General features: G+C 68.5%; 43 protein-coding genes and 1 tRNA gene (2 of these 44 cut by a window edge). 19 read left to right on the top strand and 25 right to left on the bottom strand.

What is annotated here, in order from left to right; translation table 11 throughout:
- Window positions 1–1,158, bottom strand: partial view of an efflux RND transporter permease subunit gene (locus RN743_RS03370; RefSeq protein WP_310776266.1) — the start only. The gene continues 2,037 nt to the left of window position 1, outside the view; 1,158 of the gene's 3,195 nt are visible here — the first part of the coding sequence; its start codon is at window positions 1,156–1,158; its stop codon lies off the left edge, out of view.
- 209 nt (window positions 1,159–1,367) lie between these two features.
- Here RN743_RS03370 and RN743_RS03365 point away from each other — a divergent pair, with 209 nt between their 5' ends.
- On the top strand, window positions 1,368–2,543 hold the full coding sequence (locus RN743_RS03365) for an oxygenase MpaB family protein (protein WP_310776264.1): 1,176 nt from the start codon (window positions 1,368–1,370) through the stop codon (window positions 2,541–2,543).
- Between the two features lie 47 nt (window positions 2,544–2,590).
- Here the strand turns inward: RN743_RS03365 and RN743_RS03360 are convergent, their stop codons facing one another.
- Window positions 2,591–4,000 carry an amidohydrolase family protein gene (locus tag RN743_RS03360; protein ID WP_310776262.1) on the bottom strand — a complete coding sequence of 470 codons (1,410 nt, stop codon included), beginning with the start codon at window positions 3,998–4,000 and terminating at the stop codon, window positions 2,591–2,593.
- A gap of 242 nt (window positions 4,001–4,242) precedes the next feature.
- Between RN743_RS03360 and RN743_RS03355 the strand changes: the two genes are divergently transcribed.
- Window positions 4,243–6,537 carry a fused MFS/spermidine synthase gene (locus tag RN743_RS03355; protein WP_310776260.1) on the top strand — a complete coding sequence of 765 codons (2,295 nt, stop codon included), beginning with the start codon at window positions 4,243–4,245 and terminating at the stop codon, window positions 6,535–6,537.
- 226 nt (window positions 6,538–6,763) lie between these two features.
- A complete protein-coding gene (locus tag RN743_RS03350; protein WP_310776257.1) occupies window positions 6,764–8,038 on the top strand; it encodes a hypothetical protein in 1,275 nt (424 codons plus the stop codon).
- Between the two features lie 30 nt (window positions 8,039–8,068).
- On the opposite strand, the gene RN743_RS03345 is transcribed toward RN743_RS03350, so the two are convergent.
- Window positions 8,069–8,752, bottom strand: coding sequence for a DUF2461 domain-containing protein (locus RN743_RS03345; protein WP_310776255.1), 684 nt, complete (start codon window positions 8,750–8,752; stop codon window positions 8,069–8,071).
- A gap of 130 nt (window positions 8,753–8,882) precedes the next feature.
- Between RN743_RS03345 and RN743_RS03340 the strand changes: the two genes are divergently transcribed.
- The 3 genes from RN743_RS03340 to RN743_RS03330 are packed head-to-tail and all read left to right on the top strand — an operon-like array spanning window position 8,883 to window position 11,833.
- Entirely contained in the window at window positions 8,883–9,329 is a 447-nt protein-coding gene (locus RN743_RS03340; RefSeq protein WP_310776253.1) for an SRPBCC family protein, read from the top strand.
- 19 nt (window positions 9,330–9,348) lie between these two features.
- On the top strand, window positions 9,349–10,629 hold the full coding sequence (locus RN743_RS03335) for a 6-bladed beta-propeller (RefSeq protein WP_310776251.1): 1,281 nt from the start codon (window positions 9,349–9,351) through the stop codon (window positions 10,627–10,629).
- Window positions 10,630–10,669: 40 nt separating this feature from the next.
- Window positions 10,670–11,833, top strand: a complete 1,164-nt coding sequence (locus RN743_RS03330) for a serine hydrolase domain-containing protein (RefSeq protein ID WP_310776250.1) — start codon at window positions 10,670–10,672, stop codon at window positions 11,831–11,833.
- A gap of 29 nt (window positions 11,834–11,862) precedes the next feature.
- Here the strand turns inward: RN743_RS03330 and RN743_RS03325 are convergent, their stop codons facing one another.
- Both RN743_RS03325 and RN743_RS03320 read right to left on the bottom strand, forming a co-directional pair.
- Complete coding sequence (locus RN743_RS03325; RefSeq protein WP_310776248.1) at window positions 11,863–13,914, bottom strand: S9 family peptidase; 2,052 nt, start codon at window positions 13,912–13,914, stop codon at window positions 11,863–11,865.
- A gap of 29 nt (window positions 13,915–13,943) precedes the next feature.
- Window positions 13,944–14,016, bottom strand: a tRNA-Ala gene (locus RN743_RS03320).
- 179 nt (window positions 14,017–14,195) lie between these two features.
- Here RN743_RS03320 and RN743_RS03315 point away from each other — a divergent pair.
- Both RN743_RS03315 and RN743_RS03310 read left to right on the top strand, forming a co-directional pair.
- Window positions 14,196–14,828 carry a twin-arginine translocation signal domain-containing protein gene (locus RN743_RS03315; RefSeq protein WP_310776246.1) on the top strand — a complete coding sequence of 211 codons (633 nt, stop codon included), beginning with the start codon at window positions 14,196–14,198 and terminating at the stop codon, window positions 14,826–14,828.
- A complete protein-coding gene (locus tag RN743_RS03310) occupies window positions 14,825–16,444 on the top strand; it encodes a GMC family oxidoreductase (protein WP_310776244.1) in 1,620 nt (539 codons plus the stop codon). Before RN743_RS03315 ends, RN743_RS03310 begins: the two co-directional genes overlap by 4 nt.
- Before the next feature lie 9 nt (window positions 16,445–16,453).
- Here the strand turns inward: RN743_RS03310 and RN743_RS03305 are convergent, their stop codons facing one another.
- The 11 genes from RN743_RS03305 to RN743_RS03255 form a co-directional block, all read right to left on the bottom strand.
- Window positions 16,454–17,755: a type II toxin-antitoxin system HipA family toxin gene (locus RN743_RS03305; protein ID WP_310776242.1), complete on the bottom strand. Its 1,302-nt coding sequence runs from the start codon at window positions 17,753–17,755 to the stop codon at window positions 16,454–16,456.
- The gene (locus RN743_RS03300; protein WP_310776240.1) at window positions 17,752–18,111 is read right to left on the bottom strand and encodes a helix-turn-helix transcriptional regulator; all 360 of its coding nucleotides are present in this window, start codon (window positions 18,109–18,111) and stop codon (window positions 17,752–17,754) included. Before RN743_RS03300 ends, RN743_RS03305 begins: the two co-directional genes overlap by 4 nt.
- A gap of 198 nt (window positions 18,112–18,309) precedes the next feature.
- Window positions 18,310–19,152, bottom strand: a complete 843-nt coding sequence (locus RN743_RS03295) for a DUF1684 domain-containing protein (protein WP_310776238.1) — start codon at window positions 19,150–19,152, stop codon at window positions 18,310–18,312.
- Window positions 19,153–19,250: 98 nt separating this feature from the next.
- Complete coding sequence (locus RN743_RS03290; RefSeq protein ID WP_310776237.1) at window positions 19,251–20,495, bottom strand: HNH endonuclease; 1,245 nt, start codon at window positions 20,493–20,495, stop codon at window positions 19,251–19,253.
- Window positions 20,496–20,711: 216 nt separating this feature from the next.
- Window positions 20,712–22,139 carry a Xaa-Pro peptidase family protein gene (locus RN743_RS03285; protein WP_310776235.1) on the bottom strand — a complete coding sequence of 476 codons (1,428 nt, stop codon included), beginning with the start codon at window positions 22,137–22,139 and terminating at the stop codon, window positions 20,712–20,714.
- A gap of 5 nt (window positions 22,140–22,144) precedes the next feature.
- Entirely contained in the window at window positions 22,145–22,930 is a 786-nt protein-coding gene (locus tag RN743_RS03280) for a hypothetical protein (protein WP_310776233.1), read from the bottom strand.
- A gap of 53 nt (window positions 22,931–22,983) precedes the next feature.
- A complete protein-coding gene (locus tag RN743_RS03275; RefSeq protein ID WP_310776231.1) occupies window positions 22,984–24,282 on the bottom strand; it encodes an NCS2 family permease in 1,299 nt (432 codons plus the stop codon).
- A gap of 36 nt (window positions 24,283–24,318) precedes the next feature.
- A complete protein-coding gene (locus tag RN743_RS03270; RefSeq protein ID WP_310776229.1) occupies window positions 24,319–25,605 on the bottom strand; it encodes a Fic family protein in 1,287 nt (428 codons plus the stop codon).
- 499 nt (window positions 25,606–26,104) lie between these two features.
- Window positions 26,105–29,296: a UvrD-helicase domain-containing protein gene (locus tag RN743_RS03265; protein ID WP_310776227.1), complete on the bottom strand. Its 3,192-nt coding sequence runs from the start codon at window positions 29,294–29,296 to the stop codon at window positions 26,105–26,107.
- Window positions 29,289–32,453, bottom strand: coding sequence for a PD-(D/E)XK nuclease family protein (locus tag RN743_RS03260; RefSeq protein WP_310776224.1), 3,165 nt, complete (start codon window positions 32,451–32,453; stop codon window positions 29,289–29,291). The genes RN743_RS03265 and RN743_RS03260 overlap by 8 nt, the downstream gene beginning before the upstream one ends.
- Before the next feature lie 80 nt (window positions 32,454–32,533).
- Window positions 32,534–33,490, bottom strand: a complete 957-nt coding sequence (locus tag RN743_RS03255; RefSeq protein ID WP_310776222.1) for an adenosine deaminase — start codon at window positions 33,488–33,490, stop codon at window positions 32,534–32,536.
- Between the two features lie 125 nt (window positions 33,491–33,615).
- On the opposite strand from RN743_RS03255, the gene RN743_RS03250 reads away from it, so the two are divergent.
- The 3 genes from RN743_RS03250 to RN743_RS03240 all read left to right on the top strand — a co-directional run bounded on the left by RN743_RS03250 (window position 33,616) and on the right by RN743_RS03240 (window position 38,769).
- Window positions 33,616–35,001: a sodium-dependent transporter gene (locus RN743_RS03250; protein ID WP_310776220.1), complete on the top strand. Its 1,386-nt coding sequence runs from the start codon at window positions 33,616–33,618 to the stop codon at window positions 34,999–35,001.
- Window positions 35,002–35,012: 11 nt separating this feature from the next.
- Window positions 35,013–36,509, top strand: coding sequence for a calcineurin-like phosphoesterase family protein (locus tag RN743_RS03245; protein WP_310776218.1), 1,497 nt, complete (start codon window positions 35,013–35,015; stop codon window positions 36,507–36,509).
- A 139-nt stretch (window positions 36,510–36,648) separates the two neighbouring features.
- Entirely contained in the window at window positions 36,649–38,769 is a 2,121-nt protein-coding gene (locus RN743_RS03240) for a N,N-dimethylformamidase beta subunit family domain-containing protein (protein WP_310776216.1), read from the top strand.
- Window positions 38,770–38,836: 67 nt separating this feature from the next.
- On the opposite strand, the gene RN743_RS15960 is transcribed toward RN743_RS03240, so the two are convergent.
- The 8 genes from RN743_RS15960 to RN743_RS03205 all read right to left on the bottom strand — a co-directional run bounded on the left by RN743_RS15960 (window position 38,837) and on the right by RN743_RS03205 (window position 47,884).
- Window positions 38,837–38,998, bottom strand: a complete 162-nt coding sequence (locus RN743_RS15960; protein WP_343218978.1) for a PIN domain-containing protein — start codon at window positions 38,996–38,998, stop codon at window positions 38,837–38,839.
- A gap of 37 nt (window positions 38,999–39,035) precedes the next feature.
- Window positions 39,036–40,532, bottom strand: a complete 1,497-nt coding sequence (locus RN743_RS03235; protein WP_343218981.1) for a CoA-acylating methylmalonate-semialdehyde dehydrogenase — start codon at window positions 40,530–40,532, stop codon at window positions 39,036–39,038.
- A gap of 71 nt (window positions 40,533–40,603) precedes the next feature.
- Window positions 40,604–42,040 carry an aldehyde dehydrogenase family protein gene (locus RN743_RS03230; RefSeq protein ID WP_343218980.1) on the bottom strand — a complete coding sequence of 479 codons (1,437 nt, stop codon included), beginning with the start codon at window positions 42,038–42,040 and terminating at the stop codon, window positions 40,604–40,606.
- 161 nt (window positions 42,041–42,201) lie between these two features.
- Entirely contained in the window at window positions 42,202–44,967 is a 2,766-nt protein-coding gene (locus RN743_RS03225; protein WP_310776209.1) for a TonB-dependent receptor, read from the bottom strand.
- 136 nt (window positions 44,968–45,103) lie between these two features.
- Entirely contained in the window at window positions 45,104–46,024 is a 921-nt protein-coding gene (locus tag RN743_RS03220) for a hypothetical protein (protein WP_310776207.1), read from the bottom strand.
- Window positions 46,025–46,215: 191 nt separating this feature from the next.
- Window positions 46,216–46,428 (bottom strand): cold shock domain-containing protein, encoded by a 213-nt coding sequence (locus RN743_RS03215; RefSeq protein ID WP_310776205.1) that lies wholly within the window; start codon window positions 46,426–46,428, stop codon window positions 46,216–46,218.
- A 151-nt stretch (window positions 46,429–46,579) separates the two neighbouring features.
- On the bottom strand, window positions 46,580–47,356 hold the full coding sequence (locus RN743_RS03210; RefSeq protein WP_310776203.1) for a DUF6065 family protein: 777 nt from the start codon (window positions 47,354–47,356) through the stop codon (window positions 46,580–46,582).
- A gap of 15 nt (window positions 47,357–47,371) precedes the next feature.
- Window positions 47,372–47,884, bottom strand: coding sequence for a hypothetical protein (locus tag RN743_RS03205; RefSeq protein WP_310776201.1), 513 nt, complete (start codon window positions 47,882–47,884; stop codon window positions 47,372–47,374).
- 278 nt (window positions 47,885–48,162) lie between these two features.
- Here RN743_RS03205 and RN743_RS03200 point away from each other — a divergent pair, with 278 nt between their 5' ends.
- Window positions 48,163–49,410, top strand: coding sequence for a DUF1015 family protein (locus RN743_RS03200; protein WP_310776199.1), 1,248 nt, complete (start codon window positions 48,163–48,165; stop codon window positions 49,408–49,410).
- 13 nt (window positions 49,411–49,423) lie between these two features.
- Here RN743_RS03200 and RN743_RS03195 read toward each other — a convergent pair whose 3' ends face one another.
- A complete protein-coding gene (locus tag RN743_RS03195; protein ID WP_310776197.1) occupies window positions 49,424–51,037 on the bottom strand; it encodes a benzoate-CoA ligase family protein in 1,614 nt (537 codons plus the stop codon).
- Between the two features lie 128 nt (window positions 51,038–51,165).
- Between RN743_RS03195 and RN743_RS03190 the strand changes: the two genes are divergently transcribed.
- The 7 genes in view from RN743_RS03190 to RN743_RS03160 are tightly spaced (at most 44 nt apart) and all read left to right on the top strand, a layout consistent with a single transcriptional unit that may run on beyond the window.
- A complete protein-coding gene (locus tag RN743_RS03190; RefSeq protein WP_310776195.1) occupies window positions 51,166–51,954 on the top strand; it encodes a creatininase family protein in 789 nt (262 codons plus the stop codon).
- Window positions 51,951–52,733, top strand: coding sequence for an SDR family NAD(P)-dependent oxidoreductase (locus RN743_RS03185; RefSeq protein WP_310776192.1), 783 nt, complete (start codon window positions 51,951–51,953; stop codon window positions 52,731–52,733). Before RN743_RS03190 ends, RN743_RS03185 begins: the two co-directional genes overlap by 4 nt.
- Window positions 52,730–53,137 (top strand): RidA family protein, encoded by a 408-nt coding sequence (locus tag RN743_RS03180; protein ID WP_310776190.1) that lies wholly within the window; start codon window positions 52,730–52,732, stop codon window positions 53,135–53,137. Before RN743_RS03185 ends, RN743_RS03180 begins: the two co-directional genes overlap by 4 nt.
- Window positions 53,138–53,168: 31 nt before the next feature.
- A complete protein-coding gene (locus RN743_RS03175) occupies window positions 53,169–53,969 on the top strand; it encodes an enoyl-CoA hydratase family protein (protein ID WP_310776188.1) in 801 nt (266 codons plus the stop codon).
- Window positions 53,966–55,126 carry an acyl-CoA dehydrogenase family protein gene (locus RN743_RS03170; protein WP_310776186.1) on the top strand — a complete coding sequence of 387 codons (1,161 nt, stop codon included), beginning with the start codon at window positions 53,966–53,968 and terminating at the stop codon, window positions 55,124–55,126. The genes RN743_RS03175 and RN743_RS03170 overlap by 4 nt, the downstream gene beginning before the upstream one ends.
- A complete protein-coding gene (locus tag RN743_RS03165; RefSeq protein WP_310776320.1) occupies window positions 55,123–57,444 on the top strand; it encodes a bifunctional salicylyl-CoA 5-hydroxylase/oxidoreductase in 2,322 nt (773 codons plus the stop codon). Before RN743_RS03170 ends, RN743_RS03165 begins: the two co-directional genes overlap by 4 nt.
- 44 nt (window positions 57,445–57,488) lie before the next feature.
- On the top strand, window positions 57,489–57,671 hold the start of the coding sequence (locus RN743_RS03160) for a tryptophan 2,3-dioxygenase family protein (RefSeq protein WP_310776184.1). The gene runs 621 nt beyond the window's last position; 183 of the gene's 804 nt are visible here — the first part of the coding sequence; it begins with the start codon at window positions 57,489–57,491; the stop codon falls past the right edge of the window.

Here is a 57,671-nt window from a genome sequence, read left to right as displayed (position 1 = left end):
GCCCATCACGAAGAACGCCCCCATGAACGACACCGCCAGACCCACGGCCACCCACATCGCGAGCCGGATTTCCAGGAAGAGCGCCAGCGCCAGGAAGACGAGCGCGAATCCGATCAGGGCGTTCTCCGTCATGAGGCCGAGGCGCCCGCTGACTTCCTCCGAGTCATCCTTCCACAGGTCCACCGAGACGCCCTCGGGCAGGGCCGGCACGACTTCGGCGTCGAGATACCGCTTTACGGCTTCGGCGATGTCCAGCACCTGCTCGTCGGAGGTCCGGTACACGTCGACCCGGACCGCGGTCTGCCCGTTGTAGCGCACGCTGAGATCGGTGTCGGCGAACCCGTCCCGCACCGTCGCGATTTCGCCGAGGCGAACCGACGTGCCATCCGGCCGGCCGAGGAGGATGATCTCCTCGAAATCCACCTGCTCGTAGTTCTGTCCCAGCGTGCGCACGAGGATGTCCTCGCCGCTGGTGGACACCCTGCCGGCGGACAAATCGAGCGAACTCTGCCGCACCGCGAAGGCGATGTCGTCCAGGGTCAGGCCGAGGGCGCGGAGCCGTCTCAGGGGCACCTCGATCGAGATCTCGTACGGACGGGCACCGCTGATCTCGGCCAGCGACACCTCGGGAAGGGCGGAGAGTCCCTCCTCGATGCCGTATGCCAGCTCCTTGAGCGTCCGCTCCGGCACATCGCCGTACACGAGGAGACGAATGACGCTCTGCCGACTGGTGATTTCCCGTACTTCGGGCCGTTCGGCGGCGGCCGGGAAGGTCGGAATGCGGTCGACCTGGGCCTTCACCTCGTTGAGGGCGCGGTTGACATCCGTTCCCGAATCGAACTCCGCGATCACCGACGCGAGCCCCTCGGAGGCGGTGGATGCGACCCGGCTCAGGCCGTCCACCGCCCGGATCTGCTCCTCGATCCGGCGGACGATGGACTCCTCGACCTCCTCCGGAGCGGCGCCGGGATAGGGGACGACGATCTGGACGCGGTCCAGGGAGAAATCGGGCAGGACTTCCTGGACCAGGTTCCGGGCCGAGGCCAGCCCGGCGAGGACGAGAAACAGCATGACCACGTTCGCGGCGATGCCGTTCTTCGCCATGAAGCCGATGGGGCCCCGCGTACTCCTTCGGTCGACGTGACCTTCGTCACTCACACGGTGTTCGGTGATGTGTCCCACCTCCCCTCTTCGGCCTTCGCAGGCCTAACGGTTTACGCGGCGGGCGGTCGATTCGCCAGTGCGCCGACGAACGGCCTCCGGGGAATCCCGCCCCGAAACTTTTGCCAATCCCTGTCGGAAGGTATTGTCTACGGTTGGCATGGTATTCTCTTCGTTCGAAATGGAGAGACGAGACTGACGCTCATATGAGGATTCCGTCCAGCTACGCTGACGGGTACGAGGCGGCGCGGGCTGTCGACGCCCGATTGGCGGACGATTTCATCCGCCATACGACCATCGGCGACCCACTTGCCGATCGCGTCGTCGAGGATCTCGCGGCCACTTGTTCCCCCAACCAGGTGCACCCGCTCATCGCTTCGGCCTTGCGGGACCCGTTGCAGTTGCCCGACGGCCTGCCCGACTCCCTCAGGGAGTTGGTGAACGAGGTGTCCGTCATTCCGGACTGGTACGAGCCGGAACTGGCGCAGGCGGCCACACGCGGCTTCATCCGCAATTCGAACATCATTCCGGCAGCTCTGGCCGGAGCCGCGATCGTGGAAGGCTTCTCGACGCTGATCAGCAAGTCCTTCCGGATTCGGGGCCGCATCACTCAGAACGGCGTTCGCCGCCTCCGCCAGAACCTGCTGCACCTGGCCGACCAGTATCTCCCCGGCGGGATGGAACCGGGCGGCGACGGGTGGCGACTGACGCTTCGGATCCGGCTGGTGCACGCGCAGTCGAGGATGCTGCTCAAGGACTCCGACGAATGGAACGCGGCGGCGCACGGCCTGCCGATCAGCGCCGCCAATATCCTGCTCGCCTCAACCACCTTCTCCGCTCGTCTCCTCCAGCATGCCAGGCGCCTCGGCGCCAAGTTCAGCGACATGGAGTGGGAGGGCTACGTCCACGTGTGGAGGTATACCGCGTGGATCATGGGCGTGCCGGAGGCGATTCTCTTCGAGGACTACGACGAGGCGCGCCGCCGATTCGAGATCGGGATGTTGTGCGAGCCCCCCCCGGACGACGATGCCATCATCATGGCGAACAGCATCGTGAACAGCGCTCCGCTCCTGCTGGGCGTGAAGGACCCCAAGGAACGCCGGCCCTTCGCGACCTTCATCTACCAGGTGTGTCGGGAACTGGTCGGAGACGAGCTCGCCGACCAGTTCCTCTTCCCCCCGTCCCGGAGGATCCCGCAGGTCCCGCTGCTGTGGCTGAAGCACCGGCTGCGGAGGGTGGCACTCGAGCGGATTCCGGGATTCCACAGACTCGATTCCGGGTACGACTACATGGAGATGCTCGACATCTCGAACGTGGGCGACTTCGAGCAGTCCTACAGCCTGCCGACCACGGTCCACGACGAAGCGTCGCGGCCCTGGTAGACGCAGCTACCGCCTGACAGGCGCCGCCTACCCCCTGGCGGGCGCCGTTACCGGAAACTGAGGGCGGACTGGTCGCGGCCGCCGACCATGATGAACGCCACGTTCCCCAGGTCGCGGATGTTCTCGTCGGGCCGGCCGTCGATCGCGATGATGTCGGCGAAGCGGCCCGCCTCTACCGTCCCCACTTCATCCTCGATGCCCACGATCTCGGCGTTCAGCCCCGTGGCCGCCGTGATCGCTTCGAGCGGCGTGAACCCGGCGGCGACGAGGTTCTCCATCTCCAGCAGCATGTACCCGTGCATGCTGTCCGTCCCGATGCCAACCTTGACGCCCTTCTCCTTCGAACGGCGGAGCTGTCCGAGGCGGTCCAGCCGCCGCTGTGCCCGGCCCGGGTTCTCTTCGAGGGCCTGCTCGTGCACCTGGCGTCCGCGCTCGAGCCAGTCGCGGATGTCGCCCGCTTCGTTGTCCAGGAAGCCCCACTCGTTGAAGACGCTCTGGTAGCCGATCGTGTACGTGTTCACGAACCCCACGTCGCGACTCGCCATGAGGTCCATCAGTTCCTCGTTGAGGTTCCCGCCATGCTGGATCGAGTTGACTCCGGCCTCGACCGCCAAGCGGATGGACTCGCCGTTCGCGTGCGCCGTAGCCTCGATCCCGAGCCGATGCAGCTCGTTCACGGCCGCGTCGATCTCTTCCTTCGTGTAGTTGCTCTCGCCCGGCGCGTACGGGGTGCCGTTGTTGGGCCCCACCCGCGCGCGGTCGGTGATCGTCAGCTTCATGTGATGCGCCCCCATCTCGTAGTTCTGCCGGACGAACGTGCGCATCTCCCACGGGCCGTTGGTGGTCCGGTACTCCGCCGGGCCGTGGCCGGCGGTGGTCGAGATGAAGTTCCCGCTGGGGTAGATCCGGGGGCCCGGAACGATCCCCTCCTCCACCGCCTGCGAGGCCTGTATGTCGTTGTAGTGGACCTCGCCGACGACGTAGACGCTCGTGACGCCGGACATGAGCTGAACCCGGATGTTCCGGACGATGCGCGCCATCTGCATGGCGTCGTGCTGCTCCATGCCTTCCAGCTGACCCCGCAGCGTGCGAATGTCGGGCCGGATCGAGAGGTGTGCGTGCGCGTCGACGATCCCGGGCATCACGGTGTGTCCGCTCAGGTCGACGACCCGCGCGCCGGCCGGAATCGCGACGGCCGCCGCGTCGCCCACGGCTTCGATCCGCTCGTCACGTACGATGATGACCTGATCTTCGCGCGCCGCTTGGCCCGTGCCGTCGATGAGCCGGCCGGCCCGGATCGCCGTCACCTCCTGGGCCGCCGGGATGTGGGCAGCAACCATCGCGGGGGCGCCGGCGACAGCTATCGCGGGGACGGCGCCGTGCGCCAGGGAAGGGGCGGAGGGAACGAAGGCCGCGGCCAGCACCGCGGTCCGCAGGGTCATCGCTGTCGTTCGCATCGGACGCTCCTCGAGTCGGCGGGTGGTCATCCAGTGGACGGCACCTGCGAAACCTGTTGCCCGCGTCCGGGCGCGGCCAGACGGCCGGAAGCACGCGGCGCGGGGCCGGCGCGGCGCACCGGGTCGGGCTATCGACTCCCCGGCGGGCAGACTACGTTGCCGCCGACCGACACCTCATCTCCCGTCCAGAACGAGCCCGCCGACCTGGATGCGACCTGGATGCCCCGACCGACGATCCCCGGATGATGTCCGATAGCCGTGCATGGCGGACCGTGCTGCTGGCCCTCTTCTTTCTGTCGGGGGTCAGCGGGCTGATCTACCAGATCGCCTGGGTGCGGCAGTCCGTCTTTACGTTCGGGGTCAGCGTCTACGCCTACAGCACGGTCATCGGGGCCTACATGATCGGGCTCGCGCTGGGCAGCTACGCGATGGGCAGGCGCATCGACGCGCACGCGCGGCCCCTGGGCACGTACGCGGCGCTCGAAGTGGGGATCGCGGCCCTCGCCGCGCTGTCGCCCTTCCTGCTCGGGGCGCTGCACTCGATCTACCCGGGGCTCAGCAACGCCCTCCCGGCCGGAGGCTTCTGGCTCACGCTGGGCCGGCTCGTCCTCTCTCTCGCCGTGCTCACGCCGACGACCTTCCTCATCGGGGCCACGTTGCCCGTCATGAGCCGGATTTACGCGACGCACGGCGGGCGCGTCGGGAGCGACGTGGGGCGGCTCTACCTCGTGAACACGGCGGGCGCCGCCCTGGGGTGCGTCCTCACGGGACTCGTCTTCCTCCGGTACATGGGCGCGCGGGAGACGATCTTCCTCGGCGCGGCGATCAACCTGTTCGTCGGGGCGGGTGCGCTCGCGCTCATGCGGCCGGCCCGGGCCCCGCGGCCGACCGGCGCGGCGCACGGGGAGGCCGAGGCGCGGGGGCGAGGGGGGGACGCGACGGATGCGGCGGTCGCCGCCGGACCGGCTGTCGGACCCGCCGAGGCCGCGCTCCCGATCTCGGCCGGGGGGCTGCGCTACGTGGCGATCGCGTACACCATCTCCGGCTTCATCGCGCTCGGCTACGAGGTGGTGTGGGCGCGGACACTCTACATCCACTCCTCGCACGCGGCGTACTCGTTCTCCCTCATGCTCACGGTCTTCCTCGCCGGACTCGCGCTTGGGGGCGCGGGCGGGAGCTGGGTCCTGCGGCGGCGGAGGGCGACGCTGAGGCACTTCGGGGCGATCCAGCTCGCGATCGGACTGCTGGCCGTCCTCATCCTCCACGCCTTCGCTCGACTCCCCGCGCTCCACCTCGACGACTGGTTCGGCGGCTACACGGTCGCCTACGAGTTCCTCATCGCCTTCGTCACGCTCTTTCCTCCCTCCGTCCTTCTCGGGGCGCTGTTCCCCGTCGTCGGGAGCCTGTACACCCGCGAGCGGGCGCAGGCCGTGGGGCTTCGCATCGGCCGCGTGAACGCGTTCAATACGCTGGGAGCCATCGCCGGCTCGCTCGGCGCGGGGTTCGTGCTCGTGCCCCTCCTCGGACTCCGCAACACGACGGTGGCGCTGGCGCTGCTGAACCTCGCGCTCGGAGCCGCGGCGCTTCGCTTCGACCGCGGGGGGCGGCGGGCGCTGCGATTCGCGCCGGCAGGCGCGGTGGCGGCCATGATCGTGGCCGTCGCGGTCCTCCCCACCGGCTTCTATCTCGGCTCGTACTACACGGAGGTCGACCGGCTCATCTTCTACAAGGAGGGCGTGGAGACCACCGTCGCCGTGCTCGAGGTCCCGGAGGACAACTACAAGATCTCCTTCGTCAACGGCCGCGACGAAGTGCCGACGGACCGCGCGAGCATGTCGGCGTTCCGGCTGCTCGGACACCTTCCGCCGCTGCTCCGGCCCGGCGCCCGCAACGCCCTGGTCCTCAGCTTCGGCAACGGGATCGCCACCGGGACCATGAACACGCACGACATCCCCGTCATCGACGCGGTGGATCTCTCTCCCGAGATGATGGAGGCGGCCGCCGTCTACGCCGAGGAGAACTACGACGTGCTCGACAGCGAGCGGCTGCAGCTGCACGTCGAAGACGGGCGGAACTTCCTCCTCCGGACGGAGGCGTCGTACGACATCATCTCGGTGGACGCGACGCACCCCGCGAACGCGAGTTCGTGGGCGCTGTTCACGAGCGAGTTCTACCAGTTGATCGAGCGCCGGCTCGCCGAGGACGGCGTCTTCATGCAGTGGATCCCGATCCACGGCGTTCGCGAAGACGACTATCGCGACATTCTGCGGACCGTCTGGGACATCTTCCCCAACATGGTGCTGTGGTCCACCGGATCCACGCACAGTTACGTCGTCGCCACGCGAGAGCCGATGTCGTCCGTCGTGATGCAGTCGGTGCTAACGCGGGCGGCCGCCAACCCGATGGTCGTCCGGGATCTGGGTCCCCCGGAGGCCATCGCCGGCTACGTGGCGATGGCCGAGGGCGACCTGACGCGCTACATCGGCCGCGGCCCCGTCATCACCGACAACGACGCCTTCTTCATGCCCGCCCGCTAGCGCTTCGGCTCGCGTGAAGGCCGGGAAGCTGACCCCGAGTTGCCGCCGGCTCAAGCGGGGAGAAAGTTGAACGGATGGGCAAGAAACACACGGAAAAGGGTCGAATCGTGCCTACCCCCGTGCGTGTGACGCGCGCGGATGCGGCTCGAGCGAAACTGGCCGAACTCGGCCTTTCGGATACGGATGTGTCGGACGCCGTCGGGTGGGCGCGTAGAGCGAACGACGGATGATGAGAACGGGACATCGCATCCGGGTCTTCGCGGTCCTGCTGACGGGTCTCGCGGCGCCGGTAATCGGCGCGGATGCGCAGGAGATCATCGAACTCCCCGGCGAGGACCGCTGGCTCGAGGCGGATTTCGACGAGATCTACCGGGTCGGTTCCGCGCTCGGAGAGGCGTGGGAGGAGTTCGGCACGATCCGGCGCGTGGGTTTCGACGCCGCCGGGAACCTGTACGTGTTCGACAGTCTCGCGGGACGGATCACGGTCGTGGGTCCGGACGGAGAACTCGTGCGCGAGTTCGGAGGGAGGGGAGAGGGACCGGGCGAATTTCAGCACGCTCAGGACATGGCGGTCATGTCCGATGGCCGCGTGGTGGTCGCCGACATGGGACATCACGCCTACCATATCTTCGGCCCGAGCGGCGAGTTGGAGCGCATGGTGCGAATGGACGGCCCGCCCGGACTGGCGATCATCCGGATGCACTGGCCGGAGCCCGGAGGTCGGTCCCTCATCGTGGATGCGCGGGTCAGGGGCTTCGCCGTGGACTTTCGAGAGACGGACGAGTCCGACTTCACGTTCCCGAAGACCCGGGTGATCGAACGGATCGACCTCACGGGCGCCGACGCGGTGAGGGAAGTCGCCGCCGAGGGCTGGATGCCGCCGCGCTCCGATCCCGAAACCCTGGAAACGGGCGGTGGGCGTCGCATCGTGAGCCTGGAGGGTCCCCGCCGAGAGTTTGAACCGCCGCTCGCAGTGGGCGTGCTCCCCGATGGAAGGCTCGCGTATTCGGATTCGTCGGCCTACGCGATCAAGATCGCGGAGCGGGATGGCGTGGCCAGCCGAATCCTGACGCGGCCCTTCTTGCCCGAGCCCGTCACGGAGCGCATGAAGCGAGCCGAGAAAGACCGGCAACTGAAGGAAGCAGGCGTGAGTTCGGTCAGGCTGATGCCCGGCGGCGTGAGCGGTACTGGACCCGGGTTGGGAGACCGGGCCCGGGAACGGATCGAGTCGCTGGAGTTTTTCGAGGAAGTCCCCGTCGTCCGCAGCGTGCGGACGAGTTGGAACGGAATCATCTGGGTCCGGCGAAGGGGCGAGGAGCCCGTCTCAAGGGGCCCTCTCGACCTCCTCGCACCCGATGGGCGCTACATCGGAAGCTATCCCGCAGACGCGACCGCCATCCCGCACGCGTTCGGCCCGGGCGGGCTCGCCGCGTTCATCGAACGTGATGAACTCGACATTCAGACCGTCGTCGTGAAGCGGCTCCCGCTGCCGGTGAACTGACCGCAGGATTCGAAAACCCGGCGAACGCCCTCAGTACGAGACGCCGGTCGCCCGGCACAGCCAGCGCTGGAACGGGGCGGCGGTGCGGCACAGGGCGGTGAATCTCTCCAGGAAGTCGCCCGACATCAGGTCTTCTTCGCCCAGTTGCACGACGGCGATGAAGTCCTTGCGCCGCAGGTCCTCGATCAGCGGGTGATCCACGGCGAAGCCCTGCGGGGCGCGGACGAGGGAGTCGCCCGAAAGCTCGAAGGTCCCGCGAAAAGCGGGGTCGCGCGAGGCCCGCTTCCAGGCCTGCGGATCCTCGTCGATGGACGCGCGGATCTTGCGGAGCGCCGGCCCGCCGGGGCGCCAGGAGCCGCAACCCGTGAAGCAGTGCCCGGGCTGGATGTGAAGGTAGAAGCCGGGAGCGTGGGCGTCCTTGCCCGCCTCGTGCCGGAACTGGATGCCGGTGTGGGTCTTGTACGGACTCTTGTCCCGGGAGAAACGCGTGTCGCGGTAGATACGGAAGAGCGAGCCGCCGTTCGCCCTCGGGTCGGCGCGAAAGTGGGGACTGATCTCCTCGAGGGGCGTGGAGAAATCGGAGATGAAGCGGAGCGCCGGCTCCTTGACCTCCGCCTCGTACCGCGACTTGTTGGCCAGAAACCACTCGCGGTCGTTGTTCGCGGCCAACTCGCTCAGGAAGCTGAAGGTGTCGGGCGTGAAGTAGGCGGTCATTGCACGGTGGCTCGTCGGCTGGGGAGACGGGTATGATGAGCGGGGCCGATACCTAGGACGTCGGCCCGAACGAAACAAGCCGGGGAATCCCCATCGACCCGACAGGCCATCGACCGGAAAGCCTCCCGCCATGACGCGCACCGAACTCAGCCGGACCATCGACGCCCCGGTCGGAACGGTTTTTTTAACCGTCGCCGACATCTCCAACTTTTCGAAGGCCGTGCCGCACATCGAGCACGTGGAGTTCCTGTCGGAGACAAGGACAGGCGTCGGCGCCCGCTTCCGGGAGACACGGCTCATGGGGAGCAGAAGGGCGACCACGGAGCTGGAGGTGACCGAGTACGTCCAAGACGAGCGGGTTCGCTTCGTGTCCGACGCGGGCGGCACGGTCTGGGACACGACCTTCACCGTCGAACCGGACCCGGATGGCCGCGGGACGCGGCTGGTCATGGTGATGGAGGCGCGGCCTCACAAGCTCCTGGCCAGACTCGCCACGCCGCTCATGAAGAGAGTGATCGCCAGGGCGATTGAAGCCGACCTCGATGCCGTGAAGGCATACGCCGAGGCGGCCGGATAGCGGGAAGAAGGTGACCGACATGCTCGCAAGAGGGAGGCCGACCCGAATCGCTGCCACGCTGCTGGCCGCGTTGGCGGCTTCCGCGGCGCCGGGCGAGGGACTTGCGCAGGAGATCATCGAGCTTCCGGGCGAGGACCGCTGGCTCGAGCCCGACTTCGAGGAGGTCTACCGCGTCGGCGCCGCGCTCGGCGAGGCGTGGCAGGAGTTCGGCACGGTCGGCCGCGTGGGGTTCGACGAGGCCGGGAACCTCCACGTGTTCGACCGCCTGGCCGCGCGGGTCGTCGTCGTGAACCCGAACGGCGATTTCGTTCGCGAATTCGGCCGCAGAGGCGACGGGCCGGGTGAATTCCAGTCGGCCCTGGACATGGTGGTCATGCGCGACGGCAGGGTCGTCGTCGCGGACATGGGACATCGCGCCTACCACATCTTCGCTCCCACCGGGGACCTCGAACGCATGGTACGCATGGGCCGCGTCACGTGGATCCGGAAGATGGACGCCGAGGTTGGTGGAGAGTCTCTCATTCGGGGTGCGATAGTGCTTGGCTCTGCGTTTCGGGCCGTGCCGGGCGAAACCACGATCGCCTTCCCCGACCCACGTACGATCGAACGGATCTCCCTCAGTGGGGATGAGGCGGCGGTGGAGCCCGCAGCCGACGTCTGGGGCCCCGCCTGGACCAGGCTGAGGGAGCACGTCCTCCCCGGGGGGCGGCAGAAAATCATGAGCCGTGGCCCCCGGAGAGGGTTTGAGCCGGAGCTCTTCGCGGGCGTCCTCCCCGGCGGTCGCATCGCGTTCTCGGATTCCTCCGCGTACGCGATAAAGGTCGCGGAACGGGATGAGGGCCGGATCGGTACGATCCTCACCCGGCCCCTCTCACCCGAGCCCGTTACGGAACGTGTGATGCAGGCGGAGAAGGACCGCAGGTTGCGGGACATCGAAGGTCGTCCCGAAGGTTCGGTCTCCCGGTCCGCTGACGGACTGGTGGTATCCGGGACCGGCGGCGGGGCCCAGGAGCGCGAGCAGATCGAGACGCTGGAATTCGCCGAAGAGGTCCCCATCGTGCGAGACCTGCGCACGAGTTGGAACGGCCGCATCTGGGTCCTGCGGCGGGGCGACGAGCCCGTCAGCGACGGCCCCATCGACATCCTTGCCGCGGATGGCCGCTACCTCGGCAGCTACCGCACCGGAGCCACGCCGCTCCCCGACGCGTTCGGCCCGGAAGGGCTGGCCGCCTTCATCGAACGGGACGAACTGGACGTGCAGACCGTAGTCGTGAAGCGTCTGCCGCCGGACGTGAGTTGAGGTCACCGGCGGCGCTGGTATTGGATCGTTTGGAAGCGCGGTGAGAAGACGGCACGCAGGGCTGGCGGTCGGCGCGGTCGCCGTGCTGGTCCTCGCCGTTCCGCTGGAGGTCGCCGGACAGGAGTTGCCCCTCGCGCGGACGGACCAGGGCCGGTGGGCCGAGGTCATCGCGACCTCTCGCGGGAAGCTCGACTCGCTGCGGCGGGCGATGTCCATCCCCGGGCTCTCCATCTCGGTATCGGTGGACCGCCGGGTCGTGTGGTCGGAGGGGATGGGGTACGCGGACCTCGAACTTCGTAGCCCCGCGACGCCGCAGACCCGCTACCGGATCGGGAGCGTCTCCAAGATCCTCACCGCGGCCGGCGCCGCGCTCCTTCACCAGCGGGGCGAACTCGACCTGGATGCACCGGTGCAGGCGTACGTCCCCTCCTTCCCCAACAAGCCCGAGGGGGAGATCACGACGCGGCTCCTGGCGGGACATCTCGCGGGAATCCGGCACTACGTGGACATCGAGGCGGAGTACTACCTCACGCGGCGCTACGAGACGGTGTTCGAGGCGCTCGACCTCTTCCGGGACGACCCGCTCGTCGCGAAGCCCGGGACCGAATGGTCCTATTCGAGTTACGGATTCAACCTCATCAGCGCCGTGATCGCGGCGGCGTCGGGACGGGGCTTCCTGCAGTATCTGGGCGAGGAGGTGTTCGAGCCGCTAGGGATGCTCCACACGGGCGGAGACCACACCGACAGCCTGATCGTGAACCGCGCGCGCCCCTACGACCGCACGCCGGACGGCCGCCTCATCAACGCCCGCCACATCGACAACTCCCACAAGTGGGCCGGGGGCGGCTTCCTCTCCACGACGGAAGATCTGCTGCGCTTCGCCCACGCGCATCTGGAGCCGGGACTGTTCAGCCGGGAGACGCTCGACCTCGTGTGGACCTCCCAGCGCACGGCCTCCGGCGAGGAAATCGGGGTCGGAATCGGCTGGCGCCTAATGCCGCCCTCACGGGTGGGCGGGCGCCGCGCCGTCGGGCACGCGGGCGGCGCGATCGGCGGCAACGCGCTGCTCATCATCTACCCCGACGACGGCGTGGCCGTCGCCGTCGCCGCGAACATCGCCGACATCGGCTATCCGCAGGGCGGCGCACTCGTGTTCGGAGACGCGATCCAGGAGATCGCCGACCTCTTCATCGAGGCCCGCTGAACCGAGTCGTATCTCGCTTGCCGCTGGTGCTAACGGCGTCTGCCGTTGGCGCTAACGGCTTCCGCGGTGGACCAGCGCTGGAACCAGCTGTGCATCATGGCCCACGCCCGGATGTAGTTCGAGGGGCGGTCGTGCAGCCCATGTCGCTCGTCGTTGAGCACCACAAGAGCCGTAGGAATGCCGAGGTATCGCAGCCCGTTGTAGAACTCCTCGGCCTGGTTCGGCGGAGTGTTCTCGTCCTCACCGCCCGCGATCAGCATGGTGGGCGTCGTGACGTCGTCCACGCGCATGATGGGCGAATGTGCGAGGTGTCTCGTCGGATCCTCCCAGAATCGGAAGCTCCAGAACCCGTACCGCGCGCGCTGAGACTCGAACGACAACCAGTTGCTGACGGTGCAGTTGGCGGACGCCGCCGCGAACCTGTCCGTGTGCGAGACGACCCAGCTCGTCAGGATTCCGCCGCCGCTGCACCCGAACACGAACATGTTGTCGGTGTCGACGTATCCGCGCCCGATCACGTCATCCACGCCGTGCATCAGATCCTGGTAGTCGCCCTCGCCCGGGTACCGGTCCGTGATGGCGTCGGCGAATGGAGCCCCGTACCCCGTGCTGCCCCGCGGGTTGGTGTACAACACGACGTATCCCCGGGACGCCAGGTACTGCCAATCGAACCAGTAGTACGTGCTGCCGCCGACAGGTGACGCTCCGAACCCGTACATGGCGTGCGGCCCGCCGTGGATGCCCAGCACGAAAGGATACTGTCTCGACGGATCGAACCCCGGCGGTTTGACGATCCAGCCCTGGATTTCGAGACCGTCGTGCGACGTGTACCAGATCTCCTCGGTCTCCCCGAGCTGCCGGTGGTCCAGCACGTCGGCGTGGATATCGGTGACCTGACGGATATCGGAGGGGCGATCCAGGTCGAAAACCGCGAGATCACCGGCCTCCATGGGGTCCGTCCTGAGAGCCACCATCCGCCCGTCTCGCGACATGCCGTGCGGTTGCAGCAGATGATCGCCTTCCGTGACCGCGCGGGCGCCCTCTCCGCTCACGGGTGCGAAGAATAGGTTGACGGTTCCTCGATCCTGGGCGCCGAAATAGAGACCGCTGTTGTCCGGAGCCCACCACAGACCGTTCGGCGATCGGTCGAGAGCGCCCATGACATCGCGGCCGTTCGATCCGTCGGCGTCCATCACGCGCACCTCGGGATTGACGAACCGGTGGGTCGAATCACGCCACGTGTACGCGACGCGTCGCCCGTCCGGCGACACCGCCGGCGCCCCTGCGCGGCCGCGACCCGAAGTGATGGCGCGCCGCTCCCCGGTCGCCACGTCGATCGAGTAGATGTTCGTTCGCATGGGGAAACCGAAGGCGCCACCGACCTCACCTCCCGAGGCGAAGATCGTCGAGCCATCCGGACTCCAGGCCGGTTGCCCGTAGGAGGCCGGCCCGTCCGTGACCTTCCGCGGCGTGCCTCCCTCGGCGTCGACCACGTGGATGTGCCTGTACTGCCCAGCCGGATACCCGGTGCCGCGGAGTCGCGGGGGCGCCACCCAGTTGGCACCCGGCGGCGGCGATGGCATCTCCAGATCCCAGGGTTCGGGGGGGATCGGCTCGCTCATTGCGAAGGCGATGCTGCGCCCGTCGGGCGACCATGTGATCTGGGAAGGCCCCCGGATCAGGTGGGTGACCTGGGTCGTGCTGGCCTCCGCATCCATCCAGCGCACGAAGATCTGGGGCCCGCGCGGCTCCCCGGGCGCGACGTAGGCGATCCGGGTTCCATCGGGCGACCACGAGACGCCGGTTTCCTTCATCAGAAAACGGTTTCGGGTGCCGTCCGCGTTGACGATCCAGCTCTCGCTTCGCCAACGGTCGTCGATCGCGTCGACCGATTTGCGAGTGTAGATGATCTGCCGGCCATCGGGAGAGATCGCAGAGCTCTCGATCTCCTCCCAGTTGAGAAAGTCATCGAGTGAGAGAAGGGCTCCCGGCGACTGCGCGCCCACACCCGGCGGCAGACCGGCCGCGAGGAGCATCCCGAGTCCGACGAGGGTCAGGGTGGAGTTCCGAGAGGGCATCATTGGTACCTCCATGCGGGCCTGGCGGGAAGTGGAGCCGATCGGATTCGAACCGACGACCTCCTGCTTGCAAAGCAGGCGCTCTCCCAACTGAGCTACGGCCCCTCGATGCGGTGGGATAACAGGGAGTCCCACAGGGGGAAGGATGGGGCGCGCGCTCGCCGCCCGCCAGTTTCGTCGCAGTCCCGCTCAAGTCGAGGCCGGTGGGAGTTGCGACGCTTCAAGCCGGGCGCCTACGCTCCCTTGAGGACTTGAGCAGCTCAACTCCCGGAAGGCCGGTGGCCATGTCGGAATCTCGCAGGACGTTCCTGAAGCAGTCTGCGGCGACGGTGGCCGCCGTTTCCCTGACCGGTTGCGCTCCCGAAGCCGCTGGCGGGCGAGCCGCTGAGACCGATGGTGACGCGCTCTCTCGCACCGATGGCGCCACCCCCGTCCCCCTCCCCGCCGAGACCCTCCGGGCCGTCGCCGAAGCCGTCCTCCCGGACGAACTCGGCGAGGACGGCCGCGAACGGGCCGTGCGCGCCTTCGAGCGCTGGTCCGAGGCGCTGGAGCCCGTCGCCGAACTGAGCCATGCGTACCTGGTGCCCGAGATCCGGTACTCGGGGCCGGATCCCAGACCCGGATGGGTCGCGCAACTCGAGGGTCTCGAGAAGGAATCCGGGAGCCGCCACGGGGTGTCCCTCTCCGAACTCGACGTTCCCGGTCGCCGGGAACTCCTCGCAAGGCCGCTCGCGGAAGCCGGGCCCGACCTGGGAGCGCCCCAGAACGCGGACCACGTGGCGCTGGCGCTGACGGCCCACTTCTTCGGCTCCGCGATCGCGACGGACCTCTGCTACGGGCGGGCCATTCGGAGGGAACTCTGCCGCTCGATCGAGGGGGCCGAGGACGAACCCGCGCCGCTGGGAGCCGCGCCGTGAGCCGCGCAGTCGGACGGACCGCCAGACGGGTCGTGGAGAGCGACATCTGCATCATCGGCGGCGGGATCACGGCCGCCATGGTGGCGGAACGGCTCGCTGAGCGGACCGGCGCCTCGATCACCGTCGTCGAAGCGGGCGGGAAGACGGCGTCCCTCGAGGAACGCTCCGATACCAGGGCGCGGATGCTGGCCTACGGCGAGAATCCGTGGCCCAACGACCACATCCGCGGCCAGACCGGCTCGGGCGCGATGTACAATTCCATGGTCGTTGGCGGCGCGGCGATGCACTGGGGCGGCGCGGTCCCGCGCTTTTCGCCGGAGGACTTCCGTCTGCGGTCGCTCTACGGGGTCGCATCCGACTGGCCCATCTCCTTCGACGACATCGAGCCGTACTACCAGGAGGCGGAGGAGCGCATGGGGGTGGCGGGCGAACAGGGTCCCCCCGAGTACGACCCGCGTTCGAAGCCGTACCCCATGCCGCCGCTCCCGCTTTCATACAGCCTGGCGCGCATGCGGGAGTGGACGGCGAAGACCGACATCCCGTTCTGGACGCAGCCCTGGGCGCGCAACACGGAGCCGTACCAGGGGCGGGACGTCTGCCGCCGCTGCGACACCTGCTTCGTCTGCCCCACGGGAGCCAAGTACACACCCGACTTCACCTTCGACCGGCTGCTGGCGGACGGGCACATCGACCTCGTCACACGCACCCTCGTCCGACGCCTGAGTCTGGAGCCGGGCTCGGACCGGATCGCCGTAGCGGAAGCCGTCGACCGGGACGCGCCGGACGAGCCGGTCGAGTTCCGCGCGGGCACGTTCGTGATCGCCTCCGGCCACGCCTGGAGTTCCCACCTCCTGCTGCTCTCGGCAAACAGCCGCTTCCCGGACGGCCTCGCGAACCGCACCGGGAACGTGGGGCGGTACATGACGGGACACTGGTACCTCGCGGGCTTCATCAACCTCCCGATGCGGCTCTATCCCGGCATGTTCATCTACAACAGCCTCCTCTCCCGCCGCTTCGCCAGCCCGGGACCGCTCGACCGCTACGTGCGCCACGACCTGCGCCTGTGGGAGTCGAACGTCGGCCGCGCCCCAAGGCTCGAGGACGACGACGGACGGCTCCTTTGGGGCGATGAAATCATGGCCGACTGGAGGGCGCGTACCGAGTCCGAGTCCAGCGCGCGCGTCCGGGCCTACTACGACCTGCTACCGGACCGGGACAGCCGCCTCACGCTCGACGCCGCAAGGACGAACGAGCTGGGCGACCCCATGCCCAGGATCGACTACCGGCCCGCGAAGGAGAGCGTCGACCTGCAGGACCACACGGTCGAGACGATCTCGGGACGCTTCGAGGAACTCGCCCGCGCGGCCGGAGGCTCCATGAGGAGCATCGGGCGGCCATCCGAGCTGTGGGAGCACCCCGGCGGCGGCTGCCGCATGGGCGACGATCCGGCCACGAGCGTGGTGGACCGGTGGGGCCGCACCCACGACCACGAGAATCTCTTCGTGGTGGGCGCACCGACCATCGTCTCCGGCGGGTGCGCGAACGGGACTCTCACCTTCTGCGCCCTCTCCCTCATGTCCGCCGAGGAGATGGAAAAGGAACTCCCCTCGACCTGACGCGGACGGCTACATCCGTCTCCCCAGGTCGAGGCGATGCGTCTTCGCGATTCGCCCGGCATCCCCTTCTTCGACACCCGCTTCGGATGCGAAACGCCGCCAGTGGCCCACCGCGGCGAGTACCCGGTCGACGACGCGGCTCGCGGCCGGAACCCTGAGCCCGGACGTCTCGGCGAAGCTCCGCAGATCGGCGCGTTCGAACCCGTCGCGCTTGCCGGCGAGGCTCATCTGGTGCTGGCCTGTCCACAAACCCTGCGGGTTGTAGGCGTACGCCACGTCATATGCCGGCGACAGCCGCCACATCCCGCTACGGTTCATCAGGAACGCGATGTTCTTCACGTGATCGTCCTGATTCCGCGCGACGACGTTGAAGACCGCCCGGCGGTACTGCTCCTCGACCACCCCCATGCCGAGCCCGAGCCTCCGGATCGTCTCCACGGCCTGCTCGTAGGCGTATGCGTTCGGCAGGTTGTAGTCGAAATGCCGGAGCGCCGCGAGGGACTGCATGTGGATCTTCCGCCCCTTGGTGTCGCGGTCGAACCGGCGCGTCATGAAATGACTCCGGCCGCCTTCGTGATGCAGGCGGCATTCAGACATCTCGATCCCGGCTTCGCGCGCCATCAGGTGATACGCGTACTCGATACGCCCGTAGCCGCGTGGATCCGCGAGTTCCCGGTCGCGGTTGTTGGAGACGCCGTCGAATTTGAGGATCCAGTGCTCGAAGCCGGCTTCCGCATCCACCTGGCCGGACCGGAATTCGCCCGTCGCCGGATTCCAGGCGAGCACCGCCTTCGCCCGTGCGCCGCCCGCAGAGGTTCCCACGCGGAGGATGTCTTCGAGCGCTCCGCCTTCTCCGCCGCTGTCCAACCTGCCCGCCAGTCGACCGCGCTCGCCGAGAACGCGGTTGGCGAGATCAACCAGTTGCGCGACCTCAACCTCGCCTCCGTTCCCGCTCCGTAGCGCCGGTTCGAACTCCAGCGCCCCGACGCCGCGCTTGCCGATGTAACAGAGCCGGTCCACCGGACTAAAGTCCTCGAGACGGCGCCCGGTCTCCGCCAGCCAGACGTCGATCAGCCGGTGGCCGAAACTGTCCGGCAACGCATCGGCGAGAAGGCCGGGCAGGCCCGTGAACGCCTCACCGAGCGCCGGGAAAGCATACGGTGCTTCGCGCACGGGCATCGCCATGGGAGACACCTCGATACCGACCGACAGGAACTCGGGATCGTACTGGAACACGCCGAGCCCCCGCCCGGCATCCCAGGACACTGCGCCGATCCGGCGGCCCCACAGGTTCACGCTGGCGTCAGTCATTCAGATTCGTCGGCCCACGACCAGGGGTCGCCCCGAGACCCGCCCTTCCGGGGACGCGCTCGCTGCCGTTCCCTGCCGCCCGAGTCCACGCGTTCAATGGGCCGGACTTCCACCGGCGGCACCGCGTTCAGCAGACCTTCACCCAAGCCAAGGGAAATAGCGACGCGCAGCAGGCTGTCCAGACCGCTCGGCTGGCCGGCCTCGATGCGGCGAAGCGTGCGCAGTCCTATTCCTGCCTCTTCGGCCAGCGTCCGCTGCGTCACGTTTCTCGCAAGGCGCAGCGTCGCAAGGCGACGCCCCATTTCGGTCCGCAGCGCACGGGAAGTCAGGTTTTCGTGCGTCACGCCAGCAGCCAAGATCAGCTCCCAAGCTCCGCAAACTGCCGTTGATCCGAACCCAAATTGCCGCTAGATCGCTTAGGCGTCAAGGGGCCATATATTGCCTTCTAAAACTTTTAGTAAACTTATACGGCCACATGTTACCTCTTATTTTTCGAAATAAACCGAACGATGCCGTGATGGAGAAGCCCTATCTCAAGAGTAGCGGGGCGTCGGCTACGGGCGCTTTTCGCCGGCGGTTACGGGGAAGCGGAGGTAGTTCTCCGGAGGTGGGAGGCTGCACACGGAGTGGGGGGTGAAGGCGCACGGCGCGTTGTAGGTGCGGTTGAAGTCGATCGTCGTCCAGCCGTCGTCGCCCGCGAGGGGGGCGCGCATGTAGCGGCCCGCCTGGTAGGTGTCGGTCACGGCGGTCGAGTCCCACAGGCTGATGAAGTAGGAGCGGCTCGACGCACCGGCGAAGGCCATGAGCCGATGCTCCGCCCCGTCAACGCGGAAGACGAGATCTCCGGGCGCGGTATTCTCGAGCGTCCCGCCCCTCACGTCGGCCAGAGAGACCGTACGCGGCTCCGGATAGGGCTCGAAGCGCGCCGTCACCCGCCAGTCGTTCGTGATCGGGAAGTACCCGGGAAGCTCGAAGGCGGCGAGGCGCGGGGCGTCCGTATCCCAGACCCGAAGCCAGAGTCGCTCCGTTCCCGGCTCGGCGTGGACCCGCATCCCGAGCGACCCCAGCGCCAGCCGAACCGTCCCCTCGCTCCGGTCGTCGGGCAGGGGCATCGGTTCCGTCACGGTCTCACCGACCTCGCCGGTCACCGGCTCCCGCACGTGCAGACCGCTCCCGGCTTCGGGAACGAGGCGCACGACCCCATCCTCCAGGTACAGCGTTCCGGCCAGGGGCGGCGCATCCTCCTCGGGCAGGACGATGGCCGCGGATCGGTCGGAACCGAGGGTGTTCGCACCTTCCCGCAGTTCGAAGAGCCCGTCCCAACTGATGACGCCCGCATTGGGGTTCGCGAGGCTGCGCCGCCGCCCCTCCCGCCACTCCTCATGCTCCGCCGCCAACACGTCGGCCTCCACCGGCGCCGGATCGGGCCAAGTTTCCCTTGCGCAACCCGTCCAAAGAACGCTGATGGCCACGGCTAGGATCGCCCCTCGTTCCTTCACGGCCGTGATGCCTTCCCGGGCGGGTATTTTTCGGCGTTCAGGCGGAGTTTCTCCTCTGCCGCACCCAGCAAATCGATGTTGGCCACGTCCGCGAAGCGGAGGATGCCCAAGAACACATCGGCTGCCTCCTGCCTCACGTCCCCGAGGCGGGTGCCAACCGCGTCCTGGCCCCACCTAAAGAGGGCGAGAAGTTCCCCTGCCTCGCTTGCGACCAGCGCCGCGAGATTTCGGGGCGTGTGGTATTCCTCCCAATCCCGAGCCCGAGCGGGTGTCGCGTCCCTCACTGTCGCGTCGTTCATCCACGGAACCTGTTTTCGTTGTGCCATTCCAGGTAGCCGGGTCCCGGCCGATTTCTCGGGGCGTGTGGGGACCCACAGCTTGGTCCCGCGCAGCTTGAGGTAGTTCTCGCCGTCATTGAAGTCCGTTCGCATGCGCTCGCTCACCTCAACCTGATAGTCCGGCGTCACCGTTACGTATCCCGCGTCGAACAGCCGATGGACATCGGACCTCAGCAGCATACCGTTCTGTACGTAGTTCACAGGTGTAACGGAGAAAGGTTTGATATGCGCGGCGTCGAGCGCTGGGAGGGCTCGCTCGCGAGTTACTGCGCACTTCCGTTCGTAGACGTCGGTGACGACGCTCCGGAAGATACCCTGTCCCACACGATGTCGTGTTGGCACGAAGTCCCCATAACCCCCCGGCAGCTCCCAGCTCCGTTCGAGTTCCCTCTCCGATACGCGAGTCGCATGTAGCCGATCCGACACTTGCCGCCACAGCTCTCGACCTATGGGACTCTTGAGATCGTACCTAGCTCCTCGCTGTGTGCTTGGAGCCCAGTCAGCCGGTTGGGGGAACCAGTCTTCTTCGTCCCATAGGAACGGTTCGGCCAAGAGGATGCAGCCGATCATGTAGTCTTCCCACGATCGCGGAGAATCCTGCCGGAGTCGCGCTGTGCGGTGGCGCACGTCCTCCAGACTCGTAGCGCCGTTTTTTTCCCCGAACGCCTGCCAGGCGAGACTGATCGGAAGTGGCGTGTAATGCTCGAAGAAGCCCCCACCAACGATCACGTTGTGGGGGCTTCGAAGTTTGAAGAGCAGCGGTTGACCACGCTGAAGAACGCCGAATTTCCCACCCCATGGCTTGGGAGTCCAGAAGTTCACTTCCTCGACCTGCTCGCGGCGCGAGAGTGTGCGCAGGTGGTCGAACCACTGCTTGTCCGTGACCGCGACGTATGCGTTCAAGGCCTACCTCTTGTATTCGCTCGCCGAGACCGTGCCATGCGGCTCCGTTGGAGTCCCACCATGGGTCGCCGAGAGCTGCTCGCGCAACCCGGGGAATCTGCTAGGCAAGAGAACTTTTTCTTAGCAAATCGCTAAGGAAAGCGAACACGGCTTCGCTTTCCTTAGCGACCAGAAAAGTCACCCGCGGGAGACTCTCCCAGGATGCGCAGGCCCCCCCTACGGGACCAATCCTTCCAGGGCGGCGGGGTCGCGGGGGAGGGCGTCGGTGAGGACTTCGGCGCCGTCCTCGGTGACGAGGACGACCTCTTCCACGAACACCGAGACGCCGAGGTCGTGGTTGTAGTACCACGGCTCGATCGTGAACACCATCCCGGGCGCGAGCGGTTCGTCGAGAAGGGCGGGATCTCCGGTCGAGAGCCCGATGTGGTGGCCGAAGAAGGAGGGCGTCTGCATGTAGCGCTCCTCCTCGTCCGGGATCGCGTCGTACGCCACCTGCGTGAGTTCGCGCAGGGTGACGCCGGGGCGCACGGCGGCGATCACCGCCTCCGCCGCCCGCGTGCTCACGAGGAGCTTCTCGCGCTGGACCTCGGTGAAGGCGCCGTTCGCGGGGAAGGTCCGTCCCACATCGCTCACGTATCCGTTGATCTCGCACCCGACGTCGAAGATCACGAGGTCTTCGTCCTGCAGCGTGCGGTTGCGGCGGTCGTAGTGGGCCGCGAGGACGCGCCACGGCCACAGGCTGTTCGGACCTGACTTGATGATCGGGGTGAACGGGATGGACTGGGCGCCTGCCTGGCGGCAGGCGCGCTCGAACTCGCCCTGGAGCGTGCGCTCGTCGACCCCCGGCCGAACCAGGGCGGCGGCCGCCCGGATCCCGCGCATCGTGGCGTCCGCCGCGCGCCGCATGCGCATGATCTCGGCGGGCGACTTCACCATGCGCAGGCGGGCCACGATCTCGAACGCGTTCACCAACTCCGCCTCCGGGAAATCGTCCCGCAGTCGCCGGATGAGAGACGCCGTGGGGTCGAGACTCCCGATCAGGGGAACGGCCGGGTCGGGAACCTCACCCGCGGCGCCCGCGTTCACCCGAAGGATCTCGCCCCTCTCCACGCGCTCGCGCAGGAAGCCGTCGAGTTCGGCGATGCCCCGGTAGTCATCCGCGCCGCCGATGCCGCGGATCTGGTAGTCGTCGAGCAGCGGGCGGCCCGGGAAGTCGTTCGGTCGGCCCGGGTTCTCGAAGCGCGGATCCCGCTGCGGCATGAAGAGGATCGAGATGCCGCGACTCGCGTCCAGCACGAGCATCGACTGCGGGACTTCCAGCCCCGTCAGGTACCAGAAGTCCTCGAGCTGCCGGAACGTCTCGCCGTGCGTGATGCCGTCCGACGAGGGGACGAGCAGGAGACCGCCCCCGGTGGCGCGCAGGCCGTCGACGATGCGGTTGCGGCGGAACTCGTATTCCTGCGGGCGAAAGCCCGGCCGGACCCAGTCGGAGTAGCGCTGCTCGGGCGTCTGGGCCGAGAGGAGGGTGGGACCGCTCGGCACGGAACCGAGGACCACCGCAACGGCGAGCAGCGAACTGGCGGACCCGCGGCGCCCGAACCGCCGGCGCCTCGGCCGCCGGCCCGTCATGCGCGGGGCGGGCACGGAGTTCACAGCCGCCAGACCACGAGGAACTGGACCGCGCTCTCCGACACGTCCGTTCCCAGCTTGTTGCGCCAGTACTGGTATTCGATGCCGCTCATCAGGCGACCTCCCTCGCCGCCCAGGATCCGGCCCACGTCCACGGTCAACTGCGGCTGGGCGAGGATCCAGGCGCGGACTTCGTCGCCGAACTCATTCGTTACGGCGGGAATGTACTCCGCGTGGCCGGTGAAGGTGAACGTCTGGCCCAGCATCTCCCACGTCGCGAGCCAGTTCACATCGAACATCCAGCCGTCTTCCGTCGCCGGCGCGCCGCCGTTGTCGACCCCGCTCGAAGCGTCGACGATGCGGGCGAAGTCCGTGTTGAGGAAGGCGAACCCCGGGATGTCCCACGACGCCCGGAACCCCGGCGTGTACTTGAGCACCTTCGCCTGCGAGCCGTAGTTCACGCCGCCGAGCAGGGCGAAGTCGCGGATCGGGCCGAAACCCGCGCGGCCGCCGCCGATCTTCCCGAGACTCAGCGACGGATACCACTCGCCGTACAGGTCCTTCTCGTTGATTCCGTCGTTCCCCCCGTCCGCGGCGTAGTCGAAGAACATGAAGTGGTCGCCCCACGACCACTGCGCGGCGTGCTGGAAGGTGACGATGGTCGTCCCGTGTCTCGTGTCCGTGAACGGGTTCACGAGCTTGCCGAGCTGGAGCTGGAATTCAGCCTGGCCGGCCGCGGCCGCCGGCGCCGCGAGGAGGAGCAGAACTGTGGACAACCCGCGAAGTGACCGTGCGGTCAGGTTCATTCAGCCTCTCTATTGCAGGAGGATCGGGGCTAACGCGTGTACGCGCCGGGAGGTTACAGCCAGATGAACTTCGCGGCGAACACCAGCGCCACCACCAGCAGCATCGGCGGGCACTCGCGCCAGCGGCCCGCCAGCACCTTGATGGCGACGTAGGTGATGAAGCCGAGGCCGATTCCATCGGCGATGGAATGCGTAAGGGGGATCGCGATCGCGGTGACGACCGCCGCGGCGGACTCGGTGATGTCGTCCCATTCCACGTCCTTCAACGCGCGGGTCATGAGACAGGCGACGTACAGAATTGCCGCCGCGGTCGCGAACGGAGGGACGGACTCCGCCAGGGGTGAGAGGAAGAGACAGGCGAGGAAGAGCCCGGCCACGACGACGGCCGTCAGACCGGTGCGGCCGCCGGCGCTCACGCCCGCGGCGCTCTCGATGTAGCTGGTCACCGACGAGGTCCCGAGCAGCGTCCCCGCCACGGTCCCGGTCGAGTCGGCCATGAGCGCCCGCTCGATGCGCGGCAGCCGGCCGTCGTCATCCAGGAGGTCGGCCTGGTGCGCGACCCCGATCAGCGTACCTGCGGTGTCGAAGAGGTCCACGATGAGGAAGGTGAAGATGACGGCGATCATGCCCATTTGCAGCGCGGCGCCGATGTCGAGCGCGAGCAGCGTGGGGGTCGGATCGGGCGGCAGCGACGCGAAGCCGTGCCATTCCGACACGCCCAGGATCAGGCCCATGGCCGTCACGCCGAGCATGCCGAGGATCGCCGCGCCCGGGACGCGGCGAGCCGAGAGCGCCGCGATCGCGCAGAAGCCCAGCAGGGCCAGCACCGCCGGCGCCGCCGTCAGTTCGCCCACGGTGAGGAGCGTGTCCGGACTCCCCTCGATGATCCCCGCGCTTCGAAGCGCGATCACCCCCAGGAAGATCCCGATACCGGCCGAGATCGCCATCTTCTGGCCCCGGGGGATCGCGTCGATGATCCAGCGCCGCACCGGGAGCACGCTCAGCGTGACGAACAGCGTCCCCGACACGAACACGGCCCCGAGCGCGACCTCCCACGGATACCCCATGCCGAGCACGACGCCGTAGGTGAAGAAGGCGTTCAGCCCCATCCCCGGCGCCAGCGCGATCGGGTAGTTCGCGTACAGTCCCATCACGAGCGTGGCGAAGGCCGTCGCGAGGCAGGTCGCGACGAACACGGGACCGAACGGCATCCCGGCCTCGGAGAGGATCGACGGGTTGACGAAGGCGATGTAGACCATCGTCAGGAAGGTCGTGACCCCCGCGGTCACCTCCGTCCGCACGTCGGAGCCGCGCTCCGACAACCCGAACCAGCGCTCCAGCGTCCCCGTCATCGCCTCGCCTCCGATGGTTCCGTGGTGACCTGTCCCTCAAGAAACCTCTGCGGAAAAGCAACTCGCGTAGAGCGCCTCGACCCGCTCTACCTCATCCGCGGTCAATCGTTCGAACTCACGGGTGCGAGCCCGCTTCGACAGCCTGCCGCCATTCTGCCGGAGGAACGTAGACAGGAGATCGATCGTCCGGTCCGGCATGTCCGCCACTTCCTCCTGGACCCGCCGCGCGAACTCGTCGTAGCCCTCCAGGTATGCAACTTCGTCCGGGAGATCCCGGATCACGGTCTCCTCGACGCATCGATAGAGGAACTCGGCGTGAGCCGTGGCGTCGAAGAACCGGTAGAAGTCGCCCGTTTCGTTCAGAACCTCGACGTTGTGTCCACTCGTCGCGCGCCATTCAACCAGGGGCAGGACCCTCGACGAGTAGCTCCGGAGAACCTCGCGGTACTCCGAGATCCGCCTGAGCATGGGCACGCTCACCGGGAATACAAGGTGCGGCGGATTGTAGCCCGCTCGGGCGAGAACGTGATGGATCAACCAGCGGTGAAGGCGTCCGTTCCCGTCTTCGAAGGGATGGATGTACACGAAGCCGAAGGACAGGGCCGCCGCGGATATGACGGGATCGACGGACGTTTCTTCCGCCATCCGGCCATACTCGACCACGCCCCGCATCAGATCCGGGAGGTCGTCCGGACGTGCGCTGATATGCTCCGGAATCGGATCGCGCGTCGCCCGGTTGCGCTCGCCGATCCACCCGCCCTCGGTCCGGACCCCGAGTTCGACGAATCTCGAGTCCCCGATCACGAGTTCCTGCAGGCGCACCAGTTCATCGACCCCAAGGTCTCGCTGGCCGGCCGCGCCGATCGCCTGGCCCCACCGGAGCCCGCGATCCGGCGTCGGGTGCTCGCCCTCGATCTGAAACGATGCCTGGCTGTCCTCGAGGAGTAGAAACGCCGCTGCGCGCCGAACGATATCCGGATGGGTACGACCAACGACAACTTGAGCCTGCTCGCCGAGGCGCATGTCCGAATAGCGCTCAAGCTCGGGAGTCCGCCGGACGAGCGGACAGAACCGGTTCGTGCCGGGCAGGTTGTTGCGCACACGATGCCGTCGTGAGAGAGGGCCGCTCGCCGAAGCAAACTGCTGCTTTGGATCCACCACGGGAACGGCCTTCACCTTCCCGGCGTCGGGGAGATCCAGGCGCGTGTCCAGCAGCCACTCGTACAGGAACCAGATGCGGCGCACGTAGGCGCCCGTTGGCTTGGCACGCACCATACGCACGATCTCTCGCGGGTCGATCTGCCTGAAGAGAGCAGCGAGCACCCCCAAGCTCACCCCCTCCCACTTCAAAGCGAACTCGAGGTGTCCTCGAAGACTCTCCTCCGGGGCGTGGCCCGGAGAAAGCAACATCCACTCGCGTGTCGAGGTGGGGCGATGACGCTTGGCGATGGCGGCCATCCGTGGCGGCAGCGGAACTTCAAGGTCGTGCCGCGCAATGAGCGCAGCGTAACCCGCAGGTTGCCCCGGTTCTGGAGGCCGCCATCGGAAGCTCATGGAAGAAACCGCATAGTTCACGGAGTTGCCGTTTTCGCAAGAAAACCTTCACGAACCGCCGAAAACTATCACAAATCCAGCGAAACGCAAGAAAATGTTCACAATTTTCCAGCATGGGGGAAAAAAGATCACAACCCGAGCCCGTATTCGGTCAAAAATCTTTCACGGATTTGCGAATCGCTTCACAATAGGCGCCAAATGCCAGGAAACCTTCACGGATTCGTAGGTCTCTTCACGGATGTGCGGCACGCAAAGGACGCTCACCGAATCAGGCGGGGGATTCTTCCGGCATCGGGACGAGTGCGTTCGGGCCGGTGAAGTGCAGGCCGACGGCGACCCGGCCGGCCATGCTCGAGGCGGCTGCCCGGTACACGTCGGCCTGGATCCGGTAGCTGCGCGCCGCGCGTGGAGCCTGGGCCGCCGTGATGTCGTGCGTCTTGAAGTCGATGACGAGGGCGTCCAGGCCCTGTTCCAGGCCGAGGGCTCCCGTTAGGCGGGGAGGCGCGGTGCCGGAGCCCGGGCCGGGGCCGGCGAGGCGCCGGTACAGGTCGAAGGCGCCGAACCGCCAGTCCCGCGCGCCCACGAGGTGCGTGAAGGTGAGTTCCTTCCAGTAGTCGCGGCCGAGTTCGCCCTCCGTGTACCAGGCCCACTCCTCGCTCGCCGCCACGCGGCGGATCTCCTCCTCCAGTTGCTCGCGGTATTCGCTGCCGGGACGGAGCATGGCTTCGAGTTCGGGTTCGTCCAGCGAGCCGATGGTCTCCTCGACGACGCGCGCGATCTCGGCCTCCGCCTCCAGCCGCTCCAGCACGCCGTGGATGATCTGCCCCCGGACCACGGCCGGGAGCCCCGCCTCCTCCGCCGAGGCTTCGGGCGCGAAGTGCCACGGGGCGAGCGCGCCGTGCCTGTACCGGCGCTCCCATTCCTCCGGATCCTCTTCCAGGAGCATGAGTTCGGTCGCCGAACGGGTCCAGCGCAGCGGCGGCTCGGAGAGCGGCTGGATCAGCGCCGGCGGCTCGGCGACCTCGTATCCGTCCAGCCACGCGAGCGTCGGGGGCCGGCTCGTCTCCGGGGCGGCGCGCACGGCCGGATCGCCCCGCTCGGGAGCCTCCCCCTCGGCGAGCCAGCGGTCATAGCCCTTGCCCTCCTTCGGTCCCGCGAGGACGAGCCGGTCCCGGGCCCGCGTCGCGGCCACGTACAGGAGGCGTGCTTCCTCCGCCGTCGCTTCGAGTTCCTCGCGACGCAGGATGCGGTGGCCCCGCGCCCCCCGGTCGGACGCCTTGAGGCAGAACAGGGGTCCGAGTTCGGGATCGGACCAGTACTCGTTCGTACGGGGGGTCCAGAGCTTCCGCTCGACGCGGATCAGGAAGACGAGCGGCCACTCCAGCCCCTTCGCCTGGTGGATCGTCGAGAGCGTGACGACATCGTCTTCCTTCGAGTACAGCGGGGCCTGCGGAAGTCCGATTTCCCGGTTCGTTGATCGATCCCACACTTCGAAGAAGGTGGAGAGGTCGCTGGCGCGATGGGATTCCGCGAAATGGATGAGGCTCTGCAGGTTCGCGAGAACCTCCTCCGCGCCCTCCATGAGCAGGACGTGGAGACGATATCCGGTACGCTCGAGCAACTCCTCGATGATCTCGTCCAGCGCGAGCCTCGGCGCGAGTTGGCGCAGATCGCCGAGCACCGAGAGACCCTGCGCCAGCGCGCCCCGCTCGATGCCGGTCAGTTCCGGATGGTCCGGAGCTTCGGGCCATTCCCCTTCCGCCAGCCACCGCTTCGCGCGGCGGAGCAGCGGCCCGGACCGCTGGAGCATGTGCATGCGGGCGATCGTCTCGTCCCGGAGACCCACGAAGGGCGAGCGCAGGTAGCCGAAGGCCCGCACGTCATCGCGCTCGTTCTGAAGCAGGCGCAAAGCGTTGAGGACGTCGAGGATCTCCTGGCGCTCGCCGAGGTGCGCCATCCCGGAGACGAAGTAGGGGATGCCATAGCGCTTGAACGTCGTCTCGACATGCCCGATACCGGTGCGGGCGCGGTAGAGGACGGCGATGTCGCGGAACTCGAGCGGGCGAAGCTCGCCGCTGTCGGGGTCGCGGACCTCGTCGCGGCCCACCGAGGCGAGGATCCGGCACGCGATGCGAACGGCTTCGGCTTCCCGGCGTTCGGCGACGTTGTTCCCCTGGGCAAGGACCCACTCGACGCCGGTCTGCGCATGGTCGGGCACGCCGGCCACGAGCTCGGCGTAGTCGATCCGGCTCGGGAGCTCTTCTTCCGCGAGCGCGCGGCCCGTCTCGTCCATCGAGACGCGGCCGACGATGTTCACGAAGTCGACGATCGGAGGCGCGCTGCGGAAGTTCCTCGGAAGATCAAGGATCTCGCCCTGCTCGGCGAAGTCGGCGGCGACCGCGTTCCACACCGAGATGTCCGCTCCGCGGAAGCGATAGATGCTCTGCTTCGGGTCGCCGACGAGGAAGAGCTGCGGGCGATCCACGCCGCGCCCGATCGCGAAGGCGATGTCGCGCTGTGTGAAGTCGGTGTCTTGAAACTCATCGATGATGAGGATCCGGTAGCGATCGCGGATCGCGGCGAGCGCGGCCTCGCCCGAGGGGCCGGCCAGGAGGTCGGCCGCACCCAGCACGAGGCTGTCGAAATCGCGCCGGTTCTCTTCCTCCAGCCATGCGTCCCAGCGCGCGCGGGCCTCGAGCCCCAGTTCGACGAGGTCCGCGCAGATCGCGAGCGCTTCCTCGTCGCTGGCCTCGCTCTCCCTGCACACGGTCCTCAGCACGGGCAGGTCGAGGCCGGGGCCTTCTTGCGGGAACAGGTCGAGCGTGTCGCGGGTCTCCGGTGGCGGGTCGCCGCGGAGCCACTTTGCGTACCGTCGTTCCCGCCAGCGGAGGTCGCGCAGTACGTCCCGTACGTGGTCGATCGCCCCCTTGGAGTGCTGCCACCCGGTGAGCTTCCAGCGTCGCAGGAGCCTCTGCGCGGCGGGGTTTTCCTCGTCCAGCCGCTCGAGCAGGAGCGCCTTGATCAGGTCGTCCTGTTCCGCCCACGCCTCGTCCTCATCGAGGATCTCGAATGTGGGGTCGATCCCGAGCCGCAGGGCGTGCTCGCGCAGCAGCTCGCCGCAGAAGGAATGGATCGTGCCGACGGAGGCGCGGTCGATGTCCCAGCGCAGGTCGTCCGCGCGCGGGGACGCCTCGATGCGCTTGCGAAGCTGTCGCTTGAGGTCGTAGGCCGCCTTCTCCGTGAACGTGATCGCGGCGATCTCATCCAGCCGGCAGGAGACGGCCGGCGGCGCGAGCGGTTCTCCCGTCTCCCCATTCACGCCGAACGGAAGGCCCAGCCGCCACATGATCTTGCCCACGACGGTCGTTGTCTTTCCCGTGCCCGCGTTCGCAACGAGCAACGTGTCGTCCTCCGACCGAATCGCCCGCACCTGTTCGGGCGTCCACCGGATCTCAGCCACTGGCCTCGTCCCCGAAGTCGCCGAAGCGGTGGCCCTCGGCGAGCTGGGCGTCGCTGCGGCGCACCTCGCGAGGCGGATCCCAGGACCACCAACCCCCCTTCCGCGAGACGACCGCCTCGAAGCACCCGGCCCGCACGCGGGCGGGGATGGAGAGCGCCATCGTGAGCGCCCGCTCGTACCGTTCCTCTCCGAATCTGACCAGCCCTCCGTTGAGGGGACTCCCGGGACTCCTGATGGACCGGTACCGGCAGCTGCCCATCGCGTACCCCCGATCGGCCATCACCTGCGCATAGAGCACCCCCTGCAGCGCGGTCGCGTCATCGAATCTCGGCGCCGGCGGGGGCTTGCCGCTCTTGTAGTCGAGCACGTGAAACACCCCCGTCCCGCCCGCGTCCCGGTCGAGACGGTCGATGCGGCCGCAGAGGCGCAGGCGGGCCGCGCGGCCGCGGATGTCGGTGCCCGCGAGCATCGCACGCTCGTCGTCGAAGCCGAACCCGACCTCGGTCTCGAACGGACGTTCACCCTTCTCGGCCATGTGTCCGAGTTCCCACCCGATGTAGTTGCGGACGGCGGTGACAATCCCCTCCCGGGTCTGCTCCCACAGGCTGGCGACGCCGAGCCACTCCCCCTTCTCCGCGCGCTCGGCACAGACTTCATCGGAGATCTCCGCGAGGCGGTCCTCGACCGACCCCTCCAGGGCGACGGGAAGCCTCCCCATGAACTCGGCGTAGAAGCGTTCGAGGATCTCGTGCGCGACGCTGCCGAAGGTGAGGGGCGTCGTCTCCTCCTCCGCCTCCTCCACGCCTTCCAGCCAGAGCACGCGTTCGACGAGGAAGGTGAAGGGAGACCGGGCGTAGGCCTCGAGTTGGCCGGCGGACCATCGATAGTCGTCGTGGAAGCGACGCTCCAGTTCCCGGAGCACATCCGGATCGCGCAGGTGGCCGTTCCATGGATTCGGCCGAAAGGCCGGGTGCACGGCCCTCCCAGGGCCCGGCGCTGGCGCCGGAAGGAGGAATCCGGGATAGCGCTCGAGTCCCGGACCGCGGTGGATCTCGGCCGCCGCCGCCACGATCGCACGCGCGACGCGTTCCGGGCGGGCGGGCGCGATTCGCGGCCGCTCCGCCGAGTCCGGAGCCCCCAGAGCCCCGTGGATCGCAAAGGCGGCCCGCCGGTCCGCCTCGGCGGGGGTCACGGGGTCGAGCTCGTCCGAGGGGCGACGGATCCGGGGCAGCTCGGCGGCGTCCTCGTGACTGGGGACCATGAGCGACGGAAGTAGCGGCGTGCCGCCCGCGTCCGTGGTGCGGTAGCTGATGCAGACCGGGCCGGCCTGCTGCGTGACCGCGCGCCATAGGCCCCGCTCGCGGCGCAGCGTCTCGTCCCGGTGGGCCAGCGGCAACCCGAGGGCCGCGAGGCGGCGGCGCTCCGTGTCCGTGAACACGCCCGTGGCGCCCCCGGCGCGGGGGAACTCGCGGTCGTTCGCATGCACGACGAAGGTGTGGGCGAAGGGCACGAGCGCGGCGTCGTGCGCCTCCAACACCTGGACGCCCTTCTGCCCGGGCGTCGAGAGGACGAGTTCGTTCGCCTGCAACAGCTTGCCGAGCAGCGCGTGCCACCCCGCCGGCGGGAGCGGGTCGTCCGGGTGGTCGAGTTCCCTCCATTCCCGCAGCAGTCGTTCGAGGAGGAGGATTCCGCGCTGGTCGGAACGCACGACCTCCCACCGTTCCTCGACCGGGTCGCACACGCGGCGCCTCAGCCGGAACACGCCGCGATCCTCCCTGAGGAGCGCGAGCGTGAGGTCGATCCAATCCGCCTCGGAGCGGGCGTCGGCGAGCGGATCGAGCACCTCCCGCAAAGCGCCGAAGGCCTCGATGTCCTTCTCCACACGATCGAGGAAGAGCCCCCGCCCGCGGATCTCGCGCGCCTTGTTCTCGACGAGCGAACGCAGCTGCTGGAGGGCGCCGGTCCAGCTCTCGAGCCCCACCACGCGCCGGAGCGCCGCGATGGCGTCGATGCTGCGCAGATCGACGCGCGTGTCGAAGTAGGGGTGCGCGAGGAGGGCGCGCAGCGACCGGTAGTCCCAGTTCCGGCCCGCCCCCCGCAGGATGAGGAGGAGTGCCCTGAGGGCCGGGATCTCGTCCAGCGGCGTCCGGATGCGGGCCGTGGCGGGGACGCCCGCCCGCCGCAGCGCCCGGTACGCGCGGTGCGTGTTCTCGCGGCCGGACCTCGCGACGACGGCGATCCGATGCGGTTCCTCGGTACCCGCCGCGAGAATCTCCTTGACCTGCCGCGCCACCCAGGCCATCTCCCGCGCGGCGTCCGGCGCTGGCTGCACGGTCACCGGCCCGGCCCCGGCCCCGGCACTGTCCCCATCTTCGCCACCAGCGCGGGGGACGCCGATCAGCTTGATTCGGACGGCCAGCGTGTCGAAGAACGGGTCCAGTTCGGATTCCTGCGGGAGGTAGAGGTGGACGTTCACCTCCTCCTGCCGGGAGAGGGCCTCGAGCATGCGGCGGCGCGTGCGCGGGCTCGCGATGCTGTACACGTGCAGCTCCCGAGCGCCGCCGATCGCCGCCGCCAGGCCTCCCGCCTCGATCCGCTCCGCGATGCGGGCGTTCACCGAGCGCCGGTCGAGAAACCCGCGCTTCTCGAGCGAATCGAGATACGCGCGGTAGACCTCCACGGCCCAGGCGTTGCGCCGGCGCGCGAAGTCGTCGCCGCCCAGCCGGGCCAGCGCCCGCTCCAGCTCGTCCGGCGGTACGCCCTCCGGCAGCAGGTCGCCGAACAACCGGTCGAGCATGTGCCCGCGGATGACGCCGTCGCCCCGGCCGGGCTCCCGCCCCAGGATCCGTCGCCCCAGCCGCGCCGCGTGCCGGCTCACCAACCGGCGCCGCGTGAGGAGCCCGACGGACTTCTCCCGGATACCGAAGCGGTCGGTCAGCTCCCCGAAAAGCGTGACGGGAGGATCGAGCCAGCCGGGGAGGCCGCGTTCATGCGCGGCCTCGAACAGCAGATCCCGCAGGCTCCGGTGATTAAGCCAGATCCACGCGCGCGCCGCCGCGCCTCCCTCGGCCGGCGAGGCGCCCGCCGCCAGAAACCGCTCGACACACGCCCCCCACAGCGGGGCCGCAGCCGGCGCTCGAACTACGTTGAGAGGCACGCGTCAGGATCCGGATGAATCGATGGTCAACTCCTCGGCGCGGAATTCAAGCCCGACGGTTGTCACGAACGGTGGTCGCGTCAAGCGGCGAAGGAGGCCGTGAAGGAGTTTCGGGCGAGGGTTTCGACGTCCTCTGCCGAGAGGTCGACGGCTTCGGCGACTCGGCGGAAGTTCTCGTTGATGTAGCCGCCGAAGTAGGCGGGGTCGTCGGAGTTCACGGTCGCGAGGAGGCCGAGGTCGAGCATGCGCTTGATCGGGTGCGCCGCGAGGTCCTCCACGACGCGGAGTTCGAGGTTCGACAGCGGGCACACGGTGAGCGGGATGCGGTCGTCGCGCAGCCGGGCGACCAGCGCCTCGTCCTCGAGGGCCCGGTTGCCGTGGTCGATGCGCTCCACGCCGAGGACGTCGAGCGCTTCCCACACGTATTCCGGCGGTCCCTCCTCGCCGGCGTGCGCGACGAGTCGCAGCCCCATGTCGCGCGCCGCCTCGAACACGCGGGCGAACTTCGATGGTGGGTGCCCGACCTCGCTCGAATCCAGGCCCACGCCCAGCAGCCGGTCCCGGTAGGGTTCCGCGGCCTCGAGCGTCTCGAACGCTTCCCTCTCGGTGAGGTGCCGCAGGAAACAGAGGATGAGGGACACGCTCACGCCCCGCTCCCGAGAGTGGACGACGGCCCGCTCGAGGCCGTCCATCAGCGTTGCCATCGGCACGCCGCGTCCGGTGTGCGCCTGCGGGTCGAAGAACATCTCGACGTGGACGACGTTGTCCGCGGCGGCCCGCCGCAGGTACGCGTCCGCGAGTGCGAAGAAGTCCTCCTCCGTCCGCAGGACGTTCATTCCCGCGTAGTAGAGGTCGAGAAACTCCTGGAGGTTGCCGAACGAGTAGGCGCGGCGGACCTCCTCGACATCGCGGTAGGGGAGCGACACCCCGTTCCGGCGGGCGAGGCCGAACATCATCTCCGGCTCCAGCGAGCCTTCGACGTGGATGTGTAGTTCCGCCTTGGGCGTGCTCCGGATGGCTTCGTTCAGGTTCGGCATGGCGCGCGTCTGGTGGCCTCTCGTGACTACGGGGTAGGTTGGATCGTCGAACTCATGGGCCGGCAGTCCGTGACTTGCACGCGCCGCCAGGCCCCTGCCCGGATCACGCCCGACTGGACATACCCATGAGCCAACCCCGCGACAACTGGAGTTCGAACGTCGGCCTCGTGCTGGCCGCGACCGGCAGCGCGATCGGCCTCGGCAACCTGTGGAAGTTCCCGTTCATCACGTGGGAGAACGAGGGGGGCGCCTTCGTTCTCGTCTACCTCGTCTGCATCCTCGCCGTCGGCCTGCCGATCATGATGGCGGAACTGCTCATCGGGCGCAGGAGCCAGAAGAGCGCGGTCGGGGCGCTCAAGGAGGCGGCCGGACCCTGGTGGGGCGTCGTCGGCGGGTGGGGCGTGCTCGCCGGGTTCATCCTCCTCAGCTACTACACGGTCATCGCGGGCTGGTCGCTGTACTACTTCGCCCAGTCGATCGGCTGGACCTTCGGGGGCTATCCCGCCGGGATGGCGGCGGGCGACCTGTTCAACGAGCAGGTGGGGAACGCCGGCCTCCAGCTCGCGCTTTCCCTCGGCTTCAGCATCGGCACGATCGCGGTCGTCTACTTCGGCGTGAGCAAGGGGATCGAGCGGATCGCCCGCATCTTCCTTCCGATCCTGTTCGGCATCCTCCTCCTCCTCCTCGTGAGCGCGCTGGGGATGAGCGGGTCCGGGGAGGCGCTGCGCTTCATCTTCCGGGCCAACTTCTCGGAGCTGGAGATGAGCGGGGTTCTCGAGGCGCTGGGACACTCCTTCTTCACCCTCTCCCTCGGGATGGGGGCGATGATCACCTACGGCTCCTACATCTCGCGCAAGCAGTCGATCGTGAAGGCGTCGGGCGCGATCGTCGCGCTCGACACGCTGATCGCCCTCGTGGCGACGGTGATCATGTTCTCCGTCATCTTCTCGGTGGCGGGGATGAGCGACCAGGTGAGCGGTTCGCCGGTGGGGATGCTCTTCATCTCGCTGCCGGAGCTGTTCTACACCGCGGTGCCGTTCGGCACCGTGCTGGGGCCGCTCTTCTACGTCCTCGTGGCGCTCGCGGCGCTGACGTCGACGATCTCTCTCCTCGAGGTCGTGTCGAGCTACGTCATCGATGAACACGGCATCGCCCGGCACAAGGCGACGATCCTCTGCGGGGGGGCGATCTTCGTATTCACGATCTTCGCGGCGCTCTCGTTCACGGGCACGCCGTTCCTCTCCACGCTGGAGATCTTCGCGGGCAAGGCCGGCTGGTTCTCGACCGCCGACCACTTCGTCTCGAACTGGATGTTGCCGATCGGCGGGTTCTCGATCACGCTCGCCGCGGGCTGGTTCATGACCCGGAACGCGACGGAACGGGAACTGGTGGACGGCACGGAGCCCGGCTGGTTCCGCTACGGGGCGTGGCGCTTCTTCATCCGCTGGGTGGCGCCGCTCGCGGTCGGGGCGATCATCGTCGCCGTCATTCTGGGCCGCGACTTCAGCTGACGGTAAGGCGAATGTTGAACCGACGGACGTTTCTGAAGACCGGGGCTCTCTCGGCGGCGGGACTCGCGACTCGCGCGCAGTCTCTGCTCGCCGCCCCCTACGATCCTCTTCCCCGTCTTCCCCGGACCGGGAACCCGATTCGCGTGCAGGGGATGGTCCGCGCGGGGGGTCGGGGCGTGGGGCGGGTCGCGGTCTCCGATGGACTCCAGGTCGTGGATTCCGACGCCGATGGTCGCTTCGAACTCGTGACCTCGGCCGACCGGGGCTTCGTATGGGTTCGGGTCCCGGCCGGGTACGAGATCCGGACGAACCCATCCGGCACCGCGCGCTTCTACGAGCGCATCGACCCGACGGGGAGCGAGATGTCCGTCGCGTTCGATCTCACCCCGCTCGGCATGTCGGACGAACGCCACGCGCTCCTTCTCCTCGGGGACATCCAGACCCAGACCGAGGAAGAGATGGGGTGGTTTCTCGAACGCTCCGTGCCGGATCTCCAGCAAACCGTGCGGGACTTGGGCGACATGCACGTCTTCGGGATCTCCGACGGCGACATCATGTACGACCGGCTTGAGCTCTATCCGGAGTACGAGCGCGGCGTGCAGCGGATCGGGGTTCCGTTCTTCCAGGTGATCGGGAATCACGACCTCGACATGGAGAGCCCCACCGACGAGGCCTCCTCCGACACCTTCTCCCGCCACTTCGGGCCGCGCTACTACTCGTTCGACCGCGGGGCCGTTCATTACGTGGTGCTCGACGACGTGTTCTGGCACGGGAGCGGATACCTCGGCTACCTGGACGCCGACGCGCTGACCTGGCTGGCGGCGGACCTGAGCCGCGTGGAGGCGGGTGCGCCGGTAATCGTCGCTACGCACATCCCGGCGCTCGGGAGCAACCACGTTCGGCGCGGCCTGACGTCCCCCGACCCACCCGGCGCGATCATGAATCGCGACGCGCTCTATCGGCTGCTGGAGCCCTTCCAGGCGCACATCCTCACCGGCCACACGCACGAGTTGGAGCATGTGTTCGAAGCGGGCACGCACGAGCATGTAGCGGGCGCGATCTGCGGAGCGTGGTGGAGCGGGCCGATCTGCTGGGACGGCGCCCCGAACGGCTACTGCGTCTACGAGGCGGCGGGCGAGGAGATCTCGTGGCGCTACAAGTCCACCGGGTTCGACGCGACGCACCAGATGCGGCTGTACGCGCCGGGGTCCGACCCGAACGCGCCAGGGGCGGTCGTGGCGAACGTATGGGACTGGGACCCGGAGTGGACCGTGCGCTGGTTCGCCGACGGCGAGGCCCGCGGGCTGATGACGCGACGAAACGGACTGGACCCGCTCAGCGTCGAACTGCACACGGGAGAGGACCGTCCGCCACGCCGATCGTGGGTCGAACCGCGCATCACGAACCACATGTTCCAAGCGCGCGTCGACCCGGACGTGGCCGAGGTGCGGGTCGAGGCCACGGACCGCTTCGGCCGCGTCTACTCGGAGGCTCTGCGCCTGACCTAGGCATCCGCGGGGACCCCCGCGTCAGCGGCGGGGCGCGCGGCGGGCGTTGTAGACATCCGAGCGCGCACTCATGTTGCGGTGACGGGGACGGTCGGAGGATCGGCCGTCCGCATGCCGACTCCGGCCTGGAGATGCCGCCATGACCCAGCCACGCCCGCGCTTCCGTCCGTCCTTCCTCACCTTCACCGCCTCGACCGTACTCTTCGCGAGCGCCTGTGCGCCTCCGCGGATGACGATGGAGGAGGCGTGTGCGGCTCCCGCCAACGAGATCGTGGCGGAGAACTGTCTCGAGGGTCACCCACCCACGGAGTGGGACATCAACGGCTACGGCGATCCCAGCATCCAGGGCTTCGGGACCGAAATCGCGATCAACCGGGGCGAGACGCTCGAGTTCAAGGTCGACACGGACTCGGACGACTACCGGATCGACATCTACCGGATGGGCTACTACGGCGGCATGGGCGCGCGCCGGGTGGACTCCTTCGAGCCCTCCGCCACTCTGCCCCAGATCCAGCCCGAGTGCCTTCGGGGCCCGATCCCCGTGCTGGCTGAGGGCGGCGGGATGGAGACGTGGCCCGCGCCGCTCGTCGACTGCGGCAACTGGGCCGTGTCGGCCTCCTGGCAGGCGCCGGAGGACGCGACCTCGGGCATCTACTTCGCCCGGCTCGTGCGCGAAGATCCGATCGAGGGCTGGGTGAAAAACGATGAATTCGAACCCACGCCGCTCCCCCCCACCGGCGAGGACTCGCTGTGGGAGGCGCCAGGCTTCCACGCGGTGATGCGGAACCCGCTGCGCGAGGCGCGCGCCAGCCACATCTATTTCGTCGTCCGGGATGACGATGGCGAGTCGGATCTGCTCTTCCAGACCTCGGATCTCAACTGGCAGGCGTACAACCGCTATGGCGGGCACAGCGTGTACGGACGCCTGAATCCCGAGCGCCTCCGGCTCCACGGCGGCCCCCCGCGCGCCCCCAAGGTGAGCTACAACCGGCCCTTCGAGAACCGGCACTACCGGGCCGTGAACATGGTGTTCAACTCCGAATACCCGATGGTCCGCTGGCTCGAGCGCAACGGCTACGACGTGAGTTACTCATCCGGGGTCGACACGGATCGCAGGGGCGAGGAGCTGCTCGAGCACAAGGTCTTCCTCTCCGTCGGACACGACGAGTACTGGACGGGCCAGCAGCGGCGCAACGTGGAGGCCGCGCTCGCGGCCGGCGTACACCTCGGCTTCTTCGGTTCGAACGACATCTTCTGGAAGGTGCGCTGGGAGCCGAGCATCGATGGATCGGAGCAGCCGTACCGCACGTTCGTGACCTACAAGGAATCGCAGGACCACCGGAAGCTCGATCCGGTCGAGTGGACGGGGCTGTTCCGCGATCACCGTTCGATCAACCCGGAGGGCCCGTGGCCGGCGAACGCCCTCACGGGGACGCTGTTCACGGTGAACGCGTGGCGGAACGACCCGCTCATGGTCGACGCCGAGTTCGCCGACCTCAGGTTCTGGCGCAATACGGAGGTTGCGGGGCTCCGGCCCGGTGACCGCTACGTGTCGATCAAGGGGATCCTCGGCCACGAGTGGGATTCGGACATCGACAACGGCTTCCGCCCGCCGGGCCTGTTCCGGCTCTCCGCGACGACGATCGACAACCTGCAGTACTGCGTCCACCCGGGTCGGGGTTGTGAGACGGGGTCCGCCACGCACCATGCGGTCATGTACCGGCACGAGAGCGGGGCGCTCGTCTTCGACACCGGGACGCTGCAGTGGCCGTGGGGCCTCGACGCCCACCACGACACCGAGACCGGTGTCCCGCCCGAACGGCAGAACGGCATGGACACGCGGGTCGGCGTCGATCCGCACGGTCCGGACCGGGTGTTGCAGCAGGCGACGCTCAACGTGTTCGCGGACATGGGCGTGCAGCCCGCGACGATACAGGCGGACCTGGTTCCGGCCACGGCTTCGACGGACGACGTCCCGCCGACGTCCGCCTTCGACGAGCCCTCCGGGCCCGATGCGGAGAGCGGCCTGATGACGGTCAGCGGGACGGCGTCGGACGCGCGTGGCGGTGTCGTGGCGGCAGTCGAGGTGTCGCTGGATGGCGGGATGACATGGCGCCCGGCCCGCGGCCGCGCGAACTGGAGCTACGCGTGGGATCCGGATGCGGTCGGCGAGGTTTCGATCATGAGCCGCGCCGTAGACGACAGCGGCAACCTGGAGACCCCGGGCGAGAGCGTCGCCGCCGCGGGCGGGGGAGGCTGATTCCGGTCCACGGCTCCCCCGGGACGCGTTCCCGCGGGAACGTCGGGGCTCACCCGCCTGCGGCCGGCTACCAGTATTCGACCTCCAGTCCATCGATCCGGGCAAGGCTCCGCCGATCCCGCGTCGCGACGGCATGACCGTGGTGGACCGCGGTGGCCGCGATAATCAGGTCGTGGGCGCCGATTGGAGTGCCCGCACCGCGTAGGTGCGTCGCCAGCGTCGCATGCACCCGGGCCACATCGTGGAACTTACGGAAATTCCGCAATTCAGCGGTTGGTGGGGAAACCGAGATCGACGCGGCTGCCGGCGGGGTCGGGCCAGCGCGTCGTCATCACCTTCGGTTTCGTGTAGAAGTGGACGCCCTCGGGGCCGTAGATCCCGTGCGCCCCGAACGCCGACTCCTTCCAGCCGCCGAAGGAGTGGTATCCCACCGGGACCGGAATCGGGACGTTGAGGCCGACCATGCCCGCGTCCGCATCCTCCTGGAACTGTCGGGCGGCGCCTCCGTCGCGCGTGAAGATCGCGGCCCCGTTCCCCCAGGGATTGTCGCGCAGCAGCTCGACCGCCTCGTGGTACGTCCCCACGCGCACGACGCAGAGCACCGGGCCGAAGATCTCGTCCCGGTAGACGGTCATGTCGGGCGTCACCCCGTCGAGGAGCGTGACGCCGAGGAAGAAGCCGTCACCCTCGAAGGGGGCGTCCCGGCCGTCTACGACGACGCGCGCCCCGGCCTCGGCGCCTTGGCGCACGTAATCCGCGACGCGGTCGCGGTGCTCGGCCGTGATGAGCGGGCCCATCTCGGAGGCGGGATCGTCGCCGGGGCCGATGCGCAGCTCTTCCATGCGGGCGCGGATGGCGTCGACGAGCGGATCGGCGCTTTCGCCGACCGCGACCGCGACGGAGATCGCCATGCACCGTTCGCCGGCCGATCCGTATGCCGCGGAGACGGCGGAGTCCGCGGCGAGGTCGATGTCCGCGTCGGGCAGCACGACCATGTGGTTCTTGGCGCCGCCGAGCGCCTGCACCCGCTTTCCGTGCGCGGTGGCGGTCTCGTACACGTGCCGGGCCACCGGCGTCGACCCCACGAAGCTCACGGCCTGCACGTCGGGGTGTTCGAGCAGCCGGTTCACGGCCACGTGGTCGCCGTGCACGACGTTCAGGACGCCCGCCGGGAAGCCGGCTTCGTGGAAGAGTTCCGCGATGAAGTTGGCGGCGCTCGGATCGCGCGGTGAGGGTTTCAGCACGAAGGGGTTCCCGCACGCGACCGCGTTCGGAAACATCCAGAGCGGCACCATGGCCGGGAAGTTGAACGGCGTGATCCCCGCCACGACCCCGAGCGGCCGCCGGACGGAATGGACGTCGACGCCGGTGGATGCCTGCTCGCTGTACGTCCCCTTCAGGTGTTCGGCGAGACCGCAGGCGTATTCGATGTTTTCCAGCCCGCGGGCGATCTCGCCCATCGCGTCGGCCAGCACCTTGCCGTGCTCGGCCGTAAGCCGCTTCGCGATTTCTTCGGCGTTTTCCGCGACCAGGTTGCGGTACGCGAACATGAGCTTCGTGCGCCGGGCGACGCTGACGCGCCGCCACTCTTCGAACGCCGCCGCGGCCGCCGCGACAGCTTCGTCCACCTCCCCGGCCCCCGCGAGCGGCAGTTCGCCCGTCTGGCGCCCCGTGGCCGGATTGAAGACCGGCGCCGTCCGCCCCGAAGCTCCGGGCCGCGCCCGGCCACCGATCAGGTGCGGGATGCGTTCGATCGCCGCCATCGCGGCATCTCCGGCCGCGTCTCCGGCCGCGTCCCCGGCCGCCGGCGCCGATGTCGAAGACAGTACGGTGCTCACTTCGCCCCCTCGTGATAGCCGAGAATCGCCTTCACCTCGAGGAACTCCTCGAGCCCGTGGCGGCCCCACTCGCGCCCGTTGCCGGATTGCTTGTACCCGCCGAACGGCACCCGGAAGTCCGGCCGCGCGCCGTTCAGGTTGACCTGGCCCGACCGGATGCGGCGCGCGACGGCCCGCCCGCGTTCGCGGTCTCCGGCCGACACGTAGCCGGCGAGACCGTAGAGCGTGTCGTTCGCGATGCGAACCGCGTCGTCATCGTCCTCGTATCCGATGAGCACCAGCACCGGGCCGAAGATCTCCTCGCGCGCCACGACCATCTCGTTGCTCACGTGCGAGAAGACCGTCGGCCGGACGTAGTACCCCCGCTCCAGCCCCTCGGGCCGGCCGGGGCCGCCCGTCGCGAGGCGCGCACCCTCCCCGATTCCCTGCTCGATCAGCCGCTGGACTCTGCCGAACTGCACGTCGGACACCGCCGGGCCGATCGTCGTCCCCTCGGCGCCCGGATCGCCGACCACGACCTTCTCCGCCGCCGCCGCCGCGATCTCCGCGGCCTCGTCCATCCGTGCATGCGGCACGAGCATGCGCGTCGGCGCATTGCAGGACTGTCCCGTGTTGTTGCAGACGGCGAAGACGCCGCGGGACACCGCGCGCCCGAAGTCCGCGTCATCCAGGATGATGTTGGCCGACTTGCCGCCCAGTTCCTGCGCCACGCGCTTCACCGTGGGGGCCGCGTTCCGGGCCACCTCCACCCCCGCCCGCGTGGAGCCCGTGAAGGAGACCATGTCCACGTCGGGGTGCGACGCCAGCGCCGCGCCCACCACCGGACCGGCGCCGTTCACGAGGTTGAAGACGCCCGGCGGCACGTCGGCCTCATCCAGGATTTCCGTGAAGACCACCGCGTTCAGCGGCGCGACCTCCGATGGCTTGAGCACCATCGTGCACCCCGCCGCGAGCGCCGGCGCCACCTTGCAGGCGATCTGGTTCAGCGGCCAGTTCCACGGCGTGATGAAGGCGCACACGCCCACCGGCTCCCGCACCAGCAGCGAAGTTCCGAGGTCCGTCTCGAATTCGAAGTCCGCGAGGATCTTCAGCATGGTTCGGAAGTGGGCCAGGCCGGACGGGACCTGTGCCTGCGCGGCCAGGGCCATCGGCGCGCCCATCTCCGCGCTGACGGTCGCGGCCAGTTCCGCCGAGCGGGCCGCGTAGCCGTCGCAGATCCGCTCCAGCAGCGCGACCCGCTCTTCCCGGCTCGTCTGCGAGAACGAGTCGAAAGCGCCCCTCGCGGCCGCCACCGCCGCGTCCACGTCGGCCTGCCCGCCCATCGCGATGGCCCCGATCGCCTCCTCGGTGGCCGGGTTGACCACGTCCAGCGTCTCGTCGACCGATGGTTCGACCCACGCCCCATCGATATGAAACTTGCGGAAGTTCTCCACGGATTCCCTTTCCCGCGCCGCGCGACACGGCGTCATGATTGTTCCGTAAAACACGACCCCGGCGGGGGGCGGCCTTCGCCTCCCGCCGGGGTCGGATCCTACCCTCCGGGCTCGTCCCCGACTACCGACGACCCCGGATTCCACCGACTACGCTTCGGAACTCACCCGGTCAGCCACGACCACCGGTAGTTCACGCGGACGTAGTAGTAGCCGCCGTTGAAGCCGAACGGCGAGCTCTCCGGATAGAGCAGACCCACGTCGTCGGCGGTGTCCGGATCCTGCGTCGCCGGATACGTGTCGAACAGGTTGTTCGCGCCGATCGTGATCTCGGCATCGTCCGTGAGGTCCGTCGACAGCTCGACATCGAAGAGGAGCCGGCCGGGGAAGGCCGTGCCCTCGACGCCGCCGATCACCACGCCGCCGACGTCCACCCACGAATCGTACCAGGTGCCGCGGAGGAGGGTACGCACGCCGCCCAGCGCATGCAGCACGTTGAGCGAGCCCCGCCACGAGGGGATGGACTGCTCGAGCTGGTCCACCCGGTCCGTGTCGATGACATCGGGGTTGAAATCGGTGACCGACGTGCCGTTGTAGTTGAAGAGCACGCTGAAGCTCGTCGCGCCGCCCATCGACGGAGGCGTGTAGTTCGCGACGATGTCGAGCCCCTGCGTCCTCGTGCTGAAGTCGTTCGTGAAGAACCGGAACTCGGCGAGGTTCGCCGCACTCGTGATCCCCTCGCCCAGCAGTCGCGTGACCTCATCGTCGGTGAGCGAGAACGTCTGCGTCTGCGCGAAGCGGTCCGAGATCGCGATCCGGTAGTAGTCCACCGTCAGCTTGAACGCGTCCGCGTCGAACACCGTCCCGGCGGTCAGGCTGAACGCCTTCTCCGGCGTCAGCTGCCGCCCGCCTCGAAGGGCCGCCACGGCGGACGTCGACGGGATCGTGCCGCGGTTGACGAGGTCGCCGATCGTCGCGTCGAACACCGTCGACACGTTGAAGGCGTTCTGCTGCCCCGGCGTCGGCGCGCGGAAACCGGTGCTCCCGCCCGCGCGCAGGGCGACCGCGTCGCTGACCTGCAGGCGGCCCGAGACCTTCCCCGTCAACTGAGTTCCGAAGTCGGAGAAGTCTTCCAACCGCAACGCGGCGCCGAGCGTCCACGGGTCTTCGCTGCCGCCCAGCTGCAGGTCTCCGTAGACCGCCACGTTCTGGCGGTCCCAGTTCCCCGCGGCGATCGGGCTGAAGCCGGGGAAACCGTTGGAGGACGAGCTGAAGCCCTGCGCGGCGTAGGGCCCGATCTTCCACGACTCGTCCTGCCCCTGCCCGATCGTGAAGCGCTCTTCCCGCCGCTCGAGCCCGCCCGCGAGGTGGACCCCGTCGCTGGCCTCGTATGCGACGTCGAAGTTGAGGTTGAACTCATCCTGCCGGTACAGGCCCGGGTCGAAATGCGTGGGCGTCTCCGGCCCGAGCGCCGCGTTCACCGTGTTGTAGATGAAGAAGTCGGCCGTGTGGCTGCCGAAGCCGGCGCTCGCGTCCCAGGTGAAGCCGTCCTCGTTACCGCCCTTCACGCCGCTGACGACGGACCAGTCGGTGACGTTGCCGCCGAACTGGGGCGTGAAGCCGCCGGGAAACATCTCCTGGAACGAGAAGCAGTTCGGATCCGCGAAGACCTGCGCCAGCGCCACCGGGTCCGGCACATGGTTGGTGATGCGGACCTCCGGGCAGTTCGCCGTTCCGAGGCCCTTCGCCATCAGCACGTCGCCGATGAGCAGCGACTCCCCGCCGTCACCGCTGAACACGGCGCCGCGCGTGTTCGGGTTACGGAAGAAGAACCCGCCGTCCACCTCCTTGGTGGAGAGGTTCCCGAAGGCGTAGAACTGCTCGTCGTCGCTGAACGTGTAGCCGGTGTTGAGCCACACCTTCAGGTCGTCGTTGACTTCGGGCGATCCCCAGATCTGGGCCGTCGGTGTGCGCACGGCGCTGTTGCCGGCCCCGAGGAGCGCGATGGCGTCGGCGCGCTGGATGGCCCGGTCGGTCGGATCCTGGTTGCCGTACTCCACGCTCAGGTTGGCGAAGCCGGTGGACCCCAGCGGAACCCCGACGTTGCCGGAGACGGTGAGCATGTCGCCGTCGCCTTCGTAGTAGCTGCCGCTCTTGACCTCGATCATGCCGCCGTCGCGGTCGTCCTTCAGGATGAAGTTCATCACGCCGGCAATGGCGTCGGAACCGTACTGCGCCGAGGCGCCGTCGCGGAGCACCTCCACCTGCCGCAGCGCGATGCCGGGAATGGAACCGATGTCCACGCCCTGGGCTCCGTCCGAGAGACCGGCGCCGAGCCACGTGATGATCGATCCGCGGTGCCGCCGCTTCCCGTTGATCAGCACCATCGTGTGATCGGACGCGAGACCCCGCAGGTTCGCCGGCCGCGTGATCGTGGCCGCGTCGCTGATGGGCTCCACGCGGACGTTGTAGGACGGAACCGCGGTGCGGAGCAGGAAGTCGATGTTCGTCTCCGCCTGCCTGGCGATCTCGGACACCGGGATCACGTCCACCGGCACCATCGACTCGGTCACCGTCCGCGGCTGCGTGCGGCTTCCGACGACCACCAGCTCGCCGAGGTTGATCGCCTGGAGTTCCAGCGCGAAGTCCTGGTTTGACGTCTGGCCGCTCGTGACCGAGACCGTCTGGGTCTGAATCGCGTAACCGATGAGCCGGACTTCGACCATGTGGTCGCCGGCCGGGACGCCGGAAATCGAATAGGCGCCGCCGGCGCCCGAGCCCACCGATATGTCGAGCGCGGTGATTGCGACCCTCGCGCCGCTGAGGCCGGCGCCGGTCGGACTGGTCACCCTGCCCTCGATGGTCCCCTGGGCAAAGGCCGCCGCCGGCAGCGCCAGAAACGCAAGGGCGAGGAATGCTCGTTTCAGCATACTCATCTCCTGAGGTTTGGTCGTATCAGATCCCGAATGGTCGGTTCAAACAGGTTGGCTCGACGCTTCCCGTCCTCGCGGGCCCGAGCCGTTGGCCCGCGGAACGTCCGGAGATGCCCCGGCAGCCCCGCAGCTGCTAGAGCGGAGCCCAGGGCATCTCGATGGACCTCCACATGTGTGCGACCGGACTGTTGTCGTACCCGAGACCCTCCTTTGGCTGCTTGAAGTGACGCCCGATGATGTCGATGAACGGATCCAGCGAGACTTCCATGCCATCCTGGAAGGCATACGTGTCGTTGACGCAGATCATGCGGGCCGAAACGTACAGCGGATGACCCGTCGCATACTCCGCCGCCTGCTTGATGTAGTCCGGCGGGACGTAGTCCTCGCCGAAGATCCGGTTGTACAACTCGGGGTATTCGTATCCGTACTCCTCGTCCGGATAGAAACGCAACGCGCCGTGATACCGGATCCCCCAGCTCACGTACTCCGGAACATACGGTTCGTAGAGCTGCGCGCCCCACCAGCCATGGTCCACCTTGATCAGGTTCTGCACCGTGTCATGGAGCAGGCCGGCGAGGACGTTCAACTCGGGCTGCCCGTCATTTAACGCGTGAGTCGCGCTCTGCAGGACATGCCGTGCGGGCCAGAACCGCTTGCGGAAGAAATCCTCCAGCGTGGGATTCGCCGGGAGGGGTTCGACAACCTCGTCGGTGGGCCTGAACAGGTTGCCGGTTCCGCGCGGGGGCCTGACCTCCTGTTCCGCCTCGTGATCGTCGTGGTCGTGATCGTCGTGGTCGTGTTCGTCCGCGAATTCGGCTTCGGCCTCCGCGGCCTCCGCCAGCAACTCGTTGTCGTCGAGGAGCCGCGGGTCGAGGTCTTCGGTCCGCGGAACCGGACCGTGGTGGTGATGATGGTCGTGGACGTGACCCGGATCGTCGCCATCGAGGAGGTCGCACATGTAGTGCTCCAGGGCCTCCGCCTTGTCCTCGGGCGTCATGACGGCGAGGGCCCCGGCACCAACCGATGCGAGGAACTTTCTTCGGTCGATCTCCATGATTCCCTCCCGGCGCTGGAAGTGAGGCGACGGTGACACGTTCAAGTTGCACAAACAGGCGCGAGACCGCTAGTGAGAGCGGGTCGCGGAAGGCTACAAAACAAACGCAGGGCCATCAAAAAAGGGGGCATCCCGTCCCGGACGCCCCCTTCCTGCCTGTCTCTCTACGCGACGCGCGATCTACCGGCCGATCAAAAGGCCTGCTTGACCACGTTCTCGGCTTTGGGGCCTTTCGGCCCGTCGACGACATCGAGTTCGACCTTCTCGCCTTCCGCCAGGCTCCGAAAGCCATCCGCCTGGATCGCCGTGTGGTGAACGAAGACCTCGGCGGATCCATCATCGAGCGCGATGAACCCGAAGCCCTTCTGATCGTTGAACCACTTGACTGTGCCGCTTCTGCGCATGCCCGTGCTCCTGAAGGTATGGGTGTCGCCGAGAGTACGGGCTTGCCGCACATGCCGACCACGATACCGGCGAACCTGATCCGGTTCGCATTTTCCGGAGCCCAGAATACACGGGAAATTTGCGGTTGTCCATGCGCCGGGCGGGACGCGTCTATTTCCTCAAGGACAGGAAATCGCGAAGCCGGAGTTTCGTCTGGTGGTCCTGCATCCGCGTGCCGCGCATGTTCTGGCCGCGAATATAGGTCCGCTGCCAGCCCTGTTGCACCGCTTCCTCGTCCTGGGCGTGGAGGTCGTCGATGAACTGGGCCCGGGACTCGTTCCACGCCGTGTACTGGTTCGCGACGAGCTTGTCGTCCCACAGCTCCCGCGTGCGGGGGCGCACGTTCTCGAGATAGTGCCGCGGAATGGGGACGATCCGGCAGATCGGCTCGCCCTCGTCGAAGCGGATCCAGTGCTTGGGCCGGGTGACCTTCCAGTTCATCGTGAACGAGAACGGGGCCCAGTCCGTCTCGATGATCCCGTCGAGCGGGACGATGCCGTCCTTCGGAAGGTTGGGGCAGCCTCGCGCCCAGAGGTTGTGTCCCTTCGTGGTGCGGAACAGATAGCCGGGCGTGAACGTCAAGACTCCGCTCCCGAAGTGGCTCGCGATGGCGGGGTGCGGCTCGTCCTCCCAGCGAAAACGGATGGAGTCCAGCGCGACCTCGCCGTCCCAGCGAAGCCAGAACGTCGTGGGGCAGAGCAGATCCCAGCCGGCCTGATTCGCGATGAGGAGCGGCAGACAGCGGTAGGCGAAGCGATCGGGCGTCTCGTCCATCCACTCGCGGCGCTGGTCGCCCGTCACGATATCGAGGGCGGTCTCCGCGACCCGGAAGGCCGTCAGTTCGATGCCGCGCGCGGACTGCGGCCGCGCCTTTGCCTTCTTCGCCACGGGGAGCCGTACCTCCTACCGCGCCGAGACCCGGTTCGCCGGCCCGCCTCCGCCGCCGCCTTCGGCAGCTTCAACGAGCGACTTGCCGAGATCCAGAGGCACGAGCCGGCCGCCGATCTCCGCGACGCCCTGGATGCGGACCCAGCGGTCGAGAAGCGTGACCTGGAGCACGGTCTCGAACCCGTCGGTCGTCGCGCTCGGGTCAATCTTCATCGTGATCCTCCGCGCACCGACGTCGTACTCCCACGAACCGTAGAGCCGGGTGTCGAAGGTCGTACCGCCCGGCCCGAATCCGGTCAACGTGAGCCGTGAACTCAGGTTCTGGATCGAACCGAAGACGAGGCGGACATCGGACCCGGGGGGGAGGGGCAGGAAGTCGTCGGGAAGGTGCGGCACCTGGCGCCTGAGCAGTTCGAGCGGCCGGTACGCGCCGATGATGGTGTGATGGACGGTTCGGTATGCGGGTCCGTACGGATTGTTGTCGCTCTCGCACCCGGTAACGGCGACCGCCAAGGCAGCGACGGTCATCGCCCTCCCGATGCCTCGCGCCCCGACGCGGCCCTTGAAGGGTCCCATCGTACCCCCAACTTTCGTGGCGGCCGATGGCCCGCGGACCGCCCGCGGCATGCCTCCGAACTCGGCGCACCTGCTCCGTCGCCCCTTATGAAACCGTCGGGAGGGGAAACCGGCAACCCCGCGCGTGCGCGCGCGCCGCGGGCCCGACGTTGCGCCGCGTGGTCCGGCTCGGCAGGGTTGTCGCCGAACCGACGCTCACGCCAAACCCGAACCCCCCACGTCATCACGTCATGCTTACGATACGTCCCGTCCCGCGCGCGCTCGTCCCCGTCGACTCCGAGGCCGCCCGCCACGTCTCGGCCCGGAACTACGACGAATTCCAAGGGGATACGGAGATCTGGGAGGCCATCCGGCGTGCGCCCGACTCTGTCCTCGGCGTCACGATGGCGCACTGCGCCGTCGACAGCCCGACCTCGATTCTCCCCGGCGATTCGGAGGCGTCGCTGGAGCTCGCGCACCGCAACTTCCAGCGGCTGAGCGCCTCGCGCTTCACCCGCGAGGCGAAGCGGATCCTGTACCTCTACGAGATCGTGGACCCGCGGCGCCCGGGTGTGCGGCAGATCGGCCTGGGCGGGCTGGCCCGCACGAACGAGATCCGGACGGAAGACACGCCGGCCGGGCCGATCATCAGGAACGAAGGGGTCCGCCCGCCCAAGGCGAGGGGGCGCGCCCGACTCATCGAAGCGACGGGCGCCATCATCGGGACCGTGAACAACGCGGTGCCGGACGCGTCCGGGGCGTTCGCGGCGGCGCTCGAGCGCCACGCCGACGGAACCGGCCCCGACTTCGAGACCGGGGGGGCGGGAGACACGATCCACCGCATCTGGCTCGTCGCGGAACCGGGGGCCATCGCGCGCCTCCAGCGACTGTTCGCCGCGGAGCCCGAGGCGTACGTGGCCGACGGCAACCACCGGAGCGCGGCCGCCGCGATGCTGGGGTACGAGTCCTTCCTCGCGGTGTTCTTTCCGGCGGATCGCATGGGCATTTCCCCGTACAACCGGCTGGTCCGCCTGCCCGGCGAACGCGATGCGACCGCCGTCGACGCGGCGCTGGAGCGCTCCTTCGAGGTTTCGGCCGCCGGGGACGAGCCCCTTCAGCCGGACGCGACGCACGTGATCGGCGTGTACACGGCGGACGGAGGTTGGCGGCGCGCCTCGCCGCGGGCCGGCGTCTACGACGAGGCAGACGCCGCCGCCTCCATCGACCACGACATCGTGCAGCGGACGCTCTTCGCGGATCTGGGCATCCCGGATGCGGCCGACGAGCGGCTCACCTTCGTCGGCGCCAACAAGGACGCCGCATGGCTCGCGTCCGAGGTGGACGGGGGTCGAGCGGATCTGGCCGTCACGCTGCCCGCCGTGACGATGGATCAGTTTGTCGCGGTCTGTCGGCAGCGCCGGATGATGCCTCCCAAGTCGACCTGGTTCGAGCCCAAGATCCGGAGCGGACTCGTCATGGCGTTCCTCGAAGGGGACTAGAACGCCGCGGGGTTCAGGTCCGGGATCGATCGCGGAGTGCGGCGCGGTCGACCTTTCCGAGGTGCGTCCGGGGCAGATCCGCCGCGACGTGAACGGCGGCCGGCGTCTTGTACGAGGACAGCCGCGAACCGACGAATTCCCTGAGTTCCGGCGCCAGCTCGCCGACTCTTGCGGCAGCCGGTTTCGTCGGAACGATCCAGGCGACCGGCTCCAGAAGACCCTCGGGAGTCGGCACGCCGACGACGGCCGCCTCCGCGACGGCGGGGTGTTGCAGCAGACAATCCTCCACCTCCCCGGGGGAGAGCCACTTTCCCTTGACCTTGAGCATGTCGTCGCCACGACCGCAGTAGCGGAACACCCCGCGTTCATCGCGGACGATCATGTCGCCCGACACGTACCATTCCCCCCGGAAGGCCTCCGCCGTCGCCCCGGCCCGCTGCCAGTACCCCAGCGCGCGCGATCCTCCGCGCACCCACAGCCAACCCACTTCACCGTCCGGCAGCTCGCGGCCCTCGTCGTCGCAGACCCGCACCTCGAAACCGGGGACCGCACGCCCCAGCGTTCCCGGATGTACCTCGTCCGGACGGTTGCTGAGGAAGATGTGCCACATCTCCGCGGTCCCCAGGCCGTCCAGGAGCGTCACCCCCCAGCGGTCGCGCCAGCGCCGGTGAAGTTCGGGCGGGAGCGCCTCACCCGCCGAGGTCGCGAGACGAAGGCTCGACAGATCGCTGGCGGCGGCGTCCGGGTGCGCCACCATGTGCCGGATCATGGTGGGGACGTTGACGAGCACCGTGGGGCGGAATCGTGCGATCCTCTCGAACAGGACGTCCGGAGTGCAGCGCTCCGGGAAGAGGGCTGCGGTCGCACCGACCGCGAAGGGGAAGAAGAGGTTGGACCCTGTGGCGTAGCCGAAGAACAGCTTGGGGACGGAGAGGGTGATGTCGTCTTCCGTGAGGCCCAGCACCCGCTTGCCGTAGCTCTCCGTCGTGTTCGCGAACGAGGCGTGCGTCTGCACGACGCCCTTCGGGCGTCCTGTCGTTCCCCCGCTGAACAGCCAGAGGGCGGCATCGTCCCGGTGGGTCGGGCAGGGTTCCAGCGTCGCGGGCTGGGCGCGAAGCCGTTCCGCAAAGGCCGGCTCGTCCACGACGAAGGTCTCGCGCGGAGCGGAGGGCGTCTCGTCCCAGGGGATGCCGGCTTCATGAGCCGCCGCGGATGCCGGCGCCGCGGAGATCCCCTCGCGGAAGAAGGGCGCGCGGCCCGAATCCACGAGAAGGACGGCGCCGCGCGTGTACCGAAAGAAGTAGGAAATCTCGTCGCGCCGGAGAAACGGGTTCAGCATGACGCCCACGGCGCCGATCCGCAGCGTGCCGAAGAGGGCGCCGACGAAGTCCGGTCCGTCCGGGAGCGCGATGAGAACCCGCTCCTCCGGCCGCACGCCCGCGCTGCGCAGGAGGTGGCCGTAGCGGTTCGCCAGCGCGTCGACTTCCGCGTAGGTGACCTCGCCGCCGTCCGTGAGCAGCGCGCGGCGGCCGCCCCGCCCTTCCCGAATGCGGTCGCCCAGGAAGTACTCGGCGATGTTGAAGCGCTCGGGCGGATCGAAGATCGGCTGCGGCGCGGCGTCTCGCATCGGGCTCCGTCGGCGGGGGTCGTCCGGTCCTGGCTGAGGTTCGCACGGTATGCGCGGCCCGGCGGGTCTACAACCGACACGAGCCGCCCGGACTTGCGCCCCTCCCCGGCACGGCGTAGCGAGACTCCATGACTGTGAACAGGCTTTCGGACCTCACCTGGGAGGAAGTCGGGGCCCTCGACCTCGATCGAACGGTGGCGATCCTGCCCGTGGGAGCGACCGAAGCGCACGGCCCCCACCTGCCGCTCGACACCGACGTCACCATCGCGGAAGCGATGGCGGAAGCCGGCGCGCGGCGACTCTCGGCCGCGGGTCTGGAGATCGTGCTCCTCGACGGCCTCCCGTACACGCCCGCCGCGTTCTCCGCGAGGTTTCCCGGCACGATCGATATCGGGGCCGCGACGTTCACCGCCCTCCTCGTCGACATCGCCGCCAGCCTGCGCCGGGCCGGGATCGCCACCCTGGCGATCGCGAACGCCCACTTCGACCCCGCCAACCTCGAGGCGCTTCACGCCGCGGCGGCGGCGGTCGGCGGGGGGGATTCCATTCGCGTCGTGTTTCCCGATCTGACGCGCCGGCCGTGGGGGAGCCGGCTCACCGAGGAGTTCCGGAGCGGGGCCTGCCACGCCGGGCGGTACGAGGGCTCGATCCTCCTCGCCCGCGATCCCGGCCGCGTGCGCGAGGAGATCATGCGCGGACTGGACGACAATCCCGTCTCCCTCTCCGCCGCGATCCGGGCCGGGCTGGGAGATTTCGCGGAGGCGGGGGGGACGCGGGCGTATTTCGGCTATCCGTCACAGGCGACGGCGGAAGAGGGACGTGCTACCATTGAGACGCTCGGCGAGATCCTCGCCGAGGCAGTGAGGGAAGCCCTGGGAGAGGAAGTGAGGGAAGCCCTGGGAGAGGAAAAGAAGTGAGTCTTGCCGGACGTGGCGCGCTTGTCACGGGCGGGGGGCGCGGCATCGGGGCCGCGACGGCACGGACGCTGGCGGATCGAGGCGTCCGGCTGGTGCTGGCGGCGCGGAGCACGCCGGAGATCGAGGCTGTCGCGGCCGAGCTGCGGGACGGTGGAGGCGAGGCGTGGGCGATGACGTGCGACGTGTCGGATCCGGCGAACGTGGAGGACCTGTGCCGCGAGGCCGAGCAGCGGCTCGGCGCCGTGGACATCCTCGTGAACAATGCCGGCGTGGCCAGTTCCGCGGCCGTCGTGAAGCTCGCCCCGGAGGAGTGGGAGCGGCTGTGGCGCATCAACGCGACCGGCGCGCTTCTCGCAATGCAGGGCGTGCTGCCCGGCATGCTGGAACGCGGCTGGGGCCGGATCGTGAACGTGGCCTCCGTCGCCGCGCTGCGCGGGGCGCGCTACATCGCCGCCTACGCCGCATCGAAACACGCCCTGCTCGGACTCACGCGCTCCGCCGCGGCCGAGGTAGCGGGAGCCGGGGTCACGGTGAACGCGGTCTGTCCCGGCTACGTCGACACGCCGATGACGGACGCCACGATCGAGAACATCGTGAAGCGAACGGAGATGGCGGAGACGGACGCCGTCGAGGCGATCCTTGCGACGACGCCGCAGCGGCGACTCATCGCCCCCGGGGAGGTCGCGGCATCGATTGCGTTCCTGTGCGAAGACGAAGCGCGGAGCATCAACGGTCAGACCGTCGTGCTGGACGGCGGCGCCACGGCGGCTCTCCCGTGACCGATGTGTTCGAGGTTCTGAACCCGGCCGCGCTGGGCGAGCCGCGGGGCTGGAATCACGGCCTCCTCGCCCCCTCCGGCGGGCGCGTACTGTTCGTGGCCGGGCAGACCGCGACCGGATCGGACGGACACGTCGAGACTTCGGACTTCGCCGCGCAGTTCGCGCTCGCGCTCGACCGCGTGCTGGCGGTGGTGCGGGCGGCGGGCGGAGAGCCCTCGCACATCGGACGGATGACCATCTACGTGACGGATCTCGCCGCCTACCGGGACGCCCGTTCGGAGCTTGGGACCGCGTGGCGCGCCCGGTTGGGCCGGCACTATCCCGCCATGGCGCTCGTCGAGGTCAGCGGGCTCGTCGATGCCGGCGCGCAGGTCGAGATCGAAGCGACCGCCGTCCTGCCGTGACCCCGCACCACCGCCGGGAAGGAAGCGCGCCGTGCCTCTGAATCCGAGTTCATTCCTGTACGAGGTCGACGCGGCGACATCCGTCGCGACGATCACGCTGAACCGTCCGGAACGGCGCAATGCGCTGACCTTCGAGGTCTACGACGAACTCCGAAACACCTTCCGCGCGCTCGACCGCGAACCGGGGATCCGTGCGGTCGTGATCACGGGGGCCGGGGCCGCCTTCTGCACGGGCGGGGATGTGCGCGACATCATCGGGCCGCTCCTCGAGATGGACGCCCCGGAATTGCTCGAATTCACGCGGATGACGTGTGACCTGATCGTCGCCATGAAGGAGTGCGAGAGGCCCATCGTCGGCGCCCTGAACGGCACGGTGGCGGGGGCCGGGGCCGTGATCGCGACCGCCTGCGACGTGCGGATCGCGACCGAATCCGCGAAGATCGCCTACCTGTTCACGCGGGTCGGGCTCTCCGGCGCCGACATGGGGATCGCTTGGCTCCTGCCGCGAATCATCGGTCTCGGGCGTGCGACGGAGCTTCTGATGACGGGCGATTTCCTCGACGCACGGGAGGCGCTCCGTATCGGACTGTACAATCGGGTCGTCCCCGATGGCGAGGCGCTCGCCGCGGGGACGGAGTGGGCGGCGCGGCTGGCGGCGGGACCCACCTCCGCGCTGTCCGTCACCAAGCGCGCTCTGGAGAGGGAGGCACACATGACGTTGGTCGACGCGCTCGCCGAAGAGGCCCGCCTGCAGGCCGCCTGCATGGAGGACCCGAACTTCCGCGAGGGCTTCCGCGCCTTCGTCGAGAAGCGGGCCGCGGTGTTCTCGTGATCGACCTCCATCCCGTCCGCGCCTTTCTCGAACCGCGGCACCTCGAACTCGGGGAGGGGCTCGGGCGCTACGCGGCGTCGGAGTTCGCGGAACACGCGCATCGGGACGATGATGATCTCGCCCGCCGCTACGCGCGGGAGATCTGCGCATCCCTGGGGCGAGGCGGCTGGCTGAAGGCGATCGGCCGACAGGACTTCCGGGCCTGTTCCGTGACGCGGGAGACGCTGGCTTTCTACTCACCGCTCGCGGACGCGATGTTCGCCCTCCAGGCGCTGGGCTCGACCCCCATCGCGCTGGCCGGCGACGAGAGGCAGCGCCGCCTGTGGCTCGACCGCGCCATCCGCGGGCGAGCCGTGGCGGCCTTCGCGATGAGCGAGCCGGAGGCGGGGTCCGACGTGGCCGCCATGCGCTCGACCGCCGTCCGCGACGGGAACGACTACGTCCTCAACGGCGTGAAGACCTTCATCTCGAACGCGGGGATCGCGGACTTCTATCTCCTGTTCGCGGTCACCGACCCGGCCGAGGGGGTTGCCGGGATCTCCGCCTTCCTCCTCCCCGCCGACACGAAGGGATTCCGCTTCGTGCGGCCGCTCGTGATGGCCGACCCCCACCCGCTGGGCGAGATCGCGCTCGAAGACTGCCGGCTTCCGGCCGCGGCCCGCGTCGGAGGCGAGGGCGAAGGGTACAAGCTCGGGCTCGCCACGCTCGATCGCCTGCGCCCCACCGTCGGCGCCGCGGCCTGCGGAATGGCGGGCCGCGCGCTGCACGAAGCGCTCCACCACGCCCTCTCGCGCCGGCAGTTCGGACGGGCGCTCGCCGATTTCCAGATCACGCAGGAGAAGGTGGGACGGATGGGCACCGACCTGACCGCCGCCCGGCTCCTCGTGTATCGAGCGGCCTGGGAGCGCGACGGCGGCGCGGACCGCACCGACCTCGAAGCCGCCATGGCAAAGTCCTTCGCGACCGAGATCGCGCAGGGCGTGGTGGACGACGCCGTGCAGATCCTCGGCGGACGCGGCGTACTGGCGGACCACCCGGTCGACCGGCTCTACCGCTCCGTGAGAGCGCTCCGCATCTACGAGGGCGCCACCGAGATCCAGCGTCTCATCATCGCGCGTCATCTGCTCGACGCCGCGCGCGGCGAGAGCGACCTCTGAGGATCGTCTGCGTCGGAGGCGGGCCGGCCGGCCTGTACTTCGCGATCCTGATGAAGCGCGCGGATCCGGCGCACGATGTCATCGTCCTCGAACGCAACCGCCCCGGCGACACCTACGGCTTCGGCGTCGTGTTCTCCGACGCCACGCTGGAGGAACTCGCCGCCGCGGACCGCGACAGTTACGAGGCGATCGTGCGGTCCTTCCACCACTGGGACGACATCGACATCCACTACCTGGGCCACCGGCTCACGTCGACCGGACACGGGTTCAGCGGCCTCGCCCGCACCGCCCTCCTCGAGATCCTGGAGTCGCGGGCGCGCGAACTCGGCGTCGATCTTCAGTGCGGCGTGGAAGTCGAGTCGGAGGAAGCGTACGCCGGCGCCGATCTCGTGCTCGCCGCCGATGGAGTGAACAGCCGCATGCGGGACCGATACGCCGCCGCCTTCGGCCCCCTCGTCGATCTCCGTCCGAACCGGTTCGTGTGGCTCGGCACGACGAAGCCCTTCCCCGCCTTCACCTTCCATTTCCGGGAGACCGAACACGGCCTGTGGCGCGTACACGCGTATCAGTACAGGCCCGACAGCGTCGGCGGCGATCCCGTCTCCACCTTCATCGTCGAGGCGACCGAGGCGACGTGGCGCGCCGCCGGGATGGACGCCGCCTCCGAGGAGGAGACCGTCGCTTTCCTCGAGGACACGTTTCGTGAGGAACTCGATTCCCATCGCCTCGTCGCGAACCGCTCGATCTGGCGGGGCTTCCCGACCGTCCGGAACCGATCGTGGCGCCACGGCCACATCGTGCTCGTCGGCGACGCCGCGCACTCGGCCCACTTCTCCATCGGGTCCGGCACCCGGCTGGCGATGATCGACGCGATTTCCCTTCACGAGTCGCTGCTCGCCCACGATCTCGATGTGGCGCCCGCGCTGGAGGCCTACGAGACGGCCCGCCGGCCGGAGGTCGAGAGCGCGCAGAGGGCGGCGCAGGCGAGTCTCGAATGGTTCGAGGGCACCGAGCGTTTCCTGGAGACGGAACCCCTGCAGTTCGCCTTCAACCTCATCACGCGCAGCCTCCGCATCACCCACTCCAACCTCGCCCTGCGCGACCCGGAGTTCACCGCGCGCGTCGACCGCTGGTTCGCGGAGCGGGCGGCGGCGGACGCAGTGGCGGCCGACACAGCGGCGGCGACCGCAGGCGCTCCCCCCGCGGGCGTCGGGCGCGGCCCGGCCCCTCCCCCCCTCCTCGCCCCATTCCGGCTCCGGGAGCTTGAACTGAAGAACCGGGTCGTCGTCTCGGCCATGTGCCAGTACTCCGCGGAGGGCGGGACGCCGGACGACTGGCACCTCGTGAATCTGGGCAGCCGGGCGATCGGGGGAGCCGGACTCGTGATGTCGGAGATGACGGACGTGAGCCGGGAGGGCCGCATCTCGTTGGGCTGCACGGGAATGTACGCTCCCGTGCATGTGGGCGCCTGGAAGCGGATTGTCGACTTCGTGCACCGCCATTCGGACGCGGCGATCGGGCTGCAGCTCGGCCACGCGGGCCGGAAGGCGTCCACCCACCTGTCCTGGGAGGGCGACAACGAACCTCTCGATGAGGGCGGCTGGCCGATCATGGCCGCCTCCCCCGTGCCCTGGTTCGAACACAGCCCGGTGCCGCGCGAGATGACGCGGCGGGACATGGATCGGGTGACCGCCGAGTTCCGCCGCGCAGCGAAAATGTCGGAGGAGGCCGGGTTCGACCTGCTGGAGATCCACTTCGCGCACGGCTACCTGCTGGCCAGCTTCATCTCCCCTCTCACGAACCTCCGTGAGGACGAGTACGGAGGAGACGTGGACGGGCGGCTTCGTTTCCCGCTCGAGGTCCTCGCGGCGGTGCGATCCGCGTGGCCGCCCGAGAAGCCGATCTCGGTCCGGATCTCCGCCGTGGACTGGGCGGAGGGCGGGATGACCGCGGACGGGGCCGTCGAGGTCGCGCACCGCCTGAAGGAGGCGGGCGTGGACATCATCGATGTCTCGGCGGGACAGACCGTCCCCTGGCAGGAGCCGGTCTACGGCCGCCAGTACCAGACCCCCTTCTCGGATCGCATCCGGCACGAAGTGGGGATCGCGACCATGGCCGTGGGCAACATCTCCTCGTTCATGGACGTGAACACGATCCTCGCGGCGGGCCGCGCGGACCTCTGCTGTCTCGCCCGTGCCCACCTCTGGGACCCATACTGGACCCGGCACGCCGCCTATGCTTCGGGGGCGCCGATCCCGTGGCCGCCGCAGTATTCGTCGCTGGACGGCTACACGCCGAGATTCGAGTGGGGGTACTAGGGTCGCGTCCCGGGCACCGCACGCGGGCCGCCGGAGGGAGATCGATGGCGCACGGAAAATACCTGACCTATGCCGGATACCTGCACCTCGACGAGCTGCTGTCTCTCCAGGAGGAGCAGTCGGGCGAGGGCGGGAGCCCCGAGCACGATGAGATGCTGTTCATCATCATCCACCAGGTGTACGAGCTGTGGTTCAAGCAGCTTCTGCACGAACTCGAGTTCGCGCGC

It is taken from the genome of Candidatus Palauibacter scopulicola, assembly GCF_947581915.1.
GTDB classification, from domain to species: Bacteria; Gemmatimonadota; Gemmatimonadetes; order Palauibacterales; family Palauibacteraceae; genus Palauibacter; species Palauibacter scopulicola.
This window is presented reverse-complemented; position numbering and strand designations above follow the sequence as displayed.

What these genes read in the sequence shown, in the direction of transcription:
- RN743_RS03365 (WP_310776264.1), top strand. Translation starts at nt 1,368, where the DNA reads ATGAGGATTCCGTCCAGCTACGCTGACGGGTACGAGGCGGCGCGGGCT.
- RN743_RS03360 (WP_310776262.1), bottom strand. Translation starts at nt 4,000, where the DNA reads ATGCGAACGACAGCGATGACCCTGCGGACCGCGGTGCTGGCCGCGGCC.
- RN743_RS03355 (WP_310776260.1), top strand. Translation starts at nt 4,243, where the DNA reads ATGATGTCCGATAGCCGTGCATGGCGGACCGTGCTGCTGGCCCTCTTC.
- RN743_RS03350 (WP_310776257.1), top strand. Translation starts at nt 6,764, where the DNA reads ATGATGAGAACGGGACATCGCATCCGGGTCTTCGCGGTCCTGCTGACG.
- RN743_RS03345 (WP_310776255.1), bottom strand. Translation starts at nt 8,752, where the DNA reads ATGACCGCCTACTTCACGCCCGACACCTTCAGCTTCCTGAGCGAGTTG.
- RN743_RS03340 (WP_310776253.1), top strand. Translation starts at nt 8,883, where the DNA reads ATGACGCGCACCGAACTCAGCCGGACCATCGACGCCCCGGTCGGAACG.
- RN743_RS03335 (WP_310776251.1), top strand. Translation starts at nt 9,349, where the DNA reads ATGCTCGCAAGAGGGAGGCCGACCCGAATCGCTGCCACGCTGCTGGCC.
- RN743_RS03325 (WP_310776248.1), bottom strand. Translation starts at nt 13,914, where the DNA reads ATGATGCCCTCTCGGAACTCCACCCTGACCCTCGTCGGACTCGGGATG.
- RN743_RS03315 (WP_310776246.1), top strand. Translation starts at nt 14,196, where the DNA reads ATGTCGGAATCTCGCAGGACGTTCCTGAAGCAGTCTGCGGCGACGGTG.
- RN743_RS03305 (WP_310776242.1), bottom strand. Translation starts at nt 17,755, where the DNA reads ATGACTGACGCCAGCGTGAACCTGTGGGGCCGCCGGATCGGCGCAGTG.
- RN743_RS03280 (WP_310776233.1), bottom strand. Translation starts at nt 22,930, where the DNA reads ATGAACCTGACCGCACGGTCACTTCGCGGGTTGTCCACAGTTCTGCTC.
- RN743_RS03275 (WP_310776231.1), bottom strand. Translation starts at nt 24,282, where the DNA reads ATGACGGGGACGCTGGAGCGCTGGTTCGGGTTGTCGGAGCGCGGCTCC.
- RN743_RS03255 (WP_310776222.1), bottom strand. Translation starts at nt 33,490, where the DNA reads ATGCCGAACCTGAACGAAGCCATCCGGAGCACGCCCAAGGCGGAACTA.
- RN743_RS03250 (WP_310776220.1), top strand. Translation starts at nt 33,616, where the DNA reads ATGAGCCAACCCCGCGACAACTGGAGTTCGAACGTCGGCCTCGTGCTG.
- RN743_RS03245 (WP_310776218.1), top strand. Translation starts at nt 35,013, where the DNA reads ATGTTGAACCGACGGACGTTTCTGAAGACCGGGGCTCTCTCGGCGGCG.
- RN743_RS03240 (WP_310776216.1), top strand. Translation starts at nt 36,649, where the DNA reads ATGACCCAGCCACGCCCGCGCTTCCGTCCGTCCTTCCTCACCTTCACC.
- RN743_RS03235 (WP_343218981.1), bottom strand. Translation starts at nt 40,532, where the DNA reads ATGGCGGCGATCGAACGCATCCCGCACCTGATCGGTGGCCGGGCGCGG.
- RN743_RS03225 (WP_310776209.1), bottom strand. Translation starts at nt 44,967, where the DNA reads ATGCTGAAACGAGCATTCCTCGCCCTTGCGTTTCTGGCGCTGCCGGCG.
- RN743_RS03220 (WP_310776207.1), bottom strand. Translation starts at nt 46,024, where the DNA reads ATGGAGATCGACCGAAGAAAGTTCCTCGCATCGGTTGGTGCCGGGGCC.
- RN743_RS03215 (WP_310776205.1), bottom strand. Translation starts at nt 46,428, where the DNA reads ATGCGCAGAAGCGGCACAGTCAAGTGGTTCAACGATCAGAAGGGCTTC.
- RN743_RS03205 (WP_310776201.1), bottom strand. Translation starts at nt 47,884, where the DNA reads ATGACCGTCGCTGCCTTGGCGGTCGCCGTTACCGGGTGCGAGAGCGAC.
- RN743_RS03200 (WP_310776199.1), top strand. Translation starts at nt 48,163, where the DNA reads ATGCTTACGATACGTCCCGTCCCGCGCGCGCTCGTCCCCGTCGACTCC.
- RN743_RS03195 (WP_310776197.1), bottom strand. Translation starts at nt 51,037, where the DNA reads ATGCGAGACGCCGCGCCGCAGCCGATCTTCGATCCGCCCGAGCGCTTC.
- RN743_RS03190 (WP_310776195.1), top strand. Translation starts at nt 51,166, where the DNA reads ATGACTGTGAACAGGCTTTCGGACCTCACCTGGGAGGAAGTCGGGGCC.